General features: G+C 62.7%; 47 protein-coding genes and 1 pseudogene (1 of these 48 only partly in view). 19 read left to right on the top strand and 29 right to left on the bottom strand.

Annotated elements, in window-relative coordinates; translation table 11 throughout:
• Nucleotides 1-703 precede the first annotated feature (703 nt).
• The 5 genes from rpsN to ACZ881_RS20335 form a co-directional block, all read right to left on the bottom strand.
• Nucleotides 704-1,009, bottom strand: a complete 306-nt coding sequence (rpsN, locus tag ACZ881_RS20355) for a 30S ribosomal protein S14 (RefSeq protein WP_011776360.1) — start codon at nt 1,007-1,009, stop codon at nt 704-706.
• A 4-nt stretch (nt 1,010-1,013) separates the two neighbouring features.
• Nucleotides 1,014-1,181 carry a 50S ribosomal protein L33 gene (gene rpmG / locus ACZ881_RS20350; protein WP_003798558.1) on the bottom strand — a complete coding sequence of 56 codons (168 nt, stop codon included), beginning with the start codon at nt 1,179-1,181 and terminating at the stop codon, nt 1,014-1,016.
• The gene (gene rpmB, locus ACZ881_RS20345; RefSeq protein WP_011776361.1) at nt 1,181-1,417 is read right to left on the bottom strand and encodes a 50S ribosomal protein L28; all 237 of its coding nucleotides are present in this window, start codon (nt 1,415-1,417) and stop codon (nt 1,181-1,183) included. The genes rpmG and rpmB overlap by 1 nt, the downstream gene beginning before the upstream one ends.
• 402 nt (nt 1,418-1,819) lie before the next feature.
• On the bottom strand, nt 1,820-2,584 hold the full coding sequence (locus ACZ881_RS20340) for an SGNH/GDSL hydrolase family protein (RefSeq protein WP_476117779.1): 765 nt from the start codon (nt 2,582-2,584) through the stop codon (nt 1,820-1,822).
• A 53-nt stretch (nt 2,585-2,637) separates the two neighbouring features.
• A complete protein-coding gene (locus ACZ881_RS20335; RefSeq protein ID WP_091463442.1) occupies nt 2,638-3,117 on the bottom strand; it encodes a MarR family winged helix-turn-helix transcriptional regulator in 480 nt (159 codons plus the stop codon).
• 68 nt (nt 3,118-3,185) lie between these two features.
• On the opposite strand from ACZ881_RS20335, the gene ACZ881_RS20330 reads away from it, so the two are divergent.
• Nucleotides 3,186-3,473: a YciI family protein gene (locus tag ACZ881_RS20330; RefSeq protein WP_476117778.1), complete on the top strand. Its 288-nt coding sequence runs from the start codon at nt 3,186-3,188 to the stop codon at nt 3,471-3,473.
• On the opposite strand, the gene ACZ881_RS20325 is transcribed toward ACZ881_RS20330, so the two are convergent.
• From ACZ881_RS20325 to ACZ881_RS20295, 7 genes are all read right to left on the bottom strand, one after another.
• Nucleotides 3,449-4,270: an SGNH/GDSL hydrolase family protein gene (locus ACZ881_RS20325; protein ID WP_476117777.1), complete on the bottom strand. Its 822-nt coding sequence runs from the start codon at nt 4,268-4,270 to the stop codon at nt 3,449-3,451. The genes ACZ881_RS20330 and ACZ881_RS20325 overlap by 25 nt on opposite strands.
• The gene (locus tag ACZ881_RS20320; RefSeq protein ID WP_474662118.1) at nt 4,267-5,103 is read right to left on the bottom strand and encodes an SGNH/GDSL hydrolase family protein; all 837 of its coding nucleotides are present in this window, start codon (nt 5,101-5,103) and stop codon (nt 4,267-4,269) included. Before ACZ881_RS20320 ends, ACZ881_RS20325 begins: the two co-directional genes overlap by 4 nt.
• A 305-nt stretch (nt 5,104-5,408) precedes the next feature.
• The gene (locus ACZ881_RS20315; RefSeq protein ID WP_476117776.1) at nt 5,409-6,464 is read right to left on the bottom strand and encodes a siderophore-interacting protein; all 1,056 of its coding nucleotides are present in this window, start codon (nt 6,462-6,464) and stop codon (nt 5,409-5,411) included.
• The gene (locus ACZ881_RS20310) at nt 6,461-7,285 is read right to left on the bottom strand and encodes an ABC transporter ATP-binding protein (RefSeq protein ID WP_091463454.1); all 825 of its coding nucleotides are present in this window, start codon (nt 7,283-7,285) and stop codon (nt 6,461-6,463) included. The genes ACZ881_RS20315 and ACZ881_RS20310 overlap by 4 nt, the downstream gene beginning before the upstream one ends.
• 1 nt (nt 7,286) lies before the next feature.
• A complete protein-coding gene (locus ACZ881_RS20305; protein WP_476117775.1) occupies nt 7,287-8,396 on the bottom strand; it encodes a FecCD family ABC transporter permease in 1,110 nt (369 codons plus the stop codon).
• On the bottom strand, nt 8,393-9,508 hold the full coding sequence (locus ACZ881_RS20300; RefSeq protein ID WP_476117774.1) for a FecCD family ABC transporter permease: 1,116 nt from the start codon (nt 9,506-9,508) through the stop codon (nt 8,393-8,395). The genes ACZ881_RS20305 and ACZ881_RS20300 overlap by 4 nt, the downstream gene beginning before the upstream one ends.
• 5 nt (nt 9,509-9,513) lie before the next feature.
• Entirely contained in the window at nt 9,514-10,584 is a 1,071-nt protein-coding gene (locus ACZ881_RS20295) for an iron-siderophore ABC transporter substrate-binding protein (protein WP_476117773.1), read from the bottom strand.
• Nucleotides 10,585-11,041: 457 nt separating this feature from the next.
• Between ACZ881_RS20295 and ACZ881_RS20290 the strand changes: the two genes are divergently transcribed.
• Nucleotides 11,042-11,536 (top strand): FBP domain-containing protein, encoded by a 495-nt coding sequence (locus ACZ881_RS20290; RefSeq protein ID WP_476117772.1) that lies wholly within the window; start codon nt 11,042-11,044, stop codon nt 11,534-11,536.
• Between the two features lie 100 nt (nt 11,537-11,636).
• Here the strand turns inward: ACZ881_RS20290 and ACZ881_RS20285 are convergent, their stop codons facing one another.
• The 3 genes and pseudogenes from ACZ881_RS20285 to ACZ881_RS20275 all read right to left on the bottom strand — a co-directional run bounded on the left by ACZ881_RS20285 (nt 11,637) and on the right by ACZ881_RS20275 (nt 17,597).
• Entirely contained in the window at nt 11,637-15,128 is a 3,492-nt protein-coding gene (locus ACZ881_RS20285) for an ATP-binding protein (protein WP_476117771.1), read from the bottom strand.
• A gap of 197 nt (nt 15,129-15,325) precedes the next feature.
• Nucleotides 15,326-16,147: pseudogene (locus tag ACZ881_RS20280) on the bottom strand (DUF4194 domain-containing protein); the annotation flags it as partial.
• Nucleotides 16,140-17,597: a DUF3375 family protein gene (locus ACZ881_RS20275; RefSeq protein ID WP_476117770.1), complete on the bottom strand. Its 1,458-nt coding sequence runs from the start codon at nt 17,595-17,597 to the stop codon at nt 16,140-16,142. The gene ACZ881_RS20275 and the pseudogene ACZ881_RS20280, both read right to left, overlap by 8 nt.
• Before the next feature lie 371 nt (nt 17,598-17,968).
• Between ACZ881_RS20275 and ACZ881_RS20270 the strand changes: the two genes are divergently transcribed.
• Nucleotides 17,969-18,271, top strand: coding sequence for a hypothetical protein (locus ACZ881_RS20270; RefSeq protein ID WP_091463474.1), 303 nt, complete (start codon nt 17,969-17,971; stop codon nt 18,269-18,271).
• Nucleotides 18,272-18,333: 62 nt separating this feature from the next.
• A complete protein-coding gene (locus ACZ881_RS20265; RefSeq protein WP_476117769.1) occupies nt 18,334-20,298 on the top strand; it encodes an acyl-CoA dehydrogenase family protein in 1,965 nt (654 codons plus the stop codon).
• Between the two features lie 4 nt (nt 20,299-20,302).
• Here ACZ881_RS20265 and ACZ881_RS20260 read toward each other — a convergent pair whose 3' ends face one another.
• Nucleotides 20,303-20,707, bottom strand: coding sequence for a YchJ family protein (locus ACZ881_RS20260; protein ID WP_476117768.1), 405 nt, complete (start codon nt 20,705-20,707; stop codon nt 20,303-20,305).
• A gap of 187 nt (nt 20,708-20,894) precedes the next feature.
• On the opposite strand from ACZ881_RS20260, the gene ACZ881_RS20255 reads away from it, so the two are divergent.
• Nucleotides 20,895-21,758 (top strand): hypothetical protein, encoded by an 864-nt coding sequence (locus ACZ881_RS20255; protein ID WP_476117767.1) that lies wholly within the window; start codon nt 20,895-20,897, stop codon nt 21,756-21,758.
• Nucleotides 21,759-21,765: 7 nt separating this feature from the next.
• On the opposite strand, the gene ACZ881_RS20250 is transcribed toward ACZ881_RS20255, so the two are convergent.
• A complete protein-coding gene (locus tag ACZ881_RS20250) occupies nt 21,766-22,257 on the bottom strand; it encodes a flavin reductase family protein (RefSeq protein ID WP_091463493.1) in 492 nt (163 codons plus the stop codon).
• Nucleotides 22,258-22,509: 252 nt separating this feature from the next.
• Here ACZ881_RS20250 and ACZ881_RS20245 point away from each other — a divergent pair, with 252 nt between their 5' ends.
• The 5 genes from ACZ881_RS20245 to ACZ881_RS20225 all read left to right on the top strand — a co-directional run bounded on the left by ACZ881_RS20245 (nt 22,510) and on the right by ACZ881_RS20225 (nt 27,099).
• Complete coding sequence (locus ACZ881_RS20245; RefSeq protein WP_091463495.1) at nt 22,510-23,544, top strand: aldo/keto reductase; 1,035 nt, start codon at nt 22,510-22,512, stop codon at nt 23,542-23,544.
• 164 nt (nt 23,545-23,708) lie between these two features.
• A complete protein-coding gene (locus ACZ881_RS20240) occupies nt 23,709-24,812 on the top strand; it encodes a sulfite oxidase (RefSeq protein WP_476117766.1) in 1,104 nt (367 codons plus the stop codon).
• Between the two features lie 172 nt (nt 24,813-24,984).
• Nucleotides 24,985-25,362 carry an RNA-binding S4 domain-containing protein gene (locus ACZ881_RS20235; protein ID WP_018779945.1) on the top strand — a complete coding sequence of 126 codons (378 nt, stop codon included), beginning with the start codon at nt 24,985-24,987 and terminating at the stop codon, nt 25,360-25,362.
• Nucleotides 25,363-25,484: 122 nt separating this feature from the next.
• Nucleotides 25,485-26,150, top strand: coding sequence for a DUF6318 family protein (locus tag ACZ881_RS20230; RefSeq protein ID WP_476117765.1), 666 nt, complete (start codon nt 25,485-25,487; stop codon nt 26,148-26,150).
• A 223-nt stretch (nt 26,151-26,373) separates the two neighbouring features.
• Nucleotides 26,374-27,099 (top strand): PKD domain-containing protein, encoded by a 726-nt coding sequence (locus ACZ881_RS20225; RefSeq protein WP_476117764.1) that lies wholly within the window; start codon nt 26,374-26,376, stop codon nt 27,097-27,099.
• 189 nt (nt 27,100-27,288) lie between these two features.
• On the opposite strand, the gene ACZ881_RS20220 is transcribed toward ACZ881_RS20225, so the two are convergent.
• The 3 genes from ACZ881_RS20220 to ACZ881_RS20210 form a co-directional block, all read right to left on the bottom strand.
• Nucleotides 27,289-27,750: a DUF3817 domain-containing protein gene (locus tag ACZ881_RS20220; RefSeq protein ID WP_476117763.1), complete on the bottom strand. Its 462-nt coding sequence runs from the start codon at nt 27,748-27,750 to the stop codon at nt 27,289-27,291.
• Between the two features lie 83 nt (nt 27,751-27,833).
• Nucleotides 27,834-28,442 carry a hypothetical protein gene (locus ACZ881_RS20215; protein WP_476117762.1) on the bottom strand — a complete coding sequence of 203 codons (609 nt, stop codon included), beginning with the start codon at nt 28,440-28,442 and terminating at the stop codon, nt 27,834-27,836.
• 78 nt (nt 28,443-28,520) lie between these two features.
• On the bottom strand, nt 28,521-29,027 hold the full coding sequence (locus ACZ881_RS20210) for a hypothetical protein (protein ID WP_476117761.1): 507 nt from the start codon (nt 29,025-29,027) through the stop codon (nt 28,521-28,523).
• Between the two features lie 102 nt (nt 29,028-29,129).
• Here ACZ881_RS20210 and ACZ881_RS20205 point away from each other — a divergent pair, with 102 nt between their 5' ends.
• The 5 genes from ACZ881_RS20205 (at nt 29,130) to ACZ881_RS20185 (ending at nt 34,817) form a co-directional block, all read left to right on the top strand.
• Complete coding sequence (locus ACZ881_RS20205) at nt 29,130-29,849, top strand: FadR/GntR family transcriptional regulator (protein WP_014923019.1); 720 nt, start codon at nt 29,130-29,132, stop codon at nt 29,847-29,849.
• A complete protein-coding gene (locus ACZ881_RS20200) occupies nt 29,846-30,865 on the top strand; it encodes an asparaginase (protein ID WP_476117760.1) in 1,020 nt (339 codons plus the stop codon). Before ACZ881_RS20205 ends, ACZ881_RS20200 begins: the two co-directional genes overlap by 4 nt.
• A gap of 13 nt (nt 30,866-30,878) precedes the next feature.
• Nucleotides 30,879-32,294, top strand: a complete 1,416-nt coding sequence (gene aspA / locus ACZ881_RS20195; protein ID WP_091463509.1) for an aspartate ammonia-lyase — start codon at nt 30,879-30,881, stop codon at nt 32,292-32,294.
• Nucleotides 32,295-32,431: 137 nt separating this feature from the next.
• Nucleotides 32,432-33,940 carry an amino acid permease gene (locus ACZ881_RS20190; RefSeq protein WP_091463511.1) on the top strand — a complete coding sequence of 503 codons (1,509 nt, stop codon included), beginning with the start codon at nt 32,432-32,434 and terminating at the stop codon, nt 33,938-33,940.
• A gap of 205 nt (nt 33,941-34,145) precedes the next feature.
• Nucleotides 34,146-34,817, top strand: a complete 672-nt coding sequence (locus ACZ881_RS20185) for a FadR/GntR family transcriptional regulator (RefSeq protein WP_091463513.1) — start codon at nt 34,146-34,148, stop codon at nt 34,815-34,817.
• On the opposite strand, the gene ACZ881_RS20180 is transcribed toward ACZ881_RS20185, so the two are convergent.
• Genes ACZ881_RS20180 through ACZ881_RS20160 form a run of 5 tightly spaced genes read right to left on the bottom strand, consistent with a single transcriptional unit; the run spans nt 34,814 to nt 39,520 of the window.
• Complete coding sequence (locus ACZ881_RS20180) at nt 34,814-35,683, bottom strand: amidohydrolase family protein (RefSeq protein ID WP_476117759.1); 870 nt, start codon at nt 35,681-35,683, stop codon at nt 34,814-34,816. The two genes, ACZ881_RS20185 and ACZ881_RS20180, sit on opposite strands and share 4 nt — an antisense overlap.
• Complete coding sequence (locus ACZ881_RS20175) at nt 35,676-36,623, bottom strand: aldo/keto reductase (protein ID WP_476117758.1); 948 nt, start codon at nt 36,621-36,623, stop codon at nt 35,676-35,678. The genes ACZ881_RS20180 and ACZ881_RS20175 overlap by 8 nt, the downstream gene beginning before the upstream one ends.
• Entirely contained in the window at nt 36,620-36,934 is a 315-nt protein-coding gene (locus tag ACZ881_RS20170) for an L-rhamnose mutarotase (RefSeq protein WP_476117757.1), read from the bottom strand. The genes ACZ881_RS20175 and ACZ881_RS20170 overlap by 4 nt, the downstream gene beginning before the upstream one ends.
• Nucleotides 36,927-38,219, bottom strand: a complete 1,293-nt coding sequence (locus ACZ881_RS20165) for an alpha-L-fucosidase (protein WP_476117756.1) — start codon at nt 38,217-38,219, stop codon at nt 36,927-36,929. The genes ACZ881_RS20170 and ACZ881_RS20165 overlap by 8 nt, the downstream gene beginning before the upstream one ends.
• Nucleotides 38,216-39,520, bottom strand: a complete 1,305-nt coding sequence (locus ACZ881_RS20160; protein ID WP_476117755.1) for an L-fuconate dehydratase — start codon at nt 39,518-39,520, stop codon at nt 38,216-38,218. The genes ACZ881_RS20165 and ACZ881_RS20160 overlap by 4 nt, the downstream gene beginning before the upstream one ends.
• 140 nt (nt 39,521-39,660) lie before the next feature.
• Between ACZ881_RS20160 and ACZ881_RS20155 the strand changes: the two genes are divergently transcribed.
• A complete protein-coding gene (locus tag ACZ881_RS20155) occupies nt 39,661-40,575 on the top strand; it encodes a fumarylacetoacetate hydrolase family protein (RefSeq protein ID WP_476117754.1) in 915 nt (304 codons plus the stop codon).
• Between the two features lie 4 nt (nt 40,576-40,579).
• Nucleotides 40,580-41,341 (top strand): SDR family NAD(P)-dependent oxidoreductase, encoded by a 762-nt coding sequence (locus ACZ881_RS20150; RefSeq protein ID WP_476117753.1) that lies wholly within the window; start codon nt 40,580-40,582, stop codon nt 41,339-41,341.
• Between the two features lie 34 nt (nt 41,342-41,375).
• Here the strand turns inward: ACZ881_RS20150 and ACZ881_RS20145 are convergent, their stop codons facing one another.
• Together ACZ881_RS20145 and ACZ881_RS20140 are read right to left on the bottom strand one after the other, a co-directional pair.
• Nucleotides 41,376-42,551: an FG-GAP repeat domain-containing protein gene (locus ACZ881_RS20145; protein WP_476117752.1), complete on the bottom strand. Its 1,176-nt coding sequence runs from the start codon at nt 42,549-42,551 to the stop codon at nt 41,376-41,378.
• Between the two features lie 38 nt (nt 42,552-42,589).
• Entirely contained in the window at nt 42,590-43,723 is a 1,134-nt protein-coding gene (locus ACZ881_RS20140) for an FG-GAP repeat domain-containing protein (protein ID WP_476117751.1), read from the bottom strand.
• 230 nt (nt 43,724-43,953) lie between these two features.
• Here ACZ881_RS20140 and ACZ881_RS20135 point away from each other — a divergent pair, with 230 nt between their 5' ends.
• Both ACZ881_RS20135 and ACZ881_RS20130 read left to right on the top strand, forming a co-directional pair.
• Complete coding sequence (locus ACZ881_RS20135) at nt 43,954-45,252, top strand: ATP-binding protein (protein WP_476117750.1); 1,299 nt, start codon at nt 43,954-43,956, stop codon at nt 45,250-45,252.
• A 117-nt stretch (nt 45,253-45,369) separates the two neighbouring features.
• Entirely contained in the window at nt 45,370-46,614 is a 1,245-nt protein-coding gene (locus ACZ881_RS20130; RefSeq protein ID WP_476117749.1) for a low temperature requirement protein A, read from the top strand.
• A gap of 81 nt (nt 46,615-46,695) precedes the next feature.
• Here ACZ881_RS20130 and ACZ881_RS20125 read toward each other — a convergent pair whose 3' ends face one another.
• Nucleotides 46,696-47,232 carry an HD domain-containing protein gene (locus ACZ881_RS20125; protein WP_159732660.1) on the bottom strand — a complete coding sequence of 179 codons (537 nt, stop codon included), beginning with the start codon at nt 47,230-47,232 and terminating at the stop codon, nt 46,696-46,698.
• Nucleotides 47,233-47,378: 146 nt separating this feature from the next.
• A protein-coding gene (locus ACZ881_RS20120) for an SDR family NAD(P)-dependent oxidoreductase (protein ID WP_454812095.1) crosses the window boundary here: on the bottom strand, nt 47,379-48,041 show its 3' portion. The gene runs 129 nt beyond the window's last position; the window shows 663 of its 792 coding nt (coding positions 130-792); its start codon lies beyond the right edge, outside the window; the stop codon is at nt 47,379-47,381.

The following is a 48,041-nucleotide window of genomic DNA, read 5'->3' as shown; positions in this document are numbered from 1 at the left end:
ACTATTGAGTTCTCAAACAACAGACACACCCGGCACCACCAAACCCCACACAAGGGGCCAGGATCGCTCCGGAGCAACTTTTCAAACTTACCCGATCAACCGGATCTTCGCAAATCAGCGTTTCCGCGATTTTCGATCCAAGTCCCGGCCCCACCCGGCACAAGGCACACTTAGAAGCGTGCCATTTTCCAGGCTGTTATCAAGGGGGTCGGCCTCCGCGGTTCTCAGCTCCAGGCTGTCTCACTCGCGGCGACTCAGAAGACATTACACGTCCATAAGCTCGGGCACAAATCATCACCAACACCACCCGAAACCCCGCAAACACAGGCCAAAAACCACCATTGCGACCCCAAACCAACCAAAACCAGCCAAAACCAGCCCACGTGAAGCCCGTCACAACACCCGGCCAGCCACCAACCCAACGCAGCGCGCCCACGCTCACCACCGCCGTCGACTATTCCAAGTGAGCGAGCGACGAGCGCAAGCCCGAGGGAAGTGAGAGACAGTTTCCCGAAAGCGGTGATTAGGTGAGAGAGCGTTCGGAAAGGCGGCGGTCATCCGGCAGCGCGCGTGTAAGGGAGGGTCGACCGAGCGCGCCGAGGATGACCGCCGCCTGCTGGAACCACGCACCCACTGACAAACGCGCTTAACGCAAAAAGGGCCGGCAACCATAACGGTTGCCGGCCCTTTTAGAGCTTCGTGATTACCAGGAAGACTTGGTGATGCCCGGGAGCTCACCGCGGTGAGCCATGTCGCGGAAGCGAACACGGGAGATACCGAACTTCTGGAGCGTGCCGCGGGGACGGCCGTCGATCTGGTCACGGTTACGCAGACGGATCGGGGAGGCGTTGCGGGGCAGCTTCTGCAGGCCGAGGCGTGCAGCTTCGCGTGCTTCGTCAGTCGCGTTGGGGTCAACCAGGGTCTTCTTCAGTTCGAGACGCTTGGCAGCGTAACGCTCAACAATGACCTTGCGCTGCTCGTTGCGAGCAATCTTTGACTTCTTTGCCATGTGTTTAGCGCTCCTCTCGGAATTCGACGTGCTGGCGGATCTTGGGGTCGTACTTCTTCAAGACCAGGCGGTCAGGATCGTTACGACGGTTCTTGCGGGTTACGTAGGTGTAACCGGTGCCCGCGGTGGACTTCAGCTTGATGATCGGACGTACGTCCTTGTCCTTTGCCATTAGAGCTTTACTCCTCGTGCCAGGATGTCGGCGACGACTGAGTCGATGCCGCGTACGTCGATTGTCTTGATGCCACGGGCTGACAGGGTCAGCGTGACGTTACGGCGCAGGGACGGAACCCAGTAGCGCTTCTTCTGAATGTTCGGGTCGAACCGACGCTTGTTGCGACGGTGCGAGTGCGAAATGCTGTGTCCAAAGCCCGGCTCGGCTCCGGTCACTTGGCAGTGTGCTGCCATGACTCTCCTCCAAAGATTGAATGTAACGGCGTACAGATGTTCCTGCGTTGCCGTGCGACAGGCAGCGTCCGCATCCGGGTCCAGACCATTTCGGTAGTTTCCGCAGCAAGTGCGGCGAAGAAGGTTGGTGTCAGGACCGGGCAGTGATAATCACTGGAATAGATCCTGGGATACCGGGCGAATACAGGAATGCACGCAACTTGAGCCCCTAACTACCGGCCACCGGGACGTCAGTAAAACCGACAGTCGCCACCAACCGGAGCAATTGCACACGATCCGCACTACCTAGCGCCTAATTATTCTACGGGTCAGGCCAAATTAAGACCAATCCGGCATCATAAGCCCTTGGCGTCCACTGCCGGAACACCGACTCAACCATGGCGGGTCGCCCGGCAGCCCGGATTACAGCGGCCGGATCAACTCCGGGTATTTCGGGCTCAAACCGTCGCCGGAGGACACTCCACGCACGCGGCGGGCAACCCATGGCGCCGCGGATTCGCGGAACCATCGTGCGTTTGCTTTCAATGCCTCAACGCGATTCATAAGTCGGACCGGCGCCAGTTCCGGAACCTCGATGACGTGCTGGTGCTCGAGGACATCCAGGACGCGCTTTGCCATGTTGACGTGGCCTGCGGTGGACATGTGCATGCGATCCTCACCCCAGAGGCGCCAGTCGTCGTACTCGTCGAACCGCCAATAGTCCACTAGGAGGGCGCCGTGGTTTTCGGCGATTTCGCGCACTAGTTCGTTGTAGATCGCAGTGCGGCCGCGCATGGCGCTGAAAACCTTCGAGCCCTTCGCATCAAAGCCCGTGAAGAGGACCACTGTGGCTCCCGACGCGCTCAACTTGGCGATGCCGGCGTCGTACTCCTCCAAAAGCGAGTCGATATCGATCTTGGGCCGCAAGATGTCGTTCGCCCCCGCATACAACGTCACCAAAGTTGGTTTCATCGCGACGGCAGCATCAACCTGCTCCGCCATGATCTGCCGGAGCTTCCGGCCTCGGATAGCCAAGTTGGCGTAGCCAAAGTCCGGGTTGCTGTAGGCGAGCTGCCCGGCAACGACGTCGGCCCAGCCGCGAACGCCGTTGGGGCGGGCGGGATCGTCGTCTCCAACACCCTCGGTGAACGAGTCCCCCAGGGCAACATAACGGGCAGAAAAATCCATGCCGTCAGTCTGCCACTTCAAGGCTTGAGGCCACAAAGCCTGCAGCAGGAGGGCTAGGAATCGCGCAGGATCCAGTGGTTGTTGTCCAATCGGGCAACAATTTTCTCGCCGATGCGTGCAAGGTCCGAGACGTCCTCGGGACTAAGGGAATCGAGCATCAACGTGCGCACGGACTCCACGTGTCCCGGGGCCAGGGACACGATGGTGGACATACCGGCGTCGGTCAGGTGCGCTACGGTGACACGGGCGTCGCCGGGGTGCGCTTGCCGTTCCACCCATCCGCGTTTCTGCAGCTTGGTAACCACGTGGGAGAGTCGCGACAGCGAGGCACTTGTCCGTGCGGCGAGCTCACTCATGGGAAGGTACCGGCCCTCGGTTTCGGAGAGCATCGCAAGTACGTTGTAGTCGAACAGGGACAGTTTGCCGGCCGACTGAAGCTGGGTGTCCAACGCCGAGGGGAGCAAAGTGTTGATGCTCAGCAGAGCCAGCCAAGCACGGCGTTCGTCGGCATTCAGCCAGCGGGGTTGAGTCATGCCTCCATCTTAGGAGAATTCCCTACTTCCTTAGGTCCCGGCCCGGGCTCAGGCGATAGGCTGGCGGCATGTTTGTCGTCTCATTGACCTACAAAGTTCCCGACGAAATTGTCGATTTCCACCGCCCGGGCCATATGGCCTGGCTTAAGGACGCGTACGACGCCGGGACCTTCCTAGCGTCCGGACGCCGCGTCCCAGCCACCGGCGGTGTTCTTCTCTCGAAAGTGGACAGGGCGACGCTGGATGCTTCTCTGGCGAAGGACCCGTTCTACAGCAACGGAGTGGCCGAGTTCGAGATCATCGAATTCACTGCCACCAGCGTGGCTGAGGGTTACGAAAACCTGCTCGACAGCTGAGGTTTTGCCCGAGCGGTTCCCAGCCGTTCCGGCAACACCACCGGCATCAGTTCCGGCCACCGCGCTCCCAGATGGTCACCGCTCGATATGCCGCGGACCCGCCGCTTAAGCCAAGGCCCGACGTCGCGCCTCAGCCAGGCGGCGTCGTCGGCAATGTTTTCGGTGAACGTCCGCGGACGGGGAGCGGCAAGCGTTGGTGAGGTCAGCGAGTGGGGGGCCCCGAGGACTTCGAGGACTTTCTTGGCCATGTAGCCGTGGCCCGGGGTGGACATGTGCAGGCGATCCGGAGCCCACATTCGCGGATCCTGAAACTTCTCGAAGCACCAGTAGTCCACCAAGAGCGTCCCGTACTTTGCGGCGATACGTCGAATGTGACGGTTGTAGATGGCAGTGCGCAATTTGAGCGGCTCAAGCAAGGGCGACAAAGGAACGTTGTAACCCGTGAAGAGCAGCACCATGGCTCCTCTGGCTTTGATCCTTTTGACGGCATCTTCGTAGTCCCGGATGAGCCTGGCCATGTTGAGCCTTGCCATGAGGAGATCGTTCCCGCCGGCGTAGAAGCTGACCATCGTGGGATTCATGGCGAGGGCGGGCTCGATTTGTTCGTCGATGATCCGATGGAGGCGCCGCCCACGAACAGCCAGGTTGGCGTATCGCACGGTTTCGTCGTGTCTTGCCAGTTCTTCGGCCACCCGGTCCGCCCAGCCCCGGCAGTTGTTGGGGAGCCTGAGATCGTTGTCGCCGACACCCTCAGTGAAGGAGTCGCCGAGGGCCACAAACCGGATCTGGTCTTTCATTGCGCTTTCTCCCGGTCTTCCATGAGCTTTTTCAAGCCGCCCTTGCGTGGAACCTTCACGGGCTCCGGCCATCGCGGGCTGATGGAGTCCCCAAGAGTGACACCGCGTAATTTGCGTCCGAACAGCGGGACCACCCAGTCATTGACCCAGCGGCGTTGCCGGCGCTCCCATTCGCGCATGGACATGCGGCTGGGCGGGTCCCATTCTTTCGGTGAGATCTTGTGCGGAACGTTGAGATGGTCCAGAACCTGGGCAGCCAAATACTTGTGGCCCGCCTTGGACATGTGGAGCCGGTCCGGGGCCCACATCCGCGAGTCCTTGTACGCGTCGAAGCACCAGTAGTCCACCAGAACTGCGCCATATTTGGCTGCGATGTCGCGGACTCTCTGGTTGTAGTGGGTGTTGCGTTTCTTGAAGGGTTCCAGGACGGCAGACACTTTCACGTCGAAGCCGGTAAACAGGACCAAAGTGGCACCGGTTTCGCTGAGGCGCGCGACGAGCAACTCGTAGTCATTAAGGAGCGCATCCATATCGGTGCCGAAGTCGAGGATGTCGTTTCCGCCTGCGTAGAGCGTGACGAGCGTTGGCTCCATGGCGAGGGCGGGCTCGAGTTGTTCATCGATGATGTGCCGAAGCCGCTTGCTGCGCACTGCCAAATTGGCGTACTCCCAGCCCGGCTGGGCCTTGGCTAACTTCTCGGCAACCCTGTCGGCCCATCCGCGGACCCCGTTGGGCAGGATCTTGCTCGTGTCCCCCACGCCTTCGGTGAAGGAATCTCCGATGGCGACATACCGCCGTCGAACCTTTTTCCCGTCCCCGAATTCCTCCCGCACGCAGCCGACGCTACCCGCCCCCGGTTACGCCGGAGCCAACCCAAAGTGAACAAGCCAACGGGAATCGAGCGAGCGTCGCCCCCAAACCCGAGTGACGTGAGCGAGCGTCGCCCCCAAACCCGAGGGAAGTGCGAGAGCGTCGCCCCCCAAACCCGAGTGAAGTGCGAGAGCGTGGGAAGGTGTGACGCAAGGACGGGCCGCTCGGTGGGCATCCGGCAGCGTGCGTCAAAGCGACGAAGGAGCAGCACGCCGAGGATGGCCACCGAGCTGCCACCCAGTCGCTGCGGGGACTAAACAGAGGAGGCTTAGCCCTCCGCCTTGCCGCGTCGCCAGTAACCCATGAAGGCAACTTGCTTGCGGTCGATACCAACGTCCCGTACCAGGTACCGCCGCATTTCCTTGATCACGAACGCTTCACCGGCAATCCATGCGTAGAACGGGAGGGCGCCTGCGGGAAGGGTGGGGTTTTTGGTGGCCTCGATGGCTGCCGTGTCCATGCGTTGCGGGGTTTCCCAGAGGATGTCCTGGTCCACGTTGACGTCTTCGGGCTCGGGTCCGGCGGCGGTGCCTGCGCCCTTGATGCCTACCCAGCCCGGCACGGGAACGGCCTTGGCGACGGCTTCCTTGAGGAGTTCGCCGTGGGGTCGTGAGCGTCCGATGGCTGCGCCACGTGCGAGCCAGGTGATTTCGATATCGGCTTCGGTGGAGATGTCTTGGAAGTCGCCGGCTTCGGGTACCTCGAGGAAGGCGTGGCCGGTCATGTCGGCTGGCAGGGTTTCCAGGATGGCGCTGATGGCAGGGACAGCGGTTTCATCGCCTGCCAGGAGTACGCGCTGGGCCAGGCCCGGACGCCATTCGATGCCGCCGTAGGCGCCGGCCGTGGTGCACTGGGCTGCTCGGTTGTTGGGGCCGATGATGGTGATGGCGTCTCCTGGTTTCGCCGCAAGTGCCCAGTTGGCAGCGGGTCCGCCGTGTCCGGCGTCGTCGAAGTGCATGACGAAGTCGATGTCGATCTCGGGGTACACGGCGTCGAGGCGCTCGGACCGGACCGTGTAAGTGCGCATGTCACCGCGGACGGACGGGTCCATGGCCAACCATTCCTGGTACCAGCCGGCTTCTTCCATTTTGAAGGGAGGGAGCGGGATCTGCTGTCCGGCGGCGTCGAAGGACGGGATCATCAACTTCACGCGGAGGTCCAAAGTGTCCCCTGCAACGCCGAAGTCACGCAGCGAGTAGCCGCCGAAGGTGATGCGACGGAAGTTGGGGCTGAGCTCCTGCACGGCCGTCACGGTGACGTCGAAGGCGAGGGTCATGGGCTCCACGGCGGCGCTTGCTTTTGCCTGTGTCGGTTGTGCACTCATGAGGCGATCTCCAGTTCGTTGGTTGAAGCGGGGCGTGCGTGGTGGCGTCCAATGGGGACGATCAGCGGTGTGCCTGAGATGGGGTCCGGAACCACTCGGGATTCCAAACCGAAAACGTTCAAGACCAGTTCTTCTGTCACCACGACGGGCGCAGGTCCTTCGGCCACGATGCACCCGCCTTTCATGGCGATGACATGGTCGGCGTAGCGTGCAGCAAGGTTGAGGTCGTGGAGCACGATCGCCACGGTGGTTCCGCGGCTGCGGTTGAGGTCCGTGATCAGGTCCAGGACTTCCACTTGGTGTGCCAGGTCCAAGTACGTGGTGGGCTCGTCCAGCAGCAGGACTTCGGTTTCCTGCGCGAGGGCCATGGCGATCCAGACGCGCTGGCGTTGTCCGCCGGACAACTCGTCGATGCTTCGCTCAGCGAGTTCCAGCGTTGAGGTGGCGTTCAGCGCGCGCTGCACCGCGGCGTCGTCGGCTGCGCTCCAGCTGCGGAAGAAGCCTTGGTGCGGGTATCGCCCGCGGCCCACGAGGTCCCGGACGGTGATGCCGTCGGGAGCGGTGGGGTGCTGCGGGAGCAGGCCAAGGGTGCGGGCGAGTTCGCGGGCGGGGCGGGTGTGGATGTCCTTGCCGTCCAGCGTCACGGCACCGCGGGCCGGCTTGAGGAGGCGGGACAGTCCGCGCAGGAGGGTGGACTTGCCGCAGGCGTTGGCGCCAACGATCATGGTTACTTTGCCTTCGGGAATCTCGGTGGTGAGTCCCTCCACCACCTTGCGTGCCTCGTACTGGAGCGTGAGGTCCTTGGCATTAAGGATGGCCATGTCAGGCCTCCTTTCGGTTCGACGTGACCAGCAGCCACAGCAGGAAGGGGGCGCCCAGGGCGCCGGTGATGACACCGACCGGAAGGACGGTTCCGTCGAGGATGACGGGTGCGATGTTGGAGGCGAAAAAGTCTGCGAGCAACACAATCAGGGCGCCAGTGAGGGCCGACGCCGGCAGGCTGGGTTTGCGGACGACGCGTCGGGCGATCGGCCCGGCGAGGAAAGCGACAAACGCTACGGGACCGGCAGCAGCGGTTGCGACGGCGGCAAGTCCGACGGCGGTCAGCACCAGTGCCAGCCGGGCGGCGTTGACCTTGATCCCGAGGCCAGCGGCGGCGTCGTCTCCGAGTTCGAGGATGCGCAACGGCCCGGCAAGGGCAATGACGGCAGGAACAAGGATCAGCAACGAGACTGCGAGGACGCCGGCCCGATCCCACGTGGCCGAGTTCAATGATCCATTGAGCCAGACGAGGGCATCGGCGGCAGTGCGGATGTCCGCGCGGGTCATGAGGAAGTTGACCACCGCGTGAAGTGCAGCCGCGATGCCAACGCCAGCCAGGATGAGCCGGTTGCCTGCAGCGTTGCCGCGGCTTCCTCCGCCTGCGCCGGAGCCGCCGCGGGAGATTGCGTAGATGATGGCCGCAACGCCGAGCGCTCCGGCAAGGGCAGCACCGGAAACCACGGCTCCGGAAGCGCCGAAGATCACGATGGCCGTCACGGCCGCCGCACTGGCGCCGTAGCTGATACCAATGATGTCCGGGCTGGCCAGCGGGTTGCGCAGCATGGTCTGGAACAGTGCGCCAGCCAGGCCGAAGGCGATGCCGATCATGGTTCCAACGACGGCGCGGGGCAGTTTGTGCTCCATCACGATGAAGCTGGCTCCGGGGATTTTCTCGCCGCCGGTCAGGTGGTTGATGACGATGGTGAAGAAGTCCGGGATGGTCACCGTGTAGCTGCCCAGGAGCACGTACACCGCGAACATGACGACGACTGCAAGGCCCAGGAAAAATGTGGGGCTGAGCACGCGCCGAAGTGACATTTGATGCCCATGTTTGTGGGAATCATTGGTGTTAAGTGCCAACTCGGTGGGGAGTTTGTGAACGGTGGTCACAGGCCGGCCCCTTTTCCACGGCGGATGAGCCAGACGAAGACGGGAGCGCCAATGATGGCGGTCATGATGCCTGCGGGGACCTCACCGGGGAGAAGGATCACGCGGCCAACGATGTCGGCGCTGATCAGCAGGATAGGGGCCACAACTGCGGAAAACGGCAGGATCCACCGGTAATCCGGGCCAGTCAGGGAGCGGACAGCGTGCGGAATGACGAGGCCCAGGAACGCGATCGGCCCGGCTACGGCAGTAGCGGATCCGCACAGCAACACAATGCCCAGCCCTGTGATGCTACGGGCCAGCGTGACGTTTTGGCCGAGCCCGCGGGCAATGTCATCGCCCAAGGCAAGGCTGTTCAGGATGCGACCGCCAGCCAGGACAATCACGGCCCCGACTGCGAGGAACGGCAGCGCGGGAAGGAGGACGGACCAGTCACGTCCACCGATGGTGCCCACCTGCCAGAAACGGAAGCGGTCGAACGTGTCCTGGCTCGAAACCAGGATGACGTTCATCAGGGAGAACAGGCCGGCGCTCAGGGCCGCACCCGCGAGGGCTAGCTTGACGGGCGTGGCACCGTCGCGGCCCAGGGAAGCAACGGCATAAACCACGACGGCGGCCGCCGCGGCGCCGATGAAGGCGAACCAGATGTAACCGGACAGGGAGCCGATACCGAAAACGTAGATCCCCACGACGACTGCAAGGGCAGCACCGGCGTTGAGCCCCAGGATGCCGGGGTCGGCCAGGGGGTTGCGGGCAACGCCTTGCATGGCTGCACCGGCCAAACCAAGTGCGGCCCCGGCCAGGAGCCCCAGCACCGTGCGTGGAATCCGGGCGATCACCACAGCGTGGTTGCCATCTGCCGAATTGAACTTGGTGAGTGCTTCCCACACGGTATCAAGGGGAAGGCCGCGTGCGCCGATCGCCAAGGATGCAGCGCACACTGCGGTGAGTACGACGACGGCCGCCAGCAGCCAAGCAGCACGCTTGCCTGCGGCACTGTGGGAGCCGGTTCCCCCTCCGGTTCGCGCAGTTTCAGGGGAGATGCCTCCCGGGCCAGCCGACACCAAAGTGCCGTTGCCCCGCCCCTGGACTGCCGCCGTCGTACTCGGTTTCATTGCAGTTACTTACCAGCTGCGTCTGCTGCTTTACCCAGCTGCGGCAGGAACGTGTCCAGTGCCCAGGGAAGGCTCAGCGGCGAAGAAGCGGAGATGGACAGCGTCAGGGTGTTGTCCGAATCGGCAACCAACGCGCCCTTCTTCACGGCCGGGATCTGGCCGAGCAGCGGATCAGCCTTGATGGCCTCTGCTGTGGTGGCGTCCGGAACCCAGGTCACGAAGATGTCGGACTCGAGCTCGTTGGCCTTCTCGGCGGACCACGGGATAAAGAAGTCCGTGGACGTCTTGGTGTTCTCGGTGACTACCGGAGCCAGCTTCATGCCGATTTCGGAGAGGAAGCGGGGACGGTTGTCGATTGCGGTGTAGACGTTGGCGCCGTCACCCTTGGCAGGCTCGAGGTTGCCATAGATGAAGGTCTTGTCCTTGATCTGCGGGAACTTGGAAACCTTGTCCTTGACGGTGGCTTCAGTGTCCTCGATCAGCTTCTTGGCTTCGGCTTCCTTGCCCAGTGCCTTGCCGATGAGGGAGGTGCTTTCCTGCCACGGCGTGCCGTAGGCGAGCTCCGGCTGCGCCACAACGGGGGCGATTTCGGAGAGCTTCTTGTAGTCAGCCTCTTCCAGGCCGGAGTACGCGGCCAGGATAACATCCGGGCTGAGCTTGGCGATCTCGGTGAAGTTGATGCCGTCAGCCTCGGAGAACTGGACCGGAGCCTTGTCGGTGCCAAAGCCGGCGCCGAGCTTCTCCAGCGCTGCGTCCTTCCAAGGGGTAGAGCCCTTGTCGTTGTTGCCCCACTCGTTCTTGGGAACGCCAACCGGGACAACACCCAGTGCGATCGCGATGTCGTCGTTGACCCACGAGACGGTAACTACGCGCTTGGGCTGTTCCTTGATGGTGGTCTCACCAAAGACGTTCTTGATGGTCACCGGGAACGTTGCGGAGGCTTCCTGCTCAGTTGCCGGAGCGGAAGTTGCGGGGCCAGTGGAGCAGCCGGTGAGGGTAAGAGCGACGGCGGCCAAAGCGGCCGTCGCGGTTCCTGCTGTTTTCAGCAGGGCGCGGCGTGGGAGAAGGGAAGCCACGGGACTCCTTAAGTAAGTGATGCGAACCTAAGTAAGGCTAGCCTAGCCTGTAGAGAATTAAGAAACGTTTGCGTCACCTAATCCAACTCGTTGCCGAAATGGGATGCAGGTCACACGCTCTCTCACATCCCGCGCCCTTCACCCGATCGCTCTCGCAGTGGACATCTGCCCCGGAGTTTTGAAAGTATTAGCGGCAGCGGACTACCGCTTCCAAGGATCACGACGAAGGGATGAGCGTGCGCACTGTTTCAGTTGCTGCAGCCATAGTTGGCGAGGTGGCCGCTTCGGCCTGCTTGGCACTCCCCCGCACGTCGGCATCTTCCTAGGTTTCAAGGCACGTCCCTTTGATAGGGGCTAGACAACTGTGCCCTTCCTTCCCTCGATGGCCGACGCATCCCGCCATTTCCGCGCACATCTTCAGAGCGCGGACGTCGACCATTTCCGAGAGAAGCTTGCCATGCAGAAAATCACTGCCCAACAGATCCGTTCGTCCTTCATCAACGCCAGCCGCTCCGAGGCAGCCAAGGCCAACCTCCCCCGCAACTTCGAAACCATCGACTGGGACAATCTGGAATTCCTGGGTTGGCGGGACGAAAAAATGCCCCAGCGCGGATACCTCGTGGTTCCGCACCGGGGCGAACTCACCGGGATCATGCTCCGCGCACCTGAAGGTGGCTCCGGGAAGAGGCGCGTAGTCCTCTGCGAACTCTGCCGCGACGTGTTTTCGAAGGACGACGTTTACTTGTGGGTCGCCAAGAAAGCCGGACAATCCGGTAAGGACGGGAACACCGTGGGGACACTGATTTGCGCCGAATTCGGCTGCAGCGCCAATGTGCGCAAGGAACCGCCCGCCAACGAGATCAACCCGGACCCTGCCGCCGTCGTTGTTCGACAAATCGCAGGACTGGAGTCCAGGACCGAACAGTTCCTTGACCGCGTCCGCACGAAGTAAGTCCAGGAACAAGCCCAAGTAGGTAGCAGCAGGTGCCATTTAGAACCTTCAAAACGGCATCATCTGCTACCTACTTGGGCCCGCCCGACGAGACGTGACGTCAGCGCAGGACGATGTCCACCGGGTTGGCTTCGGAACGCCATGCTCCTGGTTCCCCAGGCCCGGCGATGACCGGAGCCGTGAGCACACCCGAGCGGTTAGTGCGCTTGTCCCGGAGGATTTCCGTGACGGAGCCAAGGTGCCTGGACAGGTCAATCACGTTTTCCGGTGCGGCCAGGAGCAACTGGAACCCGAATTCGTGAAGCGCCTTGATACCCGCACCCGCGAATTCCTCGGACGCCAGCACGAAGGCTTCGTCCATCATCACGGTGCCATACGTGGTGAAGCCCTGCTCGGCGATTCCCAGCTGGTAGCTCAGTGCCGCGGCCATGATGAAGGCCGTGAATCGCTGGCGCTCACCGCCGGACATGGACCCTGTGTCGGCATGCATGAAGACTTCGGTCTTCTTCTTGCCGGACTTTCCAGTGGTGCCGGTTTTGCCTGACTTCGAAGCAACCTCGCGGTGTTCCTTGCACTGAATAAACAGGTGCCCGCGGACGTCCAGCACCTCAGCCCGCCAGCGCCGATCCTCCGGCGTCTGCGAGCCAAGCCGCTTCACCAAGGTCTCCAACGACTTGTAGCGCGCAGTGAGCTCGGCGTCGTCGTCGACTTCTGCCGTTGAAGCAGCACCTGCTGAAGCAGCCGTGCCGCGCGACGGCCGCGTGTGCTTGGCCTTCAGGGCGTTCTGGATCGCATCCTTGAACTGTTTGGCCGTGGCCGGCAGTGTCTGCTTGATGTCCAGTTCCAGGAAGCTGCCCTCATGGAAGTTGACCTGCGACAGGATGCCGTTGAGGGGCAGGATCCGACTGGTGATGCTTCGCCGTTCCTCGTCCAGCAGATGCAACAGCGTGCTGAAGGACTCGTGCGTGCGTTGGTTGAAGAACAGCCGGAATTCAGCCTCTTGAGCGGGCAGGCCATCGCTCACGATCGCATGGTACCGGGATTCGAAGTCCCCTGCAGCTCCAATCGAGGTGCCGTGATCGGCGCTGATAGCGCTTCCCCAGTCGCGCACGAATGCCTCGAACATGCGGGTCAGCCGCTCGGCCGTCGCTTGGCCGCGGGATTCCGCAGCATGCAGTTCGTCGAGCAACTTATTCCGGACGCTGTTGGCAAGGTTGTCGAGCTCGTAAAGTTCGGAGACTTCACCGACGCCATCGAAGTACGGCTCCAGCGCGGTGACGGTAGAGGCCGACGGCGGTGCTTGCTCCAGCTTCAACCTCGCCGCATCGAGCAGGCCGTCCGCCGTGGTCATCTTGTGGTCCAGCGCCTTGTATTCGCTCTGCAGGACTGCGGCCGCACCTGTGGAGGACTGGTGCTTTTCCCGGACACTCTCGATATTGGCACGCAGCGGCTCCAAGTCTGCCTGGGCGGCCAGAGCGTCCGTTAGGCGCTGTTCGATCCTGGCAAGTTCATCCGCGGCCACGGCTGCGGAGACCTGCTCCCATGGCCGCTCATCTTCAGCGACCCTGCGCAGCGCTTCGAGCTGACGTGCCATACCCTGATGCGAATCCTCGCGGCTCTGGGCAAGTTCCGCGGCCTTCACGAGCTCGTTTTCCAGCTCCCCCACGCGCGCTGCCACCAGTTCGAGCTTGGACGCGTTATCGAAACCGAGGACGTAATCCTGGCGGCTCGTGAAACGGTCGTCCTTCTCCACGGTGTGCCTGTTGCGTTTGACCACGCCACCAAGGCTCAGGCCCTTGTCCATCGAAGCAAGCTCGTCAGGGTCCTCAACGCACGGGTACGCGAAGTCCAAGGCAATCCGCTCGCGGATCCACTCCCCGGCGTCGGCGTTGGCGCCCGAGGTGAGAATGCTTAACTTAGTCAAGAGGTCGCCATCGGACACGTCCTCCACAGCCAGCGCGCCACCGGCGAGCGGCTTGGAAACATCGACAGCGCGAAGCGCGCCCCGGACGGTGTTGTCGTTCAGGTACCGCGTCACAGCGGCGAAATGCTCACCCGGAACCAGCAACGTGGTGGCGAGGTTACGCAGCGCTCGTTCGGCGGCCGGACGCCACTGATCCTGGCCCTCTGCCAGATCGATCAGCTCACCGCCAAAGGGCATCCGTTCTTCCGGAACCCCGGTTGCTGCTGCGATAGCAGCCCGGTTCTCAATGCTCGACGGCGGCAGCAACGACTTGCGCGACCGCAACGAAAGCAGCTCCTGCTGGGCCGCGGCGAGCTCACGCTTCTTGGTCGCGTGTCCGTCAAAGGCTTCAAAACGAAGCTCCCTGAGCGCCTCGGAATCGTCTTTCAATTCCGCCGAGCGAGCAGCTGCCTGCTCGTGCGCCTGATCCCAGCCCTCGGCGGTCCACTCCAGGTTCAGCCCGGCATCGGTCAACGCCTTCTTGGCGGAATCTTCAACTTGCTGACGCAGCTTGAGGCCAACCCGGGCGTTTTCCAACGACTGCTCAATCGCCGAAATCGCGTTGCCGCCGCGGTTGTTGTAATCCAGCTCAAGGTCACGGAGCTCCTTGGCCAAAGCATCCCGCACAGTGCGTTCAGCAGCCAGTTCCTGAGCCTTGGACTGAGCCAGCTCCTTGAAACGGGCCAGCGTCTTGGCGTGCACCGTGACCGCAAGCTGCTGCTTGTAGGCCTCGAACTCCTCGCCGGCCAACTCGCGGAGACGGTTCGCGTCCAGCAACGCCTGCGCGTACTCCTTGTTCAGCTCCGGAACCGGTGCCAACTGGTCCCGCTGCTGCCGTACGTCTTCCAACCGCTGCCGGATGGACATCAGGTTGCTGAATTCCTCCACCACATCATCGGCGGCAGCCAACGTGGCAGGAGCATCGAGTACCTGGTCGCGGAAGAACGTGTTCACGCTGCCGCCCAAGCCCTTACCGGCCTGGATGACGCGAAGCAGCGGAAGCGCCTGATCCGAGTTGATGCCCAGGAGCCTGCGGAACCTTTCGGCGAACGCCTTGTGCACGTCGAAGACCTGGCCCTCGGGGAAGATCGACTCCAACGCGCCCTTGGTAAACCGCTTCTGCGCAATGCCCTCGATCGCCTCAAGGTCCAACGGCTTGCTGTCAATCACATAAAAACGCCCGACACTCGACTCCGTGCCATTCTTTGGCAAGTCGAACAGAGCCGACACCGTCACCTTCGTGCCAGCCGCATTATCAAACGTCAGTGCGACGGCGGACCAGGTGGCACCGGGACGCTGGAAGGCACTCGCCGAGCTATCCCCCACCGCCTTATCACCCACCTTGCCGCGCATGTAAGTGAACGTGGTCCTCTTGTCCTCCACAGCCCCGCCGGATCGCTGGGCCGCAGCCTCGTTCGAGCGCGGACGGGCATCAAACACGCGGAGCATCGCATCAAAGAGAGTCGACTTGCCGACACCCGAGTTACCCGTAAGGAGGGTGCCCTTGCGGTCCACGTGCATGGTGTGAGCCCCATGGAAGGTGCCCCAGTTGACCACCTGCACGAGGGCCAAACGCATCTGGCCCGGGTTCGTGAGCTCGCCGAGCGGGAGCATGCTTGCAATGGTCACTTGGTCATCCCTTCAGCGTCGGTTGCGTCCGCGGCGGCACCGGACACATGCTCTGCATGCTCGCTCGTCCCTCGCTTAGACGCATGCTGCCGCATGTCCCCGGCATCGCCGCTGGCGCCGTTCCCGACTTCATCGGCATCACCGATCTCATCCGAAGAACGCTCGACGTCGGCGCTCACGTCAGCGGACCCGTCACCTTCAGAGTCCTCGTCCAGGTAGTCACCTGAGGGCGTGGGTTGGTTGGAGTCGGAGTCGAGGTCCAGGAAGGGCTCTGTGCCGGATTCGTCGGCTGCTACTGCTATCAGGGCCTCGATTTGGGCCGGGATGTCGCCGATGTTTTCGAAGGGGAGTGCCAGCGGAAGGGCGTTGCTGATGGTGTACGTGTCATCCAGCGGGGTGGGGAGGATGAGTTGGCGGGCCAGGAGCTTTGTGATGGTACGGGTGACAACGTCAGAGTCCCGGAGGGCATCCTGTTGGCCAGCGGGTGTGTAGTTGGCGACGAGGTCGGCGATTTCCTCGCGGGTGATGGTCGGGTCGGTCTGGGCTGTGACGTGGCGGTCCAGCAGCAGGCGAAGGCGCAGCAGGACGATGGTTTCCACCCGGCTCAGGGCACGCTGCTGGCGCAGGATGCTGGAGCGGGAACTGGCACCGACGACTTCCGGGTCAACGGGTCGGAGGACTGCGATTTTGCGGTCGTGGTCGAGCTGGAGGCTGAGGAAGAGCTCGGACAGGCGGCTGCGGAGGATCAACTGGTTGTCCAGCAGCGTGGTCCACAGTTTCTCGTCGCGGCCACCGTCGATGTACGGGCCCTTGAGCAGTTTCACCAGCGCATGCCGCACTTTCATGGGCAGCACTCCCGTGTCGCCGGGGAACAGCGCGGCGCCGTCCACGAACGTATCCCGCGGCGTGACCCGGAACGGGTCAGTATGGCTGACTTCAGGAGCAGACTCGGCTTCAGTCGCCTCTTCGGTGACCTCGTCCGCTTCGGTGATGTCCGTCGTCGTGATTTCTTCAGTCATCAGAATCCTTATTCAGCGAGACGACAGGCAGGTACGCGGTGCGGATGCTGCCGTCGATTTGTTCGAAGTCGATGTGTTCCCAGGCGGCCCGGTCGAAAGCCGCGCCGGTCTGCAGTGCCATGGACAGCAGGGTGCGCACGGTGTTGATGTGCCGCTCTTCGGCGGGCAGGTTTTCCCATGCGTCGCCCAGCGTGGCTGCACCTGCCATGGCTGACCGGACAACCTCAGGCCGCGCTTTGCCGGTTCGCGCTGACCGCACCCGGTCCGAGTCGCTGAAAGCGATGGGATCGGCCAGGCGTGGTGGTGTTGCGAATTCGTCGGGGTCGAAGAGTTTGACCATGGCCAGCGACTCGAACCCGGCATTGAAGAGCGCGGGTCCGCGGACCAGGCCGGGTCGGTCGCGTTCATAGGGCATGGATCGGATGGCTTGTTCGGCCTCGGACAGCACCTTCCGCAGGCTGACGGACTGCCTGACGTCGTCGCTCTGGATGTAAGTGTTCAGGCTTTCGGAGAGCTTGCCGTAGATCCGCTGGATCTGGCTGTGCTGCGTGCGCAGCTCGGCCACCAGGTTTTTCAGCGTTTCGCGGTCCTCATGGGAGAGGTCGTCCGCGAACTGCCGGCTCAGCACCTCGCCGATAGCCGAGCGGAACCGCAACTGCTGCTGCGGATCCTCCAGAAAAGCAGTGAACGAGCGGAAGGTGCGGCCCTCGGGGCTTTGCCGCAGGCGCTTGTCGGCCTCCAGAACCTGGGCCATGGTGGCGCCCTTGCTCAGGGATTCCTCGATGATCTGGTTGCGGAGCTCGCCTACCAACTCTTCGATGCGGTCACGCATCTTCTTGTAGTCGGCAGGCAGGCTGGCCGCGAGATCCAGGATGTTGCCGGCCGCTTCAACGGCTTCCTCATCATCCAGGAGGCCGTCAAACTCGCCTGAGCTGATGTCTTCCACCAGCTGTTGGCGTTCCTGGATTTCCTCTTCCAGGGCTTCCAATCGCGCGCTCTGATCCGGGTTGGTCTCGTTGGCGAGCTTCTCCACGTCGCCCAGGAGCGTGCCAAGCCGCGAACCGTTCAGTGTGGAACGTTCGCTGGAGAGACTGTCCAGGAACGCGAGCACACGGGCAGCGGGCTCGGTAACTTCGTAGACGATCTGACCTGATTGGTTGCGACGCGTCAGGAATTGTTTACGGGTCCATTCGTCGCCGAAAAGCTTGCCGTTCTGCTGGCCGCCCAACGCCGGGTCCTGCCGGCGGAGCTGCTCAAGGAAAGCGTCGACGTCGGCGTGGAACTCTTCGAGTGGAAGCTGCGGCCGGGTGCGGGTAAAGGATGCTTGCAGCACCGCGATCACCCACGGCGCGGACCGCGTCAGAGCCCATGCGGGGCCCTTGGTCAACTGTTCGAGGTCACGGAGCCTCGCGCTAATGGCGTCGGCGGAGGACATGGCTGACCGGGACAATTACTCTCCTTCAGCTGCTGCGAAACCTGGCTGGCAGCGAAAACTGCCCCGTACAAGGTTAACGCAGAGCGTCGCCGGGGCCACCGATGGGCCCGTCGCTGGCCGACTGGGGGGCGGCCGGCGGCGGATGAGCCGCCGAAGAGCCGCCGAAAAGCGCGCCTCCCGTGCCGCCGTCGAACCCGTCCTTGTACCTGGTGGAAGCTTGCCTGCCGCAACCATTCCGTAACCTACCGCCTGGTATGGTTTCGATCCCATATCAACGCCGCCACGACGCGTTTCTGCTCTGGCCGGAAAGTACTCCCGCCCCTAGTGTCAGAGCATCGACGCAGCCACGCCGCGTCAACCCATGCATCGTCGCCCCGGGGGGAACCATGAATTTCGACTTCACTGCGCTTGATACAGCCACTTACGTATTCATTGGAACGCTGGTTTTCGCTGCAATTCTTGTGGCCTTTATCGCCGCAGCAGCAATGGCAACAATTATTCTTATCGGAGCAGCGGGCATTGCTTGGTACGCCATTAAGGCGGTACTGGGCGGCCTTGTCCACGGCATTAACTTTGCGTGGGACCGCGTGGTCCACCACGCCGGACAAGTGGAAATTCCTGCCGAATTCCAGCCGCAGGTTTCCCCTAGCACCGGTAGCTACTCGCGGGTAGCATTGAGGGACAGCTGAAGGGTTCGCACCCAAGGCGGACCCTGGCTCCATCCGGCACCACCGGCTAGAGGAGTTACCCCATGACGTCCGCCACTGACAACAGTCTCGCCGCTGCAAGCGTCAATGCCACCGCAGAAGAAGCCCGCGCCGTTGCCGAGGCTGCCCGGGAAACAGAATGGAACCGGCCCAGTTTCGCCAAAGGCCTGTACCTGGGCAGCTTTGACCTCAGCCTGATACACCCATGGCCGCAAGCCAGACCTGACGATGTCCAGCGTGGCGAGGAGTTCATGGCCCGCTTGGTGACATTCGCCAAAACCATGTCCGGCCGCGTCATTGAGCACGACGCCAAAATTCCCGACGAATATCTGAAAGGGCTCGCCAACCTGGGTGTATTCGGCATGAAGATTCCGCGTGAATATGGCGGGTTGGGCTTGTCTCTGGTCTATTACGGCCGCGCCCTTGCCCTGCTGGGATCGGTACATCCAAGCCTCGGCGCCCTCATTTCCGCCCACCAATCCATTGGTGTTCCGGAACCCGTAAAAGAATTTGGCACCTCTGAGCAGAAGCAGGAATACCTGCCGCGCTGTGCCGCCGGCGCCATTACCGCGTTCCTCTTGACAGAGCCCGACGTCGGCAGCGACCCCGCGCGCATGGGCGCCACTGCAGTGCTGTCCGACGAGGGCGAGTCTTACCTTCTGGACGGCGTGAAACTGTGGACCACTAACGGCGTGATCGCCGAACTCGTGGTGGTCATGGCCAGGGTGCCTTCGCACACCGATGCTGACGGCACCGAGCATAAGGGCGGTATCTCCGCTTTCGTGGTGGAAATGAACTCCCCCGGCATCACCGTGGAGAACCGCAACGCCTTCATGGGCCTGCGCGGAATCGAGAATGGGGTGACGCGCTTCCACCAGGTTCGCGTCCCTGCGGCCAACAGGCTCGGCCGCGAAGGGCAGGGCCTGAAGATCGCCCTCACTACGCTTAATACCGGACGGCTCTCCATCCCTGGCCTGTGCGTCGCTGCCGGAAAGTGGAGCCTGAAAATCTCCCGCGAATGGTCCAACGCACGGACCCAGTGGGGGCGACCGGTGGGCAAACACGAGGCCGTAGGCAAAAAGATCGCCTTCATCGCCGCCACCACTTTCGCGTTGGAGGCCGTGTTCGAACTTTCCGCCGAAATGGCTGACGCCGGCCAAAAAGACGTTCGTATCGAAGCCGCGCTGGCCAAGCTGTGGTCCACGGAACTGAGCTGCAGGATCGCTGACGAACTCGTACAGATCCGCGGCGGCCGGGGCTTTGAAACAGCCGAATCCCTGGAGGCCCGCGGCGAACGGGCAGTACCGGCCGAGCAACTCCTCCGGGACCTCCGCATCAACCGGATCTTCGAGGGCTCCAGCGAAATCATGAAGCTCCTGATTGCCCGCGAAGCCGTGGATGCCCACCTTGCCGCCGCGGGCGACCTTGCCTCTGCGGATGCGAGCCTGCAAGACAAGGCGAGGGCCGCCGTCGGGGCCTCCGGCTTCTACGCGAAATGGCTCCCGAAACTCGTAGCGGGCGCCGGGATGGATCCGCGGTCCTATGCGGAGTTCGGGCGTTTGGGCAAGCAACTGCGCTTCGTTGAAAGGTCCTCGCGTCGGCTTGCCCGGCAGACCTTTTATGGCATGGGCAGGTGGCAGGCCAAGCTTGAGCACAAGCAGGCGTTCCTGGGCAGGATCGTGGACATCGGCGCCGAGCTGTTCGCCATGGCCGCATGCTGTTCACGCGCCGAGATGCTGCTCCGGACCCACCCCGAACAGGGCGCTGCCGCGTACGAGCTGGCCGAGGCATTCTGCGAGCAGGCACGCGTGCGGGTGGACGAATACTTCGATCAGCTGTGGAGGAATACTGACGACGGCGATCACGACCTTTCGCGCAAGGTCCTCGCCGGCGACTACGCCTGGTTGGAGGCCGGCGTCCTGGACCAGTCCGAGGGAACCGGCCCTTGGATCGGCGATGCCTCGCCGGGCGCCTCAACCAAGGAGAACCTGCACCGCAGCTACCGGTGAGCCATTAGCGAACGTCCCCGTCCACGTAGAACCAGCGCTTCCCTTCCCGCACGAAGCGGCTGATTTCGCGCTGGACGCCGCGTTCGCCGTCGAGCCTGTAATGGGCAGCGAACTCCACGGTGCCCGACGTCTCCAAGGGGCCACCATTCGTTGCGGAAACGATGTCCAGCCTGCGCCACTCCATGTCTGGATCGAGGTCCATGGACGCTGGACGGGTGGAGGCGTGCCAGGTGCGGAGGAGGTAGTCGGCATCAAGGACGACGAAGGCCGCATACCTGGAGCGCATGAGTTGCCCGGCCGTTGGCGCGTCGGCTTCGCCGCGGTGGAAACGTCCGCAGCAATCGACGTACTGCTCACCGGAGAGACACGGGCAAGCGCCATTGCGGAGTCGGGATGAATCAGGGGTCACGAGGTCCCAATCTGGGCTGAAAATGAGAGCTGGGCAACATATTTTCCCACGCCGTATAACAGCTTTGAAACAACCCCGCCGGAGTGTGGGGCGGGGCGTGATTCCGTCGGTGCTGGACCTTAGGCTTGTATATGCAAGCTGGGTGGGCAATGGGCGCATCACAAAACGACGGCCAGGGGAGGCTAACGTGGAGGATCCGACAACACTCGCCATCAATCTGACGTATTTGGGCACACTGGGACTCGCGGTCCTGATGTTCCTGGGGCTCGGGTTGATCATTATCATCACTCTGGTGGTCGCCGGAATTGGACGGCTCCTGTCGATCATCCTCTTGGCGATGGTGGGGATTTTCCCCAAGAAGGACCACACTCCCATCGTTCACCTTCCCCAGCATCCGGCGCATGTGCCTGATCCCGTGGCTGCCGACGATTCCGCGCTTTCCGCCCCGGAGCCTGCTTTGGTGCCCACACCTGCACCTGCTGCAGTTTCCGAGCCCGCCGCAGATGCCCCGGTTACCGTGCCCGCCACAGCTGCCGCGCCCAAGCGCGACCTCATGGGAGACGTTCGACGGCGGCTCTCGGGCGCGTCTTCCGCGCTCAAGGAAGGCGCGTGGAAGGCAAAAGTCGACCCCCGCAACCTGCCGAAACCGGCCGAGATGAAATCGGTGGTGGAACACCAGGCCGCCCACCATCCCATAGTCGTTGCAGCCGCCAAGGAACCGCCTGTGCTCGCAAAGGACTGGGCGGATGCTGTAGCCGAGGCAGACGAACGCGCTGCGGCGCGAGCCAAAGCCCAACAGCCGCCCGCCATCAAGGTGACTGTCCGCGACCTTGACGACCCCACGCCGTCGCCCAATGGCAAAACTCCGACTCCCAAGCGTCCGGACTTCCCGCCCAAAAGGCCGGACAACGGCTCCGCGCAGCCCGGTGATACCAAAGGCCCTGGATCAAGCAACGGAGCCAAGAAACCAGGCCCGAACACTTCCAAGAGTGGAAAGTCGCCGAGCCCGATTCGAAAAGGTTCGCTCAGCGGAGCCAGCCGCAACTCCTAGCTGATGCCTACGCTGCCAGCTGCCGGAACGTCGCACCGTGGTAGATCAAGGGCTTGGACTCGAGGTTGATGGTGGTCGCTTTTACCTCGAGAACCACGATCGCGTGATCACCGGCCGGCGTCTCGGAGATGACTTCGCATTCGAAACCCAGCACCGCGCCGTCGATCAGCACTGCACCTGAGTCGCTCACGCTGGTGTCCAGCCCGGCGAAACGGTCGCGCGTCTTGGACGCCAGTTGAAGGGCCGCCGCTTCCTGACCTTCGGCGAGTACCGAAACTCCCAGGCGCTGGGCCTGCCGGAGCTTCGGCCAGGTGGTGGAGGAGTTTTGCACTGCGAACATCACCAACGGCGGTTCCAGCGAAACACCAACCGTGAAGGACGACGCCACCAGGGCTTCCGGCGTGAAATCCACCATCGCGCTGAACGCGGCAACTCCGGACGGAAACTGGGCAAATGCTGCCTTGATGGCCGCCGTTTCTTCCACTGTGGTCTGTGTCATTCCGCTGTCCCCTATCGTGCGTAGCCTGAGTTCCTTTCCATAATTCACCTGCTTGGGGCAACGGCAATATTTGTTGATTCGAAAGACATTTGTGTTGCCGCATGTCAAGAAATGTCGCGAAGTAAGGCCGCTTCCATTACCTCCCAAGACGAAAAACGAAGAACTTCTACCATTTGCGTTTATGCCTCCGGCGGCCGTGTGTAGCCTCGATTGAACATCCCACCAGCACCGTCCCACCACAGGAAGCCAGACATGAGCCTCAACGAGCTACGAACGCTTGGACGCACTGGCGCCCTGATCAGCCCCCTCACTCTGGGCACCTTGAACTTCGGCACCGGTGCCGCACCCACGGGTCCAGCGGAGAGCATCCGCATCATTAAGGCGGCCCTTGACGCCGGTATCACCAGCGTTGACACCGCTGACATCTACTCGCAGGGCGAGGCCGAGACTGTGGTTGGCCAGGCCATCCACAGCCGCCGCGACGACGTTTTCCTCGCCACCAAGTTCCATGGCCAGATGGGCTCCAACCCTGCGCACGCGGGAAACTCGCGCCGTTGGATTGTCCGGGCTGTGGAGGACAGCTTGCGGCGGCTGAACACGGACAGGATCGACCTTTACCAAGCGCACCGCCCGGACTACAACACCGACCTGTTGGAAACCATCACAGCCCTCAACGACCTCATCCGGCAGGGCAAGATCTTGTACTACGGCACGTCCGTGTTCAGCCCGGCCCAGCTCGTGGAGGCACAGTGGATCGCCAACACCAACCACCTGACGCCGCCTGTGGTGGACCAGGTTCCGTATTCGCTCCTGGTGCGAGCCAACGAACGGGACGTTTTCCCCATCACCCAGCAGTACGGCGTCGGCGTTTTGAGTTATGGACCGCTCGACGGTGGGTGGCTGGCTGGCGGTTATCGCGTCGGCGGCGGCCAGCCGGAAAGTTCGCGATCGGCTGCGGTTCCGGGCCGCTTCGATGTCCATGCACCCTTTAACCAAGGCAAACTTCACGCGGCAGATGCCCTCGCGCAGCTTGCAGCCCGCCACGGGTTGACCCTTATCCAGCTTGCCGTGGGCTTCGCCCTCAACCACCCGGCAGTCACCAGCGTGGTCATCGGGCCGCGAACCGAGGACCACCTCACCGACTATTTGAAGGCCGCAGATGTGGTGCTCAGCGAGGCGATCCTCGACGAAATCGACGACATCGTTGCCCCGGCCGTGAACTTCCTGGAGCGCGATGCCGGCACGGTCGCGCCCCACCTTGAGTACCCGGAATTGCGACGCCGGTAGCCCCCTTTGCGTTGTGAGGCCCGCTTTGCGCGCTATGTGCTCGCTTTTGGGCGCAGAGCGGGCCTCACAACGAGCTATTGACGGGGTTCGCCCGCGGCGTGATCCTTGACCTAGGTGCTGCGGCACTCCGCAGCGTTTAGATTCCAGTAGAACGCCGCCGTCCTATGTCCAAACACCATCTCAAGCAAAGAGCAACGAAAGCCGCCAACCCCGGTCAGCCGACCCAAGGTCCACTGACCCACGAAGAACTGCAGCTCTCCGGGCGAAATCACTCCATGCCACTTGAGGCCCTGCACGACGACATCACGCCGGCCGGCCTTCACTACCTGCTGATCCACTTCGATATCCCGCACGTTTCCGCGGAGACATGGCGACTACGCCTGGGTGGCGCCGTAAATCGGAGTCTTGAGTTGAGTCTTGAGGACATCAAAGCCCGGCCCGCCGTCACCATGCCTGTCACCCTTGAATGCGCAGGCAACGGCCGGTCCCTTCTGCAACCTCGTCCCGTCAGCCAACCGTGGGTTCTGGGTGCCGTGGGCACAGCCGAGTGGACCGGCACCCCGTTGGCGCCCTTGCTGGAGGAAGCAGGTTTGGCGAGTGACGCCGTCGAACTTGTTTTTACCGGCGCCGACAACGGCATCCAAGGTGGCGTCGAGGAGCCTTATGCACGCAGCCTTTCAGTGGCAGAAGCGATGCATCCCGAAGTCATGCTGGTCTACGCCATGAACGGCAATCCCTTGCCCATCCAGCACGGGTTCCCGCTCAGGCTGCTGGTGCCCGGCTGGTATGGCATGGCGAGTGTGAAGTGGTTGGCATCGATCGAGGCCGTGAAGTCGCGGTTCATGGGGTTCCAGCAGGCCGTCGCTTACCACTACCTTCAAGGTCCTGACGGCCCAGGCATACCCGTGAGCCATATTCGCGTCCGCTCCCTCATGATTCCACCGGGAATCCCGGACTTCTACACCCGGCGACGCGTGGTGGACGCCGGTCCCGTAATGCTGCACGGGCGCGCGTGGTCCGGGCACGGCGAGGTCGAGCGGGTTGAGGTAGGAATCGACGGCGAGTGGATGCCGGCGCACCTGGAACCGGTCCTGGGTGACTTTGCCTGGCGTTCGTGGTCCATGGTGTGGGTCGCGGGCCCCGGCGAGCATGTGCTGAGGTGCCGTGCGATGGATTCGTCGGGTGCGCTGCAGCCCACCGAGCAGGTGTGGAACTACCAGGGCATCGGGAACAACATGGCGCAGGTAGTCGAGGTGACGGTGCGGTAGGTTCTTTCGGTTCCGGCCTCCGGCGACGCCCGGCCCGGCCCGGCCCGCTGAGATCGCTGGAACGCTGCGTGATCGCCGGAGCGCTCCGGCGTGTTCGGTGGCTTCCCGCCGTACTCGCACGTTTCCGGCGGTCTCGCGGCTCTTGCGAGGCCCGGTTAGACTCTTCCCAACCATGAGTATCCCGTCATCATCCCCGGCAAATGTCCGCGTCGACGCTTGGCTTTGGGCGATCCGCGCCTACAAGACCCGCTCGGCCGCCACCGCTGCCTGCCGTGCCGGGCACATCCGCATCAACGGAAACCCTGTCAAGGCGTCGCAGAGCGTGATCATCGGCGACACCATCCGGGTCCGCGAGTCCGGCTGGGAACGGATCCTCGAAGTCCGGCGACTCATCGCCAAGCGTGTGGGTGCCGAAGCCGCTTCACACTGCTTCACCGACCACACACCCCCGCGTCCCGTTGCTCCAAAGCTCGGTCTCCCCCAGCGTGACCGCGGCGCGGGCCGACCCACCAAGAAGGACCGCCGGGATATGGAGAAGCTTCGGGGGTAGGTGGCTTTATGAATGGCCGCGCCTGGTACTTATCCACAGGCCGCGTTTTCTGACATGAATGGATCTTCACTCCCCGCCTAGACTGACCGGCACACCGCCAAACAGCTGCTGGGGAGCCTGTCATGTCACGCCATTCGTTTGCTTCTTTTTCTTTCGTTCGGGTCCGAACGGCGGTTTTGACTCTGACCGCTGCGCTGCTTCTGAGCAGTTGTCAGGGTGGCTCCGCGCCTGGCGGCCCCCCTTCAGAAACAAGTTCGACGACGGCGTCGCCCACCACGAGCGTTTCGGTTCCCTCGGCTTGGGCTACTCCCGTTTCTCCTGGGGTTTACAAGCCCGCTGACGCTAAGGGTAAGGCCCAGAACGTACCCGTTCCGGTGATGCCGGAGCTGGCGAAGGAGAACTCGAAGGCGGGGCTGGAGGCGTTTATTGGGTACTACTACGCTGTTGGCAACTACGCCAATGAGACCGGGGACATCTCCGTCCTAGGTACCCTGAGCACTCCCGAATGCAAGGCATGTGCGTACTTTCAGAAAGCCTCGACGGATAGCTACAAGAATGGTCGATGGATGGTTGGCGGACATATGGATGTACCGGCGATGGAAGTTGAATGGGACTCCAGCACGACTTCCACCGTTGTTCGGGTTCAGGTCATTCAGGATGAAATCAGCTACCGCAACGCCGATGGCTCTGAAGGGCGGGCCCCCGAAGCGGCTACCAACGATGCATTTGTCCTCGTGGCCACTTTCGAAGCAGGCTGGAAGGTTGTGGACACCGGTGTACTTCGCTAAGCAAGGGCTAGTTTTCAGTATGGCGTTAGCGGGCCTGGTCATCGGTATGCCTGTAAACGTCAGCCCGATGGAGAGCCCGTCCGATTGGGCAGGCGCGAACCGATCAACGGGGACAATAGACGTTGGATCAGGCTGGAAATTCGATTCGGCCAAAGGAAAATCGCTACCAAGCCTCGGTGGGTCAGGGACGGCACTTGCCGCCGCGGAAGATCCGTATCAGTACATGGCTGATACCCACTGCCGTGCCGACGGACCCGACACCAAAGACCCTGGTTGCGATGCCCTGGACTGCCCGGCCACCACACCGGCAGGCGAGGAAGGCACTCCGGTCATCTGGAAGGAGGCGCCCAAAGCCATCACCAACCCGGGCTGGACCGACTGGATCCCCGTCAGTGGACCGACGTGCCTCTATGACCCCGAGCCCGAGAACGTCCTGGCCAACATCGCGGCCAGGATCCTCAACGACTTCCGACAACTTCCCGTGAACCCTGGAAGCCTCGAAGCCCAGCCGTTCCCCCACACCCTCAAAGGCGGACCCACCAACTTCTACGCCACCACCGGCGAACAAAGCTTCGACGTCACCATCCTCGGCCAAACAGTCCACCTAACCGCCACACCCGCCAACTACACCTACACCTTCGGCGACGGCACCACCCTCGGACCAACACCCGCCGCCGGCTACTCCATCCCCGAAGCCGAATGGCTCAACAACGAGACACGCACCAGCCACATCTACACAGACACCGGCAACTACCAAGCCACCCTCACCACCAGCTTCACCGGCACCTACTCCGTCAACAACGGACCACCACTACCCATCGACGGAACCCTGGACATCACCACACCCGCCAAAACCATCCAAGTCTGGAAAACAGAAAAAGCACTCGTCGCCGACACCTGCCAGGAAAACCCCAACTCCTGGGGCTGCCCCGGCGCGGAGAGCAGATAGACGGACGGCGCCACGTACCGCAACCACCCACTTTGATTGCCGCATCCTGGCGACACACCAAAAAGACGGTGCCTCGAGACCACCCACGATTCAAAGTGGGTGGTTGCGGCCCATGGAGTCAGGGATCCTTCGCCTTAAGTGAAGAAAAGCATCAGTTTCTAAGAACTGATGCTTTTCGCCTGCTGAAGCCTAGGAGAACCAGGTACCTGGAGGGCCCATGAACAGCAGGAAGCTAAACACTGCGCCCACGGCAACCAAAGTCACCACAACAGCAAGAAGCGGGTTACGCAGGACCCAAGCCTGGGCCTTCTCGAAGCCACCTTGGGGCGAATCTCCCCCAGCGGCCAAGCGCCAATCACCGGCGAGGAGGCCGCGACGGTCCAGCGACTTCTCCATGGGGATGGTGGCATAGGGGATCACTGCTGAAGCGATGGCAAGCATGCCGGTGCGGGTTGTCCACTTCTGGTTGATCCACGTGAACGCGGCCGTCGCGGCGTAGCAAAGGAACACGAACCCGTGGATGCCTCCGGCGATGCTCACACCGACGTCTGTGGTTCGCGTGACGTACTTAAGGAACAGTCCGATCAATAGCATCGTCCATGTCACGGCCTCGGCAAAAGCAACGGTACGGAACAAAGTGCGGGGCTGCATGGAAGTCCTCAGGTAGAAAACGGGAGACACGCCATATTTTACCGGCTGTAGAACTTCCAGCACGTCAATCAGTGCAACCGCAGTCACCCTGGAGAAGGGAGCGCCTCCCGGTTGCGGATCCGAGAGTCGCCGAATTCCAAGGCCACAGGTGCGATCTCCACATCAGGCTCATGCCTGGTCCGGGCTTTCCCGACTGCGATGTGCGGCAACCATCGGGGCGACTTGTAACCAAGGGCAGGTGAGCTCAAGATGAAGTCGTCGATGTTGTCGAGGCCGAGGTCGTCAAGAAGTACGTGCAGCCCTTGCACCAAAAGTGCCTGGTAGTCGTGAACCTCCTGGGGCACGTCCACTTCGAGCCCCATAAGGCGCCCACCGCCCAAAGGAATCAGCCTGTCCGACTTCCCGAGGAACCCCTGCATGACAGGCAACTCCGTCAACCAACTGGAGATCTCGGGGAGCACTTTCTCCGGAGGAGACAATCCCTTGGTCCATGCAACGACGTCCCTTCCCAGCTCGTCCAGAATCCCAACATGCAGCAGCGTCATGTGCAAGCCTTGGGGCTTCCGCAAGGAGTCGACAAAGCGGTTCAGTCCCTCATAGTCCGAGGATCCGGAACCGACGCGTACGACGGGCACCTCCACGGTGATGCGGGATCCATGAGGTTTGCTTCCAGGGGAGACAAGGTCCGTCATGGGTGCCATTATGCGCCGGAATCCAGGCCAGCGGCAGGCCGACAGCGCAAGCTGGGTACCGGCGTCGTACGTTAAGCACTACTTCTTGGAGCGGGCCTGAACCAGGTTGGCGAACGGAAGACGACCAAAGGCGGCAACAAAGTCAGCGTGGTAGGCGGCCTCGGCGGCGTTTACTTCGGAGGCGGGGAGTTCCTTCCATGCAACGATCAGGTCAAGGGCGTCGCGGAGTTGCCAGATGAGCCGGGCGTCCCAGACGACGGTGGGTCGTCCACGGCCGTAATCCATGAACTCTTGGAGCTGCTTGCGGAGCCCCCTGTTGCCTTGGCTCCCTGCGCTGGCTTTGCCGATGTACAGCACAGAAGCATCGGGAATCCATTCGGACTCCAGGTCTTCACGTTTGAGGTTGGGGTCCTTCTTCTTGAACGTGCCGGCAGTGCTCTTGGTGAGGAATGAGGGCTCGAAATCCGCGGGACGGAGGATTGCGAAGATCCCAGGTCCCTGGGGAATCCTCATGGGATCGAGTTCGTCGAGCGGCCGGAATCCGGTGAACCTGTCCTCAGCGAGTGACTTTTTGGTGAAGAGCATGCTCCATTGTGCGGGCCGCCCCTGATAGGCCCAAAGACGCCAAAGCCTGAAGCAAACCTTTCAGCGTTGACAGGCTCTTGTGACCCGTGCCATATTCGAAACGTGAACCTGTCAGACAGCCGGACAGCCGGACAGCAAGGACCCCAGGGTGGGCATACGCCTATCTCACGCATTTCCGCAGCTGAAGCGGTCTTTGCGGCACTGCGACGCGCCATCGAGGGCGGCCAGTTCGATATCGGCACCAAGCTGAGCTCCGAAGCGACGCTGGCGGGTCAGTACGGCGTAAGCCGCTCAGTCATCAGGGAAGCGTTGAGGTCCTGCAACACCTTGGGCCTTACCGTAACCAAGACCGGCAAAGGCACATTCATTGTGGCCAACAAGGTTGCTAATGACCTTACCTTGGGTCAGTACAGTGCGCGTGATCTTAACGAAGCCCGCCCGCACATCGAGATCCCGGCGGCCGGCCTCGCGGCCCAAAGAAGGACAGAGGAAGAGCTGGAGCACCTCAAGGACATCGTCCAGGAGATGCTCACGGAGAATGATCCCGAAGCCTGGGTGAACCTGGACGCCAGCTTCCACTCAGCCGTGGCCCGCGCCAGCGGAAACAGGGTATTTGCCAGCGTCGTCTCGGATATACGTGAAGCCCTGGCCCACCAGTCCGAAACCTTGAACCTCGTGGCAGACCGGCAACACCGCTCTGACGAGGAACACGTCGCCGTCCTCAACGCAATCGAAGCCGGCGACTCCGAAGCCGCAAGCAAAGCGATGGCCGCCCACCTGCAGGCCGTCAGCGTGGCGCTGGACACAATCCTCAGTAAATGACACATCCAAAGGACACCATGCCCGCCCCCGAAGCACCGGCCCAGGCCCACGAGAAAAAAGCGCCGAACCACGTCCCGCTCGTAGAGGTAACCCGCGACGGCCTGGTCGAAAGCATCCATTACGGCTCGCTGATCGCCCTCAGCGCAGATGGCAGCACCGCAATCCAAGCCGGCGAACCGGATGCCCCCATGTATCCGCGCTCCAGCCTGAAGCCGCTGCAGGCTGTCGCGCTGCTCAAGGCCGGTTTGGACATCCCCCAGGACCTCCTGGCGCTGACCGCTGCCAGCCACTCCGGCGCGCAGATGCACCGCGATGGCGCCGCCGAGATCCTGAAGCTGCACGGCCTCACCGAAGCGGCCCTGGGTAACAGCACGGACCTCCCTTACGGCGTCGCTGAACGTGAAGAGTGGCTACGCCAAGGTAACAGCCCCACCCAAATTGCTCAGAACTGCTCCGGCAAGCACGCTTCCATGACCGCAGTTTGCGTCATCAACGGCTGGCCTGTGGAGGGGTACTTGCATCCCGAGCACCCGCTGCAGGTCCTGGTCCGCGACACCATCACGGAACTGACCGGCGAGGAAGCTGCCGCAGTCAGCACCGATGGCTGCGGCACTCCGCTGTTCGCACACTCGCTTCACGGTATGGCGCGTGCCTACGGCCGCATCGCCGCCGCCGATGAAAACACCGACGAGGGCAAGGTTGCCCACGCCATGCGCCGCTACCCGCAGATGGTGGCCGGCGAAGGCCGCGACGTCACCGCGCTCATGCGGGCGGTCCCGGGACTCCTCGCGAAGGACGGCTTTGAGGGACTCCAGCTTGTCGGCCTCCCGAACGGCACCGGCGTAGCGGTGAAGATTTCCGACGGCGGTGATCGCGCCCGCATGCCCGTCACCGTTGAGGTTCTCCGCCGGTTGGGCGTCGACGGCGGCAGCTTGGACACGCTTCAGAGCCCACCCGTGCTGGGCGGCGGCCTTCCGGTCGGCGAGCTCCGCGCAGCCCAAATTTTCAGCAACTAAACCAAGGACAGCTATGACCACCGTCGATCAGGCGATCCCCCTCCGTTCCGAACACGACCTTTTGGGCGACCGCGATGTACCCGCGGATGCCTACTGGGGCGTCCACACCCTCCGCGCCATGGAGAACTTCCCCATCACCGGGCAGCCGCTCTCCACCAACAAGCACCTCGTCAGGGGTCTGGCCGCTGTGAAGCAGGCTGCGGCCCGCACCAACCACGAGCTTGGCCTGCTGGACGCCGAGAAGGCGGATGCCATTGTGCAGGCTTGCCAGGACATCATGGACGGCATGCTCCACGAGCAGTTCATGGTGGACGTGATCCAGGGCGGCGCCGGCACCAGTTCCAACATGAACGCCAACGAGGTCATCGCCAACCGTGCGCTGGAGATCCTGGGCCACCCCAAGGGCGACTACTCCAAGCTGCACCCGAATGACCACGTGAACCTGAGCCAGTCCACCAACGACGTCTACCCGACGGCGGTGAACCTCGCCACGATCTTCTCCGTGAAGGAACTACTGGAAGCCCTCGAAGAACTCGAGCTGGCCTTCGCTGAGAAGGGCCGGGAGTTCCGGACCGTGGTGAAGATGGGACGCACGCAGCTGCAGGACGCCGTTCCCATGACCCTCGGCCAGGAGTTTGGCGGTTACGCCGTGACCATCGGCGAGGACCGGGCCCGCCTGGACGAGTCCCACATGCTGATCCACGAAATCAACCTTGGTGCCACGGCTATTGGCACCGGCTTGAACGCCCCCGCCGGCTACGCCGAAGCTGCCTGCCGCCACCTGGCCGAAATCACCGGACTTCCCCTCCTCACTGCCGCTGACCTCATCGAGGCAACGCAGGATGTGGGCGCGTTTGTTCACCTGTCCGGGGTGCTGAAGCGCGTGGCAGTGAAACTCTCCAAGATTTGTAACGACCTCCGCCTGCTGTCCTCCGGACCGCGTGCGGGTTTGGGCGAGATCAACCTTCCGGCCGTGCAGTCCGGTTCGTCGATCATGCCCGGCAAGATCAATCCGGTGATCCCGGAAGTGGTCAGCCAGGTGGCTTACGAAGTCATCGGCAACGATGTCACCGTCACCATGGCCGCGGAGGCCGGCCAGCTTCAGCTGAACGCCTTCGAACCGATCATTGTGCACAGCCTGCACAAGAGCATCTCCCACCTGGAAGCAGCGTGCCGCACCCTTACGGCGCGCTGCGTCCGGGGCATCACTGCAAACACCGAACGGCTACGGCTTACCGTGGAGCAGTCGATCGGTCTCGTCACGGCATTGAACCCCCATATCGGTTACGCCTCCGCCACCGCCATCGCCCAGGAAGCGCTGGCAACGGGCAAGGGCGTTGCGGAACTCGTGTTGGAGCACGGTCTCCTGACCGCCGCCCAGCTTGAGGAACTGCTTAGCCCCGAACGTCTGGCAAATCTCAGCAAATAGGCCGAAACTGGCCTGAAAACGCGCCACCCAGTCGTCCCGCCCATGAGGCACACCCACACGAGGCTTTGTTCTGCGTGCCCGGATCCCCGACCGGACGCGCCCAGGACACCCCCAACAGGACACCCCTAAGGATTCCAATGACCAATCCCATCACGGACCACACGGTCCCGGCCCAAGCGCACGCCAGCGAGAAAGCCCTCCACAAGGAGGACTCCGGCTACCACAAGGACCTCAAGCCCCGCCAGATCCAGATGATCGCGATCGGCGGCGCAATCGGCACCGGACTGTTCCTGGGCGCCGGCGGCCGACTCAACGCAGCCGGCCCCTCCCTCGTAATCGCCTACGCAATCTGTGGCTTCTTCGCTTTCCTGATCCTCCGCGCACTCGGCGAACTGGTTCTGCACCGCCCGTCGTCAGGATCCTTCGTTTCCTACGCCCGTGAGTTCTACGGCGAAAAGGCAGCCTTCGTTTCGGGCTGGTTCTACTGGATCAACTGGGCCACCACCACCATCGTGGACATCACCGCAGCGGCGCTCTACATGGAGTTCTTCGGCAAATACGTCGCCTGGATAGGTGCCGTTCCGCAGTGGGCGTGGGCGCTCATTGCGCTGGTTGTAGTGCTCTGCCTCAACCTGGTCTCCGTGAAGGTCTTCGGCGAAATGGAGTTCTGGTTCGCGCTGATCAAGGTGGCAGCACTGGTGGCCTTCCTCCTGGTGGGCACCTACTTCGTCATCTTCGGCACCCCGGTGGAGGGCCAGGAAGTCGGCTTCAGCCTCATCGCAGACAACGGCGGGGTCTTCCCCAACGGCGTCCTCCCCATGATCATCCTCATGCAGGGTGTGCTCTTCGCTTACGCATCGATTGAACTCATCGGCACCGCAGCCGGCGAAACTGCCAACCCTGAGAAGATCATGCCCAAGGCCATCAACTCCGTGGTCATCCGCATCGCCCTCTTCTACGTTGGCTCCGTGATTCTGCTGGCTCTCCTCTTGCCGTACACCTCTTACGAGAAGGGCGTCAGCCCGTTCGTGACGTTCTTCGGTTCCATCGGTGTGGAGGGCGTGGACGTCATCATGAACCTCGTGGTCCTCACCGCTGCACTGTCTTCACTGAACGCCGGGCTCTACTCCACCGGCCGCATCCTCCGTTCCATGTCGGTAGCCGGCTCGGCCCCGAAGTTCGCCCAGCGCATGAACAAGGCCGGTGTCCCCTACGGTGGCATCGCCATCACCGCCGGCGTTTCCCTCCTGGGAGTTCCGCTGAACTACCTCGTTCCGGCCGACGCTTTCGAGATCGTCCTGAACGTCGCTTCCGTGGGCATCATCGTCACCTGGGCCACCATCGTCCTGTGCCAGATGCAACTCAAACGCTGGGCCGACAAGGGATGGCTGAAGCGCCCGTCCTTCCGGATGTTTGGCGCCCCCTACACAGGTTGGTTGTCCTTGATCTTCCTGGCGGCCGTGCTGATCATGGTGTTCATCGAGTCCCCGTTGACCATGCTGGTCACCGCGATTGCCTGCGGACTCATGGTCTGGGGCTGGTTCCTGTGCCGCAAGCAAATTCATGAGCTTGCTGCCACCCGCGACGGCTACACCGGCAGCGCTCCGGTGATTGCCAACCGCCCGCTGCCCGGCGGCGACAAGTAGGCGTCAAGTAACAACCGCTAACTCACGACGGCGGCACCCGGGTTCCGTAACAATCGGAACCCAGGTGCCGCCGTCGTCGGTTAACGCCCCCAACTGGGTGACAGCACCTGTCCCAATGAGCGCTCAGTAGAACATGTGCTGTTACTCAGTTGGGTGAGGACGCGGCGTAGACAGACATCCGATCATTCGTGGCTACTATTGGTCCATGGCTGTCACAGATGAGGCGATCAGCAAGATCAAAGACATGCTGATCCGCGGCGAACTCAAGGCCGGCGATCGACTCCCGCCGGAAAAGGAACTGAGCGAACGGCTCGGTCTTTCCCGGAGTTCGTTGCGCGAGGCCGTGAAAGCCCTCGAATTGATCCGCGTGCTGGATGTTCGCCGTGGTGATGGCACCTACGTGACCAGCCTCGATGCGAAGCTGCTCAACGAAGCCGTGGCCTTTGTGGTGGACCTGCACCAGGACCGGTCCATCCTGGAACTCTTTGAGGTCCGACGAATCCTGGAGCCGGCCACCGCACACTTGGCGGCGGGCAAAATCACGCCGGACGAACTCCTTGCCCTGAGAAACACCATGGAGGGCATTGACGAGAACACCGACATCGAGGAGCTCGTGGCCCATGACCTGGAGTTCCACAGCATCATCACCGAGGCTGCCGGAAATGATTACCTGGGGAGCCTCCTGGAAGCCCTGTCCAGCAGCACGGTGCGAGCCCGGATCTGGCGTGGCCTGACGCAGGAAAAAGCCGTGGCGCACACCCTGGCCGAGCACCATGCCATCGCCGATGCCCTGGAGCGGGGCGACGCCGAACTGGTGCGGGCCCTTGTCACCGTGCATATCAGCGGCGTCGAGAACTGGCTGCGGCAGGCGCTCTAACCTTCGGCGATAGGGGTAACCGCCAGGCCGTAGGTCCGGATGGCCGTCTCCTCAAGCACCAGGTCCTGTTCCGAGGGACTCAAGGTAGACACGAGTTCCAGCAGGACATCGAGCGTGCGGCCATAGGGGGCGCCCAAGGTACTCAGTGGCCAGTCGCAGCCGATCATCAAACGCTCCGGCCCGAAAGCCTCCAACGCTGACTCGAACAGAGGTCGCAACGCGTCCGGGGTGTACTCAACGCCAGGCAAATGCAGTCCGGACAGTTTCGCCACCGAGTTCGGCTCCTGCCCGAGCGCCCGGAAATCGGCGCTCCACGAATCCAGGAGCTCAGGATCAGCCAGCGGCGGCTTACCCAGGTGGTCCAACACAACCGTCAGTTCCGGCATCTCGCGGGCCAGCCGAACCGCGGACCCCAGATGCCGGGGGAATGCGTCCGGGATGTCGAAGGTGAGCCCGCGCCGAGCCACCAACGCCAGGGACTCCCTAACAGCGGGAAGATCCAAAAAGTCACCCCTGGGATCGTCATGCACCAAGTGCCGCACTCCTTTGAAGGAGGGATGCGCTGTGAAGCGATGCAACTGTTCCTCAGCTTCTGCGGGCGCGTCCAAGCTAATCCAGCCCACTACTCCGAGCACCCAGGAATTTCGCGCGGCGACGGCCAACATGCTCCCGGTGTCGTCAACGGTGTCGTCGGCCTGCACCAGGACGGCTCCCCTCACCCCGGCAGCATCCAACGTCTCACGCGCCTCGTCCTCGCTAAAGCTGCGGAAGAGCGCACCGTGTTGCGGTCCAAGCCACGGATAGTGGCGCACACCGCCGGTGACGAAGGTATCCAGGGTCCACAGGTGCAGGTGCGAATCAATCATGCCTGGCCGCGTCCAACGCGTTCCACAGTTCTTCCGGCACGGCTGCCTCCATTCGGGCAGCGTTCACGGTCACCTGTTCAGGGGAAGTCGCCCCGGCTGTCACGTTCACGACGGCCGGGTGCCGCAACGGGAACTGGAGCGCCGCCGTCGGAAGTTCAACGCCGAAGTCCCGGCAGAGCGCCGCGAGCGCACGCGCACGCTCCAACACATCCGGCGGTGCTTGATCGTAGTTGTAGTGCGCGTTTTCCGGAACGTCGGGTCGGGCCAGGAGGCCCGAGTTGTAGGCGCCCACGCTTACGACGCCGGTGCTTCGCTCCACACAGCGGTCAAGCAGCGGCACGCTGGGCTGCTCAAGCAGGGTGTAACGGCCGGCGAGCATCACAAGATCGAGATCGGCGGCTTCAATACATTCCAAGGCTGCCTCGGCGGAGTTGATGCCCACACCGATTGCCCGGACCACTCCCTCGGAGCGCAGCTTCTCGAGTGCAGGAAGGCCTTGGGAGATTCCGGCCTGAAGATCGTGGACGTCGGGATCGTGCAGGTATGCGATATCCACACGGTCCAAGCCGAGCCGCTCCAAGGAATCCTCGATGCTGTGCCGGATGCCTGCTTCGGAGAAATCCCACACGCGCCGTGACGTCGCGGGGACGTCGAAGCCTTCCGGGTCCTGGCCGCCACTGGGATTGGGTTGGAGTAGCCTGCCCACCTTCGTGGAGATGACGAATTCGTCCCGGGGTTTATCACGGAGGACGGCGCCCAATCTCTGCTCGGAGAGGCCAAGGCCGTAATGGGGCGCGGTGTCGAAGTAGCGGATGCCCGCGTCCCACGCAGCCAGCACTGTGGCGAGCGCCTCCCCGTCCGGGATCGCCCTGTAAAGGTTCCCGATGCCCGCTCCACCGAAGCCCAGTTTGCCCAGTTTGCCCAGTTCAAGTGAGTTCATGGCAGCTCCCATACCTTCTGGATACCCGCATCCTCCCCCGAGTAATCGTCCTGGACCTCCAAAAGTTCAGCCATTCGAGCCTGCCACGGCACGTTGGCCGGATGGTCGGCGAGCGCGTGGCGCATTGCTTGGTAGTCGTCGACGTCTACTACATGGAAAAGATCGAGACCATTGCGCCAGATTCGCCAGGTCCGGACGCCGGCATCCTTGAGCGCTGCCACCAGGTCAGGGGGAATGTTCGCGTGTGCGTCGGCGTACTTTTCTTCGGTTCCCGGCTTCAGCTTGGTATGCAGGGCAATGCTCTCAGTCACGAGCAGCCTCGGGCGTCAGGAACAGTTCCAGCACCGGGACGGCAACGTTCGGCCGCTGGACAGGCAGCTTGATGGTCAAGGTCCCGGGCGGCTGGCCTCCCTGGGTCATGTTCATGGCTTGCTGCCCGGGGTTTACCTCTTTGAGGAATACCTCGGAAGCGTCGTTCAGCAACTGCGCGTATTCGACCTTCCCGGCAAGGTCCGGGAGGTGCACGTACTCGAACGGCCAAGCGAACAAGTGAACATAGAGCCTGTCGCCTCGCTGCGTGTACCGGGCGTCCGCCGGTGCCGTGAACCGGGAAGCCCCCGTCCCGTAGATGGCGCGGGAGTGCAGCTTCATCCACTCGCCGATGCCCTTCAAGGACGTCACCGCCCGCGGATCAAGGTTTCCCCTACCCGTGGGGCCAACGTTGAGCAGCAGGTTGCCGCCCTTGGACACACCGTCCACGAGCATCCGAATGAGCAGGTCCACGGATTTGTAGTTCAGGTTGTCCCTGTCATAACCCCAACTACCGTTGAGGGTTTGGCAAGCCTCCCAGGTGACGGGTTCGCCGTCGACCATCATGGGGCCGGCGGGCTGGTACTGCTCAGGAGTGACAAAGTCCCCGGGGATCTCCAACCGGTCATTCACCACGATGCCGGGCTGCAGTTCCCGCACCATGGCGAGCAACGCCTCCGAATCCCAGTCCTTCCGGCCCTTGCCGCCCCAGAAGTCTTCTTCGTGCCCACCTGTGTAGGAGAAGTCGAAGAACAGGTAATCGATGGTGCCGTAGTTGCTCAGGAGTTCACGCACTTGGCCGTGCAGGTACTCGCGGTAGCGCGCCATATCGCGTCCGGCGTTCAAACTCTCGACGTCGGCTGCGTTACGTTGCGGGTGTACGCCGTCCACGGTGAAGTCGGGGTGGTGCCAGTCGATGAGCGAGTGATAGAAGCCGACCTTCAGCCCCTCGGCCCGTAGCGCTTCCACATAAGGCGCTATCAGGTCGCGGCCGGCGGGCGTGTTGGTGGCTTTGTAATCCGTCAGCGCCGAGTCCCACAGGCAGAAGCCGTCATGGTGCTTGGTGGTGAGGACCACGTACTTCATCCCGGAGTCCTTTGCGGCGCGTGCCCATTCACGGGGATCGTAGAGGTCCGGGTCAAAGCGGCGGAAGTACTTGGAGTACTCCTCCACAGTGATTTCTTCCTGGTTCATCACCCACTCGTGCCGGGCAGGCAGGGCGTAGATGCCCCAGTGAACGAACATCCCAAAACGTGCCTCTTCAAACCAAGGTGCGTGCTGGATCAACGGGATTCCTTCCATACGGGGCCGTTCGGAAAGCTGTACGCGGCCAGTGTTTCACTGAGCATTTCGTTTCCTGCGCCAGGATCCGACGGCGGCCAATACGCGCCGTCGTGGACGTCCACGGGTGTGATGAAGTGTTCATGGAGGTGGTCGACGAACTCGATGGTCCTGTTCTCCCTGGTCCCGGACACCGCAACGAAGTCGAACATGGACAGGTGCTGCACGGCTTCACACAGACCCACACCACCGGCATGCGGACAAACCCTCACACCGAACTTGGCAGCGAGAAGGAGGATGGCGATGTTCTCATTCACTCCCGCTACCCGGGCCGCGTCAATCTGCAGGACCTGAAGCGAGCCGGCCTGGAGCATCTGTTTGAACACCACCCGGTTTTGGACGTGTTCGCCGGTGGCCACAGGGATGGGCGCCACTCCACGGGCGATGGCAGCATGGCCCAGGATGTCGTCCGGGCTGGTGGGTTCCTCAATCCAGGCGATGTTGTAGGGGGCAAGGTGGGCCATCCAGTCGATGGCTTCCTGCACATCCCAGCGTTGGTTGGCATCCACCGCGATCCTGACGTCGGGACCAACGGCAGCACGGGCGGCCCGCACGCGGCGGATGTCGTCCTCCAGGGATGCCCCCACCTTGAGCTTGATCTGGGCAAATCCGTCCGCCACGGCTTCCTTGGCCAGCCGCGTCAGTTTCTCGTCGCTGTAACCCAGCCAGCCCGGCGTCGTGGTGTACGCGGGGTAGCCCTCAGCGCGGAGTGCCTCTTTGCGCGCTTCCCGACCAGGCTCGGCGGCGCGGAGGATTTCCAGGGCTTCGTCCGGGGTGAGCGCATCCGTGAGGTAGCGGAAGTCGACGAGTGCTACGAGCTCATCGGGCGTCATGCCGGCGAGCAACTCCCAGAGGGGCAGCCCTGCGCGTTTGGCCTTCAAATCCCAAAGTGCATTGACAACGGCGCCGATAGCCATGTGCATGACGCCTTTCTCGGGACCCAGCCACCGGAGCTGCGAGTCATGGGCCAGCAGTTTCCACGTGGCCCCCATGTCAGCCAGCAGGTCCTCAACCGTGCGGCCAAGAACGTGCCCACGGAGGGCCTCGATCGCCGCCGTCTCCACCTCGTTCCCCCGCCCGATGGTGAACACGAAACCGTGACCCTCATGCCCGTCCCCGGCATCCGTGCGGATGATCAGGTACGCGGCGGAGTAGTCCGGGTCCGGATTCATTGCATCCGAACCGTCCAGTTCAAGGGATGTTGGGAAGCGGATATCGAACGTATCCATTGCGGTGATGGTGCTCATGCGGCTCCTGAAGTGCGTCACGATTCTTCACCGAGCCTAAACATCCGATGTCTGCCTTGTCAATGGGTCACATTTCCGTATTATGGGTGAAAACACCACACTAGAGCTCGGATGTTAGTCCCGAACGCACGGAGGAAGCCATGACCTTGAAATTCGCCAGGCTGGGTACGGCCGGAAACGAACAACCGGCCGTCATTGCCCAGGACGCCGACGGCACCGAGAAGTACTTCAGCCTTACGGCCCTGACCAACGACATCGACGGCGGTTTCCTCGCCTCGGACGGCATTGATCGCACCCGGGAAGCCCTGGACAAAGGGGAGCTCCCCGAAATCTCACCGGAAGGCCTGCGCATCGGCGCCCCCATCGCGCGCCCCGGCGCCGTGGTGGCCATCGGCCTCAACTACACGGCCCACGCCGCCGAATCCGGTGCTACGCCGCCCGAGGTTCCCGTGGTGTTCCTCAAGCCGACCAACACTATCGCCGGGCCGTTCGACGCAGCCCCCATCCCGCCGTCGTCGGAAAAGTACGACTGGGAAGTGGAACTGGCAATCGTGATCGGCAAGGAAGCGTCATACCTTTCCTCCACTTCTGAAGCAGAAGCATGCATCGCCGGTTATGCCGTGGCCAACGATCTCTCCGAGCGCGACTACCAGATCCCCGGCGCTGCGGGACAGTGGACCAAGGGCAAGTCCCTCCCCGGCTCAACTCCCCTGGGTCCGTGGCTGGTTCCGGCCTCGGACATCGATGCCGGCAACCTTCGCCTGCAGACTTTGGTCAATGGCGAAGGCCGTCAAGACTCCAATACCTCGGACATGATCTTCGGCCCCGCCACGATCGTCCACCACCTCAGCCAGTACATGGTCCTGGAGCCGGGCGACGTGATCATCACGGGCACTCCCGAGGGCGTGGCACTGTCCGGCAGATTCCCCTTCATCCAGGCCGGGGACGTGGTGGAGCTGGAGATTGAGGGACTGGGCCGCCAACGGCAGGAGTACTTCCCCGCGCAAGCCGGCGCTCACCGCGGCTCACCCACTCCCGCCCACGTCAACGCTTAAGGCCATGGCAACCCGAATGGGGAACGATTTCGAAGGCCTCACGGCACTCGTCACCGGCGGCGCCTCCGGCATCGGGGCAGCGATCGCCGACCGTCTCGCCGCCGGCGGTGCGGAGGTGGCGGTCCTGGACCTCGCCCCGGAAACCAGCCAGCACTTCGGTGTGCACTGCAATGTGGCTGATGACGCCTCCGTGCGCGCCGCCGTCGAGCACGTTGTGCAGCAGTTCGGCCGCCTGGACATCGTCATCAATAACGCCGGCATCGGCGCACAGGGTGACATCTCGGCGAACGACGACGACGAGTGGCTGCGTGTCCTCAACGTCAATGTGGTGGGAATCGCCCGTGTCAGCCGGGCAGCCTTGCCATACCTGCGTGAGTCTCCGGCGGCCGCGATCGTTAACACCTGTTCCATTGCGGCAACTGCCGGGCTTCCACAGCGCGCCCTGTACTCGGCGTCGAAGGGCGCGGTCTTGTCTTTAACGCTCGCCATGGCGGCAGACCACGTCCGTGAGGGGATCCGTGTGAACTGCGTGAACCCCGGCACCGTGGACACTCCCTGGGTCGGCCGGTTGCTCGATTCAGCTGCTGACCCTGTCGCTGAGCGCACCGCCCTCAACGCCCGCCAACCGCACGGGCGGATGGTCGACCCAGCTGAGGTAGCCGGCGCCGTCGCTTACCTGGCGAGTCCGCTGTCGGGATCGACGTCGGGGACTTCGCTGGCGGTCGACGGCGGCATGCAGGGATTGCGGCTACGTCCGGTCGAGTAGGGGGTGCTTCAGTACGAACGGTTGAGGGGCTGGATCAGTAAAGTCCGTTGAAGATGTTCCAGCCCCATCCGACGGTTTCGACACCCTTCCAGCCACCTCGCCCATCGCCGTAGTACATCAGCAGCTCACCGGCGCTGTTGACCCCGTGGACATCGTTGAAACCGTCCCGGTTGAAGTCGCCGGCACTTCCGATCTCGCTCAAAACGTTCCAGCCATGGCCAACGAGGCGGGGCGCCAACCATCCACCGCTGCCGTTCCCGCCATAAAGGAACAGCCTTCCCGCCTTGTCCTTGGCAAGGACATCCACCGTGCCATCACCATTGAAATCACCCGGCGTGATCAGCACGTCCATAACATCCCAGCCCCGGCCAACTTTGACGCCGGGATTGAAATGGACCACCTCACGCGACGGATACAGGTAGAGGTCCCCGTTGGGCTCACCAGCGAGGAGGTCGTTGCGCCCATCACCATCGAAGTCTCCGGGCCCAACTACCTTGTCGAAGGCGTTCCAACCCCAGCCAATGTTCCATGGGTAGACGTTGATGCCACCGTCACCGTACCCATCGAACCGGTACAGACCACCATTGCCTTCAGTGACCAGAAGATCGTTTGAGCCGTCGCTTCCCATGTCTCCGACCCCAACAATGTTGGTGAAACCACCCCATCCGGGCCCAACAAGGCGAGCTTCCTTCCAGCCTTGGGCATTGTCCATTCCCAGATAAAGCATCATTGCGCCATCGTGCCGACGGGCCAACAACTCAAACACACCCCGGCCGGTGAAGCCCTCGGCCCGCGTGGGTTGCTTCCGGACGTTATCCGACTCGTCCGTGCGCAGACTCTGCCCGGGGCAATTGACGGGCGAAGCCGTGACAACTGCGGAGATCCGGCTCCCGAGGTCAGCAGCATTCAACTTGTAGATGTACTGGTTAAGCACAGGGCTGATCTCTACCGGCACCCCGTCTCTGAACCATTGGATGGTGTGGTTGGGTTTCCAAGTGCCGCTGCAGCCCTCGAAATAGCGGTGAGCTGCCTCCACAGTGAGCGTGGAGCCAACGATTGTGTGCCCGTTGACCTGAACCTCGTCCACATCCACGGCCCGGGCTGCTGGTGCCAGGACGATTTGCAACGCAATTATTGATAACGCAAGTGTCAGAGCCAGCGCCTTCGCTGCGCTCCCCCTGATGATGCTCGTTGTCGAAAGGAAGGCCACGATACTCCTCGCTTGTTTCGGTGCGTCCAGCAATCCGATCAGTAAAGTCCGTTGAAGACATTCCAAAGCCGGCCAACTGTCTCTACACCTTTCCAGCCACCGTGCCCGTCTCCGTAATACATCACCAGGTCGCCCACGCCGTTGACTCCGTGGACGTCGTAGAAACCGTCCCGGTTGAAGTCGCCCGCGCTGCCGACATTGGTCAGCACGTTCCACCCTTGTCCTATCTGCCGGGCCGTAGTCCAACCACCGTGTCCGTCACCGCCGTACAAGAACAGCTTGCCGGTCTTGTCCTTGGCCAGGATGTCCGCTGTGCCGTCTCCGTTGAAATCACCCGGAGCCAGGATCACATCCATGACATTCCAGCCCTGGCCAACGTGAATCCGGGGAGTCCATCCCCGTGCGGCCTTTGGGTACAGGTAGAGGTCTCCGTTTGGCTCGGTGGCCAGGAGGTCGTTGTAACCATCCCCGTCAAAATCTCCAGGTCCAATCACCTTGTCCATGGAGTTCCAGCCCCATCCGATTTCAGACCAGAAGTTCCTGGGAGGAAACCAGCCGTCGCCGTTGTTCCTGGCCAGCCACAACCTGCCGGCGCCATCGGTGGTCAAGAGGTCTCCGAGTCCGTCACTCGTGACGTCCCCCGCCGGGATGATCCTCGTGTAGGGCCCCCAATCCGGCCCGATCCGAAGTGCCGGTTTCCAGCCTTGGCTGTTGTCCTGTCCGGGATACAGCATGAGCACCCCGTCGGGGCGTCGCGCCAGAAGTTCAAAGACGCCCCTGCCGGTGAATCCCTCGGCGCGCACGGGCTGTTTCCTGACCACATCATCCCTCTCCACCACCACTTGGGACGGCGTGCAGTCACTCGAGCCCGTGACAACCGCGGAGATTCTGCTCCCCACGTCTTCGATGTCCAGGTCGTAGAGGGCCCGCGAGTACTCTGGACCGGGCTCAACGGGCTGTCCGTTGCGCAGCCACTGGATGTCATAACTCGGCTGAAGGCTCGAATCGCAGGCGGCAAAGTAGTCAAAGGCGCCCTCTATGGAGAACGCGTAGCCCACCACGTTGTGGCCGTAGATGACAAGGTCCTCCGCATCCACCGCATGAGCGGCCGGCACCAGCGCTGTGCCCATCAGGATGGCCGCGAGCGCCGCGGCCGCACCGCCCGTGGCCATCGACTTCCCGGAAAACAGGCCCGCGATTCTCCTTCGAATGGACGCCAACTGGTTCTGGGCTCATCTTAGGTGGGAGGTACGACGCCGGAACGAACCTGCGCGCCGACAGGCCGCCGTCGTGCGTAGCTGCGTAACGCAACGGACCCGCAACGTCCGGCAGCGGTGCTTCGCCTATGCTCAACTCCAAGAGATCAACGGCGACTCACTTAGCAGACTCAGGAGATACAGCCATGAGCAACTGGCGCATCAGGGACTTCCACTCGTCCGATTTGGACGGCATCCTGCACCTCTGGGAGTCACTCAAAGCAGACGGCGTGGAGCCCGTCTACGCATTGTCCGAGGTCTTGGCATCGTGCGAGAAGGACCACGCCGTGGTGGCCGTCCAAGGTGACCAGGTGGTGGGCGCCGCCGTCGGACGCGCCGCCCATGACCAAGGCTGGATCGTTTTCCTGGCCACCCTGACGGAGTTCCGCGGCCGCGGCATCGGCACCTCGCTGCTATCCGCCGTCGAGAACCGCATGGCCCCGCACGGCCTCAACAAACTCTCCGCGCTCATGCCGGAGACCGAAACACGTGTCGAGGCCTTCCTGGGACGCGGGTTCGTGGTCAAGAAAAACCTGCGCTACTTCGAGCGGACCATCCCCGTGCAGCGGCAGGAGCTGGGCGCATTGGGGCTGCTGGGCGGGCGGATCCTTGCCCGGGACCTGTGGGAGAACGTGGCCGGCATGCGCCGCGAGAAGGAGTTGCTGGAGCGGCGGCTGGTTTTGCCCTTGGCCGAGGCCGACCTCGCCGACGAATACGGCGTTGTCCCGCCCCGGGCAGTCGTCCTTTTCGGCCCTCCCGGCACCGGGAAAACCACTTTCGCCAAAGCCATAGCATCCCGGCTTGAGTGGCCGTTCGTGGAAGTCTTCCCGTCCCGCCTGGCCGCCGACCCCAAGGGCCTGGCCGGTGCACTACGCGAGACGTTCCTGGAAATCGCCGAGCTGGAACACGCCGTGGTCTTCATCGACGAAGTGGAGGAAATCGCGTCGCAGCGCGCCGGTGATCCGCCGTCGCCGCTGCAGGGAGTCACCAACGAACTCCTCAAGATCATCCCGGCTTTCCGCGATCAACCCGGCCGGCTGCTGGTCTGTGCCACCAACTTCATCCGTGCCCTGGACACCGCCTTCCTGCGCCACGGCCGCTTCGACTACGTCATCCCCATCGGGCTGCCCGACGTTCACGCCCGTGAAGCCATGTGGCAGCGATTCATCCCCGCCACCGTGGTGGATTCAGTCGATATCGCCCAGCTGGTGGAGCGCACCGAGGGGTTCTCCCCCGCGGACATCGAGTTCGCTGCCCGCAGCGCCTCCCAGCGGGCCCTGGAAAAAGCAGTGTACGACGACGGCGGCGCCGGGCTTGCGCCCAACGGACGTAAAGGGCCGGTCACCCAGGACTACCTCGACGCCATCGGTGATACCCGGACCACCGTCAGCGCCGAAGTTCACCAGGACTTCCTGGAAGACATCGACGTGTTGGGGCGCGTGTAGGGCTGCGCTTTCCTCGAGTTCGCCGGAACGCTGCGGGCTCGCTGGAACATTCCAGGGGATCTCGACGCATTCCGGCGATCTCGGCGTGGAGGCAAGGGCAACGGTAATCTTTTTGCCATGTCCTCGAATCCCCTTCGCCATGCCTTGTCCCGCATGGGCGGCCGCGATCCCCATGAAAAGCACCGCACAGCAACACCGCTGGAGCTCTTCTTCGACTTGACCTTCGTCATCGCTTTCGGTGTTGCCGGCAGCCAGTTCGCCCATGCAGTGGCGGAAGCGCATTTCTGGCCAGGTCTCCTCGCCTTCTCCTTCGCCATGTTCGCGGTGATCTGGGCGTGGATCAACTTCACATGGTTCGCCAGCGCCTACGACACCGACGACTGGGTGTTCCGCGTAGTCACGATGGTGCAGATGGTGGGTGTCCTCATCCTGGCCATGGGCGTCGAGCCGGTGTTCCACTCCATCATCGAGGGCAAGCACGTGGACAACTTCACCATGGTGCTCGGCTACATCGTCATGCGGGTGGCCCTGATTTTCCAGTGGCTGCGCGCAGCCCGCCAGGATCCCGAACGCCGGGAAACCTGTTTGCGCTACGCGAAGTACGTGGCGATCGTCCAAGTCGGATGGGTGGTGGTTCTCTTGGTCGATGCGAGCGTCCTCACCACCTTCCTCATGGCAGCTCCGCTGTTCATCATGGAGATGGCGGCACCGTACTTCGCAGAACGCAAGATCCGTACCCCGTGGCACGCGCACCACATCGCGGAGAGGTACGGCCTCCTGGCCATCATCGCCCTGGGTGAATGCTTGATTGGTGCCATTGAAACGCTGCGTGCCATTGTGGCCACCCACCAATGGTCCATGGATGCGGCCTTGGTTGGATTGAGTGGCACCGGGCTGGCCTTTGCCATGTGGTGGATCTACTTCATCCTGCCCTCGGGTCCGGCACTTCACGTCCAGCGGCACCGTTCATGGGTGTTCGGCTATGGGCATATGCCGATCTTCGCTGCCATTGCCGCCACAGGGGCGGGACTGCATGTTGCCGCCTACTACATTGACCACGAAGCCCACATTCCTGCGGCCGCCGCGGTGGCCTCCATCGCCATTCCCATCATTGTTTTCAAGGTCTCGCTCAGCACGCTGTACGGCATCATGCTCGGCCTGGACCGCGAACACTTCCTGGGTTCCGCCCTGGTGGTCCTGGGCTTGGCTGCAAGCATTGCCCTGGCCGCCGCCGGCGCCTCCGTGCCCATCTGCATGCTGGCAATGATGCTGGTCCTGGGCCTGTCTATCGCCTACGACGAACGACGCGGGCACAAGGGCCGGGCAGCGGCCCTCCGGCGGCTGGAAACCGCCGCGGGCTAAGGCATTCCCTTGCGTTGCGGGGCCCGCTTTGCACCCCAAGTCCGTCCCATTGCGCGCAAAGCAGGCCCCACAACGAGTGGGCTACTCGGGAACGATCTCATCCAGCTCCCGAAGCAAGTACGGGTTGATCCGCTCCAGGATCATCCGGACCTCTTCGCGGGGAACCGCCGTGTAGAGCACGGGTCGGGCATCGGCGTATCGGGTTACCGGCGGCTTGTCCGGCCACTTTTCAGCTAGTGCCTTGACCCTCTCCGGCAGTGAATTGTGCGCATTGTCCGCGATCTTCACCAACGTTGCGTCGTGGTCCTCCGCAACGAAACGGATTCCGGCGTCATAATCATCCGGGTCGTCGTGGAAGCGGCGGGTGACGCGTTCGATGATGTCTACCGCCCGCTCGGACACTCCCATTTCGAGCAGGGCCTGGCGAGTGATGGGCGTATCCTCGGCGATGTCATGAAGGTAGCCTGCGATCTGGATATCCTCGTCAAAGTCGGCGAGCGCGTCGCCCACAGCCAGAACGTGCTCCCGATAAGGACGTTTGAGCTTGTCCTTCTGCCGGTTGTGAGCCACCTCGGCCAAAACCTGGGCTGTCTCTACGGTAAAGCGTGGTTCGGTCATGCTGGCCTCCGGCTTGAAGAGGGACCGACGGGGATCGGTCCTCACCTTCAGGCTATCCGCTGTTCCCGGACCCGCAGCACCGCCCCACCAATCGCAAAGCCCCGCCGGTCCTACCAGTCCTGCCGGTCCTACCATTCCTGCCGGTCCTACGAGTCCTGAACAGCGCGCGCGGCGATGGCGACGGTAATGGCCCTCGGCAAACGCTGGGCGAACCCGGCTGCAACACGGTTGGCCCAACCCGAGACGACGCTGCCCGGGGTGTCCTTGCGATCGAGGGCCTTGAGGGCAGTCCCCACAACCTGCGCAGAGGTCTGCATCTTGCCTACCGCTGCGGACTCACCGCCGAGGACGTCAAAGAACTCAGTACGCGTCGCACCGGGGCAAAGGGCCAGGACGTTGAGTCCGGTGTTCTTGGTTTCGTGGGCAACGGCTTCGGTGAAGCTCAGGACGAAGGCCTTGGTGGCGCCGTAGACGGCCATGCCGGGGATGGGTTGGAACGCGGCAGTGCTGGCGACGTTCACCAAGGCACCCTTCCCGGAGGCGAGCAGGTCCGGCAGGAAGGCACGCGTAATGTCCACGAGGGCGGCAACGTTCAAGGAAATCTCAGATGCGATGGTGTCCGGGTCTTCCTTGACCAAAGGACCGTGGGTGCCGAAACCGGCGTTGTTGATCAAGGTGTCCACGGTGATTCCGCGGCCGGCCAGTTCATCTAGGAGCTCGCGTCCCACTCCTGCGCGGCCGAGGTCCATGGGGAGGACGGTCACTGTGACGCGGTGGCGTGCGCGCAGGTCCTGAGCCAACTCCTCCAG

The sequence above is a fragment of the Paenarthrobacter sp. TE3676 genome (genome assembly GCF_056279165.1).
This window is presented reverse-complemented; position numbering and strand designations above follow the sequence as displayed.

Bases quoted from the DNA above. Each gene is read 5' to 3' on its own strand.
- rpsN (WP_011776360.1), bottom strand. From the start codon at position 1,009: ATGGCAAAGAAGTCAAAGATTGCTCGCAACGAGCAGCGCAAGGTCATT.
- rpmG (WP_003798558.1), bottom strand. From the start codon at position 1,181: ATGGCAAAGGACAAGGACGTACGTCCGATCATCAAGCTGAAGTCCACC.
- rpmB (WP_011776361.1), bottom strand. From the start codon at position 1,417: ATGGCAGCACACTGCCAAGTGACCGGAGCCGAGCCGGGCTTTGGACAC.
- ACZ881_RS20340 (WP_476117779.1), bottom strand. From the start codon at position 2,584: ATGGATTTTTCTGCCCGTTATGTTGCCCTGGGGGACTCGTTCACCGAG.
- ACZ881_RS20335 (WP_091463442.1), bottom strand. From the start codon at position 3,117: ATGACTCAACCCCGCTGGCTGAATGCCGACGAACGCCGTGCTTGGCTG.
- ACZ881_RS20330 (WP_476117778.1), top strand. From the start codon at position 3,186: ATGTTTGTCGTCTCATTGACCTACAAAGTTCCCGACGAAATTGTCGAT.
- ACZ881_RS20325 (WP_476117777.1), bottom strand. From the start codon at position 4,270: ATGAAAGACCAGATCCGGTTTGTGGCCCTCGGCGACTCCTTCACTGAG.
- ACZ881_RS20315 (WP_476117776.1), bottom strand. From the start codon at position 6,464: ATGAGTGCACAACCGACACAGGCAAAAGCAAGCGCCGCCGTGGAGCCC.
- ACZ881_RS20310 (WP_091463454.1), bottom strand. From the start codon at position 7,285: ATGGCCATCCTTAATGCCAAGGACCTCACGCTCCAGTACGAGGCACGC.
- ACZ881_RS20300 (WP_476117774.1), bottom strand. From the start codon at position 9,508: ATGAAACCGAGTACGACGGCGGCAGTCCAGGGGCGGGGCAACGGCACT.
- ACZ881_RS20290 (WP_476117772.1), top strand. From the start codon at position 11,042: ATGCAGAAAATCACTGCCCAACAGATCCGTTCGTCCTTCATCAACGCC.
- ACZ881_RS20270 (WP_091463474.1), top strand. From the start codon at position 17,969: ATGAATTTCGACTTCACTGCGCTTGATACAGCCACTTACGTATTCATT.
- ACZ881_RS20265 (WP_476117769.1), top strand. From the start codon at position 18,334: ATGACGTCCGCCACTGACAACAGTCTCGCCGCTGCAAGCGTCAATGCC.
- ACZ881_RS20250 (WP_091463493.1), bottom strand. From the start codon at position 22,257: ATGACACAGACCACAGTGGAAGAAACGGCGGCCATCAAGGCAGCATTT.
- ACZ881_RS20245 (WP_091463495.1), top strand. From the start codon at position 22,510: ATGAGCCTCAACGAGCTACGAACGCTTGGACGCACTGGCGCCCTGATC.
- ACZ881_RS20240 (WP_476117766.1), top strand. From the start codon at position 23,709: ATGTCCAAACACCATCTCAAGCAAAGAGCAACGAAAGCCGCCAACCCC.
- ACZ881_RS20235 (WP_018779945.1), top strand. From the start codon at position 24,985: ATGAGTATCCCGTCATCATCCCCGGCAAATGTCCGCGTCGACGCTTGG.
- ACZ881_RS20230 (WP_476117765.1), top strand. From the start codon at position 25,485: ATGTCACGCCATTCGTTTGCTTCTTTTTCTTTCGTTCGGGTCCGAACG.
- ACZ881_RS20225 (WP_476117764.1), top strand. From the start codon at position 26,374: ATGGCTGATACCCACTGCCGTGCCGACGGACCCGACACCAAAGACCCT.
- ACZ881_RS20220 (WP_476117763.1), bottom strand. From the start codon at position 27,750: ATGCAGCCCCGCACTTTGTTCCGTACCGTTGCTTTTGCCGAGGCCGTG.
- ACZ881_RS20215 (WP_476117762.1), bottom strand. From the start codon at position 28,442: ATGACGGACCTTGTCTCCCCTGGAAGCAAACCTCATGGATCCCGCATC.
- ACZ881_RS20210 (WP_476117761.1), bottom strand. From the start codon at position 29,027: ATGCTCTTCACCAAAAAGTCACTCGCTGAGGACAGGTTCACCGGATTC.
- ACZ881_RS20200 (WP_476117760.1), top strand. From the start codon at position 29,846: ATGACACATCCAAAGGACACCATGCCCGCCCCCGAAGCACCGGCCCAG.
- aspA (WP_091463509.1), top strand. From the start codon at position 30,879: ATGACCACCGTCGATCAGGCGATCCCCCTCCGTTCCGAACACGACCTT.
- ACZ881_RS20190 (WP_091463511.1), top strand. From the start codon at position 32,432: ATGACCAATCCCATCACGGACCACACGGTCCCGGCCCAAGCGCACGCC.
- ACZ881_RS20185 (WP_091463513.1), top strand. From the start codon at position 34,146: ATGGCTGTCACAGATGAGGCGATCAGCAAGATCAAAGACATGCTGATC.
- ACZ881_RS20180 (WP_476117759.1), bottom strand. From the start codon at position 35,683: ATGATTGATTCGCACCTGCACCTGTGGACCCTGGATACCTTCGTCACC.
- ACZ881_RS20175 (WP_476117758.1), bottom strand. From the start codon at position 36,623: ATGAACTCACTTGAACTGGGCAAACTGGGCAAACTGGGCTTCGGTGGA.
- ACZ881_RS20160 (WP_476117755.1), bottom strand. From the start codon at position 39,520: ATGAGCACCATCACCGCAATGGATACGTTCGATATCCGCTTCCCAACA.
- ACZ881_RS20155 (WP_476117754.1), top strand. From the start codon at position 39,661: ATGACCTTGAAATTCGCCAGGCTGGGTACGGCCGGAAACGAACAACCG.
- ACZ881_RS20150 (WP_476117753.1), top strand. From the start codon at position 40,580: ATGGCAACCCGAATGGGGAACGATTTCGAAGGCCTCACGGCACTCGTC.
- ACZ881_RS20140 (WP_476117751.1), bottom strand. From the start codon at position 43,723: ATGGCCACGGGCGGTGCGGCCGCGGCGCTCGCGGCCATCCTGATGGGC.
- ACZ881_RS20135 (WP_476117750.1), top strand. From the start codon at position 43,954: ATGAGCAACTGGCGCATCAGGGACTTCCACTCGTCCGATTTGGACGGC.
- ACZ881_RS20130 (WP_476117749.1), top strand. From the start codon at position 45,370: ATGTCCTCGAATCCCCTTCGCCATGCCTTGTCCCGCATGGGCGGCCGC.
- ACZ881_RS20125 (WP_159732660.1), bottom strand. From the start codon at position 47,232: ATGACCGAACCACGCTTTACCGTAGAGACAGCCCAGGTTTTGGCCGAG.